Genomic DNA, 57671 nt, shown 5'->3' with positions numbered 1-57671 from the left:
CTGACGCAGATGTTCCCGCTGGTCATGCTGGTGGCGCCGATCTTCAAGATCCTCACGCCGTTAGGGCTGACGAACAGCCTGACCGGGCTGATCGTGGTCTACACCGCATTCAACGTGCCGTTTGCAACCTTCCTGATGCAGTCCTTCTTCGACGCAATTCCGAAGGATCTGGAGGAAGCCGCGATGATCGACGGCGCCACCAAGTTCATGGCTTTCCGCGAAATCATCCTGCCTTTGACGCTTCCCGGGATAGCCGCCACGCTTGGCTTTGTCTTCACCGCGGCATGGAGCGAGCTCCTGTTTGCGCTGATGCTGATCAACGGCAACAACGCTGCCACATTCCCGGTCGGCTTGCTGACCTTCGTCTCAAAATTCTCGGTGGACTTCGGGCAGATGATGGCCGCGGGCATTCTTGCGCTCATCCCGGCTGCTCTCTTCTTCCTGCTCATCCAGCGCTACCTCGTCCAGGGCCTGACGGCCGGCGCGGTCAAAGGGTAATCACATGGCATCGATCGATATCCAGAACGTCAAGAAGGCATACGGCCATGTGCAGGTGCTGCATGACATCGACCTGAAGATCAAGGACGGCGAGTTCGTCGTTCTCGTCGGCCCTTCCGGCTGCGGCAAGTCGACGTTGTTGCGCATGATTGCAGGCTTGGAGGGCGTCACCGCCGGCGAGATGCGCATCGATGGAAAGCGGGTGAATGAACTGCACCCGAAAGACCGCGACATCGCGATGGTGTTCCAGTCCTACGCGCTCTATCCGCACATGAACGTCGCCGGGAACATGAGCTACAGCCTTAAACTGCGTAAGGCGGCCAAGGAGAAGATTACCGCGGCGGTGGCCGGCGCGGCCTCCAAGCTCGGTCTCGAAGCGCTGCTCGATCGCCGACCACGCGCATTGTCCGGTGGTCAGCGGCAACGCGTTGCCATGGGACGTGCGATCGTGCGCCAGCCGAAAGCGTTTCTGTTCGACGAGCCATTGTCGAACCTCGACGCGCGCCTGCGCGAACAGATGCGCGCCGAGATCAAGAAGATGCACGGCGAACTCAAAGCCACCTCGATCTACGTGACCCATGACCAGATCGAAGCGATGACGCTGGCGGACCGGATTGTTGCCATGCATGGAGGGGTGGTGCAGCAAGTGGGCGCGCCGCTGGAACTCTACGATCGTCCGGCCAACATGTTCGTTGCCGGTTTCATCGGCTCCCCAGGAATGAACTTCCTGGAAGCGACCTACGCCGGCGGCAACGTTACCCTGGCGGACAAAACGGTCGTCACCCTGCCGGGCGCGCTCGCGTTAGAGGATGGGGCGAAGGTGACGGTTGGTATCCGTCCCGAGCACGTGGTACTCGCCGCAGAAGGGGAGGGCATGGCGGCTACCGTCGACCTCGTGGAGCCTACTGGCTTTGGAATTATCCTCCACCTCTCGCTGCATGGGCTGGCATTCAAAGTCTTCACAACGGATCGGGCCGCCTTGTCAGCCGGTCCGACGGTCCACGTCGCCTTCCCGTCAAAGCAGATCCACGTCTTCGACAGCAGCGGGGTTCGCGCGAATCCAGTCGCTCCACAGGCATGAACCGGTAATTGTTCTCAATGGCCAAAGTCGCCGGGATCGGCGGCCAAGGCGAGAGCATCGGCGACCTCTTCGCAACGGTCGGTGAGCGTACTCGTCGATACACGCAGATGATTGTACGGCTGCAGTGCAAACTTCGCCCCCGGCTGCACGGCAATCCCGCGTGCCGCAAGTGTCACGAGGGCGAACTGTTCTGACGCGACGGGAACCCAGGCGCAAAGCCCGCTGCCTTGCGGTACTTCCAGGCCACCCGCATGAAGGGCGTCTGTGAGACTGTCGCGGCGGCCTTTATATATCGCGCGCGCCTTTTCCAGCTGTTCGGCAACGTGCGGATCGCGCAGCATCCATGCTGCGGCACCCTGTAGGATGCGGCTTGTCCAGCCGGAACTGAAGCTTCGATAGGACTGGATCTGGTCGATGATCGCGCGCGTGCTAGACAAGACCGCCAGGCGCAGGTCCGGGCCCAAGGTCTTGGAATAGGACAGGATGTGGATGAGCCGATCCGGAAACTCGGTGCCGAGCGACCGTCGAGGTTCTGCGCAAATGGCGCCGACGCCGTCATCCTCGACGATCATGACATCGCTGTGCCGTAGCTCGTCCGCCAGTTCCTGGAAGCGTTCGGCGGAGACGGTCTGGCCGGTTACCGAATGCAGTCCGGGCTGGAAAAGAAATGCCACGGGCTTTTCCCGCAGGGCCTGCCGGAGAGCCTCCGGCTTGGGCCCGTGCTCATCGCATTGAACCGGCAGGATTTTCGCGCCGTGATCTTCCAGGATGTCGAGGAGACGCATGCCGGTCGGCTCCTCGATCGCCACGGCGGCGCCGGGCGGAACGAGCGCGTGGATGAGCGTATAGACCGCGTTGTATCCGCCGTTGGTGGCAAGGAATGCTTCCGCGTCGTATGGCCAGCTTTGCCGTACCTGCACCTCCAGTTCCGGCAGGATGCGGCTGCGCTCATAGCTGTTCAGGTCACTGACTGAAGCGCCATAGACGAGTGCCTGGTCAAGTCGCGGAAGCAGCATCTGATCTGGAACGGCCATCGTCAAATCAAGTACGCCTGCGCCATAGTTGCCGGAACTGGCGAGCCTTTCCGGCTTGGCGGTTAAGCTATCGCCGCTTACGCGTGTGCCGTTGCGTCCCCTCCCGGTGATGATCTTCTGCCGGCGCAGCTCGCTCCAAGCCTCCGAGATAGTCGCAGGGCTAACCCCCAGCATAAAAGCCAGATCGCGGATGGGTGGCAGCTTGGCGCCAACCGGCAACACACCGGCTCTGATTAAAGCCCTGGTTTCCGATGCAATTCCGCGAATGGAGCGGTCGCTTATTTTTTCGGCAAACCAACTCGACGTGAAGGCGTCGCTCATTTCATCACCAGCTTTAATGTTCAATAACGTAATAACATTTGATCAGGAAGAGTTGAACATTCTATCCTCCGGATAACAAGCCTGTTGTGAAGAGTGAATGATGAAATTGCGCCTGAAGATTGCACTGCGTGACTGGGACTACATGACGCCGCTCGTGCTGGGCGACATCACGTCGGACAAGCTCGAGGTGGAGGTGGATCGCGTTGGCACGCTGATCTCGCATCTCGGGACGGACCCCGACTACCAAGCGGCCGAAATGTCCTTCAGCCGCTACACGCAGATGCGTCATGATGGCGACAAGAGCGTTATCGGCATTCCCAATTTCATCATGCGCGGGTTTCGCCATCGCTGCATCATGACAATGGTCGACAGCGACATGACGACGCTGGGCCAGCTCAAGGGGAAACGCATCGGCGTTACCGGATGGCGCGATAGCGGCAACACCTGGACCCGCGCTGCCATTCGTCGCGAAGGTGTCGAGGTGAAGGACGCGAGGTGGTTTGCCGGTCGCCTCACTGACGCGCATCCCATCACCGATCGCCTCGATGGCTTTGGCCAGCCAGGACTGATCGAGGCTTGCCCCGGTGAGCGCCCGATGGTGGACCTCCTTCGTGAGGGGCAACTGGATGCCATCTTCACGCCGTTCATGCCGAACGGCTACTTTGAGCCCGGTTCCCCATTCCGGCAGGTTCTGGCAGACTTCCGCGGCGAGGAGCAGCGTTACTTCAATGATGTTGGCTATGTGCCGGGGATGCACCTCATCGGCATCAAGTCAGACATTGTCGCGGCTCATCCATGGGTGATCGCCGAGCTCAATCACCTGATCGATGAGTCACAGAAGATGTGGACAGAGAAGCGCCGCAAATATGCCGAGACCACGCCGTGGATGTTTGACGAGGTGCTGAAGACAGCCCGCGACCTGCCGAAGGGTTGGGATGCAAGCGGCTTCGCGGTGAACCGCAAGATGATCGATGATTTCGCCAGGGAACTCCATGTCCAGGGCATCATGAAGCGTCATATGACGCCGGAAGAGCTTTTTGCCTACGACACTGACGGAAGCCGGATCGGATAGATGTGAGTCCGCCCGGCGCTGAAGCCTAGAATTCAGTATAACAAAGGGAATGAAAATGTCGCACACGAAACTGAAAACCCTCGCAATGGTTGGCGCCGCTCTTGCTAGCGTCGTGCTCCCCATTAGTGCTGGCGCGCAGGAAGCCGCCAAGCTTGAAATGGTGAAGGAACTGCATGATCGCCTGCCGGAGGAGATCAAGGCAGCCGGAAAGATGACCTCCGTCAACAACGGCTCTTTCCCTCCTTATGAAATCGTGACGGGCACCGAGATGACCGGGGCCAGCGCGGACCTTACGGACGCGCTTGGGCAGGTCCTGGGTGTGAAGATCGACCATGCGACGGTTGGCGGTCTGCCAGCTCTGCTGGCGGGTGTGAACTCCAACCGCTACCAGTTTGCCTTTGGCCCGATCGGCGACTTCAAGAGCCGCGAAGAAGCCAACGATTTCGTCGATTGGGTTCAGGAATTCGTGGTTTTCGCCGTGCAGAAGGGTAACCCGAAGGGTATCACCTCGCTCGATACCGCTTGTGGCAACACCATCGCCGTCATGGCCGGCGGCTCTGCGGAGCGTGTCATCCAGGCCCAGGTGGAAAAATGCAAGGCAGATGGCAAGGATGCCATCGTCGTGCAGTCATACACCGACCAGCCTGCATCGATCCTTGCGGTACGTTCCAAGCGCGCAGATGCATTCTTCTCCTCGCAGGCCCCGCTCACCTACTTCGTCTCGCAGGCGAATGGGCAGCTGGAACTGACCGGCGTTGGCGAAAAGAACGGTTTTGACAACCTCTACCAGGGTGCCGTTGTCCCGAAGGGCTCGCCGCTCGGCCCCGTCCTTCTCGACGGCATCAAGATCCTGATGGAAAACGGCACCTATGCTGAGATCATGAAGAAGTGGGGTCTTGAGAACAACATGCTGGAGAGCCCGGGCATCAACCTCGGCGGGCAGCTGCCGAAATGAGCTCAAACGCCACACCACGCGTAGCCCCTTCGGGGGCTACGGAGTTCCGCGACGTAGCGACGGCGCATGCGCCGTTCCCGTTTGGACGCCTCGCACTCTGGCTGATCGTGGCGATTGTAGTTGTCGATTTCAGCTGGATCGTTGCCAAGAATGAGAATTTCGGCTGGCCGGTTGTCGCTCAATATTTCTTTGACCCGATCGTGCTGAGCGGCCTCTACGTCAGCCTTGGCCTGACCGTCGTCGCAATGATCCTGGGTGTGGCGCTTGGCCTCGTCATTGCCATCATGCGCATGTCGAACGACAGGCTGGCAAGTGGCTTTGCGTCTCTGTTCATCTGGTTCTTCCGCGGCACGCCGCTGCTTGTCCAGTTGATCTTCTGGTACAATATGTCGACGCTGTTTCCGCAGCTGTCGATCGCAATCCCGTTCGGCCCCACGCTGGCGAGCTGGGATACCAATTCCGTTATCACACCGATGACCGCAGCCATCGTCGGCCTCGCGCTCAACGAAGCGGCGTACATGGCCGAGATTATCCGTGGCGGACTGCTTTCGGTCGAGCGCGGCCAGGCTGAAACGGCCGAGGCCTTCGGCATGACCAAGGGCCGCGCGCTGCGCCGGATCATCATTCCGCAGGCAATGCGATCCATCGTGCCGCCGACAGGCAATCAGCTCATCAGCATGATCAAGGCAACTTCGCTCGTCAGCGTCATCGCCATGGCCGACCTGCTTTACTCCGTGCAGTCGATCTACAACCGGACGTTCGAGATCATCCCGATGCTGATGGTCGCCGTCATCTGGTACCTGCTCATCACGTCGGTCCTGAACGTCGGGCAGAGCTATATCGAGGCCTATTACGGTCGCAGCGACCGCCGCAATGCCGGTGTTGCCAAGACCGCTGCCACTACCGAGGAGGCGAGCCATTGACCGGCGCTGTCAATCAAAGTTCGGCGGGCACCAAGGCGCTTGTGCAGGCACGCAACGTCCACAAGTCCTTCGACCAGCTTGAGGTGCTGAAGGGCATCGACCTCGATGTCGCTCCGGGTGAGGTGGTGGTCATCCTGGGCCCGTCGGGTTCGGGTAAATCGACCTTCCTGCGCTGCATCAACCACCTCGAAGCGATCCAGAAGGGCTTCATCGAAGTGGACGGCGAGCAGATCGGCTACCGGGTGAAGAATGACAAGCTGCAGAAGCTGACGCCGAACGGTATCGCCCGCCAGCGCCGGAAGATCGGTATGGTGTTCCAGCAGTTCAATCTCTACCCGCACATGACCGTGCTGCAGAACATTATCGAAGCGCCGGTCGGGGTGCATGGCGAAAGCCGCAGGGACGCGATCGAGAACGCCCGCCAACTGCTCAAGCGCGTTGGCCTTTCCGAGAAGGAAAACAGCTACCCGCGCCAGCTTTCCGGCGGCCAGCAGCAACGTGTCGCTATCGCCCGGGCGCTGGCAATCAAGCCGAAGTTGATGCTGTTTGATGAACCGACCTCTGCGCTGGATCCGGAGCTCGTCGGCGAAGTGCTGGCAACGATGAAGGATCTGGCCAAGCAGGGCCTGACGATGATCGTCGTCACCCACGAGATCGGTTTCGCAAAGGAGGCGGCCGACCGTGTCGTGTTCATGGACGGTGGGGTCGTTGTTGAACAGGGACGCCCGGAAGACGTGATCGGAAACCCGCAGCATCCCCGCACCCAGGCCTTCCTGGCGCGCTTCCTGTAGTTCCGCGGAGCCGCCACGGCTGCATGGCCGTGGCTTCATGCATTTGGATCAAGTCTGGATAATCTATGCCTGCTCAAGACAATCTCTACGCCCGCGTCTCCGATTTCGACACGATGGAGGCAGAGCTGAAGGCCACGCGCCAGCATCTGCACAGCCATCCGGAACTCTCCTTCGAGGAAGTTGAAACGGCGCGTTTCGTGGCAGACAGGCTTGAGAGCTGGGGATACCAGGTCAGCCGTAATGTTGGTGGCCACGGGGTGGTCGCGACGCTGAAGAACGGCACCGGCACCAAGAGCATCGGCATCCGCGCCGACATGGATGCGCTGCCCATCATGGAAGAGACGGGCGCGGCCTATGCGAGCATCTTCGCGGGCAAGATGCACGCCTGCGGCCACGACGGCCATACGACCATGCTCTTAGGCGCGGCGGAATACCTCGCGCGCACGCGGCGGTTCAACGGCACCGTGACCTTGATCTTTCAGCCGGCCGAGGAGGCCGGAAATGAGAGCGGCGCGCAGAAGATGATCGCCGACGGTCTGTTCGAGCGCTTCCCGATCGATGCCATCTTCGGCTTGCACAATCATCCGGGAATGCCGGCGGGCGCCATCCTAACGCGTCCGGGCGCCATCATGGCGGGCGGCAACACGGTTCGTATCACCATCACCGGCAAGGGTGGCCACGCTTCTCGGCCGCACCTGACGGTGGACCCCGTCCTCGTTGCCTGCAATCTCGTCATGACGCTGCAGTCGATCGTCTCCCGCAATGTCGACCCTACCCAAACGGCGGTCGTGACGGTCAGCACGATCCATGCCGGCGAAGCCTCGAACGTCATCCCGAACACCGCGAAGATCTCGATGAGCGTTCGCTACTTCGATCCAGCTGTCGCTACGCTTCTGGAGGAACGCATCCGCAAGCTGACGCACAGTGTTGCCGAGGGTCATGGCGCGACCGCAGAAATCGAGTACGAGTACGGTTACCCAGTCGTGATGAACTCAGAGACTGAGACCGCCTTTGCACGTCAGGTGGCCGAAGAGCTTGTGGGCTCGGACAACGTCTCGACTTGCCCACCCTTGCCGGGCAGCGAAGACTTTGCCTATTTCCTCCACCACCGTCCCGGCAGCTTCCTCCGTCTCGGCAACGGTACGGACTCCGCCATTCTTCATTCCTCGAAGTACGACTTCAACGACGACAGCCTAACCACGGGTGCAGCGATGTGGGCGAGGTTGGCGGAGCGTTATCTGGACGAAGCTTAAGGCGCTCGCCCAGACAGCCAAACCCTAAGGGTTCAGGTCCCGCAAAGGGTCAGCCACGCGACACCGCCGAAGCAGAACGGTGTCGCGAAGAGTGCCCCGGCCCAGACATAGGTGGCGAGTTCGCTGAAAAAGCTGGAGGTTGTTTCCGCCTGCTGTGGTTGCTGCCGGCGCAGTCGTCGGCTTTTCAGGAACAGCAGCAACATCGCCGCCGACGCGACAGCAATGCAAAGGCTGAGCACGGCACGCAGAATGTACGGGTCGGACATGCGCATTGCATTGTCGCCGCCTACGAGATGACACCCTGTTGCCTGTGCGGCGTAGAACAGGATGAAGATCAGGCTCCACAGGGCAAAGCTGGCGATGAGTGCGATGAGCGGCGGGACAGTCATGGTGCTGATCCGTTGGCAAGGCTCGCAAGAAGGGCAGGAAACACGAGTGACGCGCCGCCGATTATCGTCGAATATTCCTGCCAGAGATTCGAGATGCGCAGATCAAGGTTCCGCCGCGCAGAGACATAGCCGTTGCGGATGCGCCATAGGCCATAGCTACCCAAGACCGCGCTTAGGCCACAATGAAGCCCGGCATAAACGAAGACAATGAAGACGGTGGCCGCCACTGCGTGCTGGCTGGGGTCCGGAACGCTGGTCAGCGAAAGCCAGACAAACCCAACCGTGCTGGCTGCCTGGGCAAGCGCGCAAATCAGCAGGTGGCCCGAAGCATGTTGTCCTGCCGGAATTGCCCTATGAGAGCACAGCGCGGACACCATCAACAAAACGGCGATGACCACGCAAGGCGCAATGGCAATCTCGACAGTGACGGCGGGTGGCCAGTTTGGTGCCGAAACCCAGAGAAAAAGCCCACCGAAGAGTAGCGAGATGTAGCTTGTCGCATCTGCCACGATCGCAAGCGTCATGGCCCACCAGGACGGAGGTCGTTCGGCTTCGAGATGCGGCGGAACTTCCACGTGGTTGCCGATTGGCAGGCTATTTAGGTCACGTTTTTCACCGGTGTCGGGTGTCCAGCACAGGAAGAGAAGAACAACGGCGATGAACGCAAGTGGCGTCAGCCAGTAGAGCTTCAGCAACAGCGAGCCGAACACGCCGCCAGTTGCAACCGCGGTCAGAAGCGGAAGGTAGCTTTGGCGGGGGAAACGAACCACATGCTCCGGTTCGCCCGAGACGATATTAACCGCGAGGAGTTCCATGCGGTCATCGCGAAGAAATCCAAGATATCCTTCGCCCGCAGCAAGTTGCGCGCCCAGCGTATTTGGCTCGAGCTGGTCTGCGCGCCGGTCGACGGATGGCAGGGAAGCGAAGTTGTAGGACGCTGGAGGTGTCGGCATCGCCCATTCCAGTGTTCCAGCTTTCCACGGGTTGCGATGGTATCGCCGCCCGAACCGGAAGAGCAGGATGAAATCCAGCGCCAGCAAGGCAAAACCCATCGCCATCACGAAACTTCCCATGGAGGAGATGAAGTTCAGCGTCTCCCATCCCGACTCACTCGGATATTCGAAGACTCGCCGCGGCATGCCGCGCAGCCCAGTCAGGTGCATCATGAAGAAGGTCACGTTGAAGCCGATGAAGATCATCCAGAACGCGGCTTGCGACAGGTGCTGGACCGGCTGTCGCCCGGTGATGTGAGGCAGCCAATAGTATGCGGCAGCCATCATCGGGAATACGAAGCCGCCGACCAGGACATAGTGGAGATGCGCGATGACGAAATGGGTGTCGTGGGCCTGCCAGTCGAATGGGACCATGGCCAGCATCACCCCCGTCAGGCCACCAATGACGAAGACGAAGAAGAAGCCGAAGATGTGCAGCATCGGGATGCTGAACCGCGGCCTTCCATGGCTGATGGTCGCGAGCCAGGCGAAGATCTGGATTGCGGTCGGTACTGCCACCAGCGCGCTTGCCGCTGAAAAGAACGACAGCGCCACATGCGGAATGCCGGTCGTGTACATGTGGTGGACCCAGAGCCCGAACGAGAGGAAGGCCATGGAAACAAGCGCGGCAACGATGATGCGGTAGCCCGCCAACGGTGTGCCGGCAAAGACCGGCAGGATTGTGGAAATCGCCCCGGCCGCGGGCAGGAAGATGATGTAGACTTCCGGATGGCCGAACAGCCAGAAAAGATGTTGCCACAAAAGCGGATCGCCGCCGCGTGTTGGATTAAAAAAGGGAAGGTCGAAGGCGCGCTCGAGTTCGAGCAGAATGGAGCCGAGGATGAGCGGCGGGAAACCGACCAGCATCATCGTCGCGACCACCAGCATGTACCACGCGAAGATCGGCATCCTGTCCAGGGACATGCCGGCGGCTCTCAGCTTCAGGATCGTCACGATGATCTCGATCGAGGCGGACAGAGCGGAAATTTCAACGAAGGTGATGCCGAGCAGCCAAACGTCGGAGTTGATGCCGGGTGCATAGGTCGAGGATGAAAGCGGCGTGTACATGAACCAGCCGCTATCGGGCGCGACGCCGCCGACCAATGCGGCGATGAGGATGGACCCGCCAAAAAGGTAACACCAGTAACCATAGGCAGACATGCGGGGGAAGGCGAGGTCACGGGTTCCGAGAAGCTTTGGCAGCAGGTAGATCGTCAGCCCCTCGAAGAAAGGTATGGCGAACAGGAACATCATGATGGAACCGTGCATGGTGAAGACCTGGGCGTACTGGTCCGCATCCATGAACACGCTTTCCGACGAGGCAAGTTGCACCCGGATCAGCATCGCCAGCAGACCGCCGACCGCGAAGAAGATCAGCGCCGTCAGCATGAAGCGCTTGCCGACGACATTGTGGTTGATCGTTGCCAGCCTGCGCCAACCCGGTTCGGTGCCCCACACCGCCTCAAGAGCGTGGTGGAGCGCCACCGGAGACAGCTTTTGCTCGTGACACTCGGTCATTTCCACTCCTCGCTTTCAGACACCGCTGCAGAAGCAGCATCTTCGAAGGCCTCCACCTCGAACCGCATGCCGGCATGCCCCGTGCCGCAGTACTCCGAGCAGACCCCGCCGTATCGTCCGGGGTGATCTGCGCGAAGCCTCAGGTAGTTCACGTGTCCCGGTACGGCATCTATCTTGCCGCCCAAACGGGGGATCCAGAAGCTGTGGATGACATCGCCGCTTGTGACGGCAATCTCGACCGTGCGCGCTGCCGGAATATGCAGCACGTCCTGCGTCGGCGCTTTCCCCGGTGCGTCTGGATAGGAGAACTGCCACGACCACATCGTGCCATGCGCCTCAACACGATAGATATCATCGGGCGGCGGACCTGCTCCGCGAAGCAGATACTCGCCCTGCCAGAAGGCAAAGAAGGTGAGGAGGACCAGCAGGGGTAGCGGAAGCGCGATCCCGCCATAGATGATCCACTGACCCTGTGTCACGCGCCGGCCAAAATGGGGGACGAAGACGGTTGCCAGGAACAGCCCGACGACCAGCAGGAACAGGACGGCTGCGACCGCAAGCATCACCCACCATAAGGTGGCGATGGAAGCGGCCGAAGGACCAGCAGGGTCCAGAGCCGAAAGGTCGCCGCTGCAGCCGGCAACTATAGCGAGGCTGCCCATGCCGGTGAATTTCGGGAACAAGCGACCCGGCACCGGTATTGTTCGCGAAAGAGGAGCGACGCAATGGAAGAGACGAGCGACAGCGCCAATCCGGTGATCTCCAAGATCGAGGAGAAGGACGCCAGTTCCGCGGTGGCAGTCGCCGGTCATCCCCTTCATGCCATGACCGTGCATTTTCCGATCGCGCTCGTCTTCGTCACACTGGGCGTTGACGTCTTCTACTGGTGGTCTGCCGACCCATTCTGGTTGCGGGCAGGTGTATGGTCTTCCGGCGGCGCCTTCTTTCTGGGGCTGGCGGCCGGCGCGGTGGGCACAGTCGAATTGCTGGCCGTTGCGGGCATCCGTGAAAGGGTGGCAAGCTGGGCTCATGCCATTGCTGCCGTCACCTTGATCGCGATTTGCGGCCTCAACTGGGGAATGAGGGTCACGGATGCCGCCGATGTCTTGCCCCACGGCCTGCTCGTGTCGGCGATGGCCGCGGTTATCACCGGGATGGCGGGGTGGCATGGGGGCAAGCTGATCTTCGATCATGGCATCGGCCTCATGGTATCGTCCAGGGACTGAGGCCCTGGACGAGGCGCCGCAGGCCGCCCGGCTCCATGAGCGCGGCGGGGATGGCGATGTCGATCGGCGGCTTTGCCAGAACAACCAGCAGAATGACGAGGATGACGGCGCAGGTGATGATGGTCGCTACGATGAAGCGCCAGACGGGATAGATCTCGCCCTCCCGGAACAGGCGGATGATGATGAGGCCTGTGAGGACGTGGAGGATGACCAGGAGCCCCACGAAAAACAGCTTGATGGAGAACCAGCCGGCGAAGGTTTCTCTTCCGAAGATCAGCAGTGTGCCGCTGATGACCGCAAGGAAGGCTGCCGGAGAGATGATGGAGACATATGCGAACCGCACCATCATCTGCAGGCGATACAGGGACTCCTTATCCTGGACGTGCGCGCGCTGGACGTAAAGGCCCGGAAGGCTCACGATACCACCCGCCCAGATGGCAATGGCCGCGATATGTATGACCTTCAGCGCCAGGATCACGCCGGGTTCCCGCTCATGCTATTCGGGAATGCCCCAGTGTCTGTTGCGTTCGAACCGTCTCGCGCCGCGCGTGTTGTGAGCAAACCTGAATATGGCATCGGCTGTCGGTTCCCCCTGTTGCGAATGTCCATCTAGGGCGGAGCGCTGTCGGAGCCAGTATTCGGGTGCACAACAAGCTGTGAGTGATCGATTGCACCCGTTCTGGGAGCTGCAGAGGAGTCGCCAAGGATGTCCTCGAGCAGCGCGGCGGTTAGGGAGCCGAATAGAGTGGTGCCCCTGCCAAGGAGTTGAACCTGGATCTGCTACAAACGAGGTAGCTGCTCTGGCGTTGAGCTACGAGGGGCGTATGCGCATCATGCCAAATTCAGATTAACAAGGTCTTGCTAAAATATATCGGGCAGAATTTGGTTCTCACGAAGTCATGGCGAGTGAGGCTGGCCCGAAAGGACCAAAGGCGGCGTGGTCGGCCACGCCGCCCTCTCAGCCGATCCGGCAAATATGCCTTAGGCGGCGAGACGGTGCTGAGGCCGTACCTGCTGCTCCGTCTGGAACTGCGCTGCCACGTTGTTGAGCATCTGTGCCTGAGTTGCAAGTTGGCTTGCCGCGGCCGCGGTTTCTTCAACCATGGCAGCGTTCTGCTGCGTGCCGCGGTCGATGGTGCCGACGGCCATTTTGATTTCACGCACGGCCGTTGCCTGTTCATGGGTCGACGAGACGATCGCGCTCACGTGACGGCTGATTTCCTGCACGTCACCGGCAATTTTCTGGAGAACATCGCCGGTCTTGGCGACGAGTGCCACGCCGTTCTTCACCTGTCCGCTCGACGCGCTGATGAGCGCCTTGATTTCCTTGGCCGCCAAGGCGGAACGTTGCGCAAGCTCACGGACTTCCTGTGCCACGACCGCAAAGCCCTTGCCGGCGTCCCCGGCGCGAGCGGCCTCGACGCCGGCGTTCAGCGCCAGGAGGTTCGTTTGGAAGGCGATCTCGTCGATCACGCTGATGATGTTGTTGATCTCGTCCGAGGACCTTTCAATGTCTTCCATCGCCGAGACGGCATCATGCACCACTTCGCCGGAGAGTTCGGCGCTCTGGCGGGTGTTGTCGACGATCCGGCCGGCTTCCTCGGCGCGGCTCGCGGACTGTTCTACGGCCGTCGTGATCTGCTCCAAGGCGGCGGCGGTTTCCTCAACCGAGGTCGCCTGCTGCTCCGTTCGCTTGGCAAGATCATTCGTCGCGGAGCTGATCTCTTCGCTGACGGCGGTGAGGGCCGCGGCGTTCTGGCTGACTTCGCCCATGACGGACGCAAGCTGGTTGATCATGGCGTTGAAGTTGCCGCGCAGGCTTTCGTATTCGTCGCCGAACCGCTCGTTCAGCTGGCAGCGAAGGTCGCCGCGCGAGAGGGCGCTAAGTGAGGTGGCAAGCGCTGCAAAGACGCGCTCCTGCTCCTGCCGCTTGGCCGCGTCCCGCTTCATGGTTTCTTCGGTACGTTTGCGATAGGCCACGAGTTCGGCAATGTCCTGCCAGAACGACACCATCACCGGCTTGCCTTCAATCATCGTGAGCATCATCGTCACCAGGACCTGCAATGGCTTGCCATCCAGTGTCTGGTGAACCCATTCGAAGCGATGCGAACCGTCCCGCTCGACGGCTGCAAACACCTCGGCCGCAGCATCGGCAGAGCGCCGGCCATCTGGCTGGAATTCCGGCGAAAGCTTGCCCGGTTCAACACCGATGATCTTGTCCTTCGGCAGGCCAAGCATCTTTTCCATCGAGCGGTTGCAGTTGATGATCCGGCCGTTCTCGATGACGAAATAGGCATCCGGCGAACTTTCGAACAGGTACTCGCAGACCTGGCTGTGCATGGTCGGTTTTGGCTTGAAAAACATGTCGTGCATCCCCATTAGCTGGGGCTTTTTTAGTCAAGGATGCTTAACGGATCGTGACGGTGAGGCGAGCGGGCGGTCCATCGCCGGATTACAATGGATCAGCTCGGCAGCTCCGATCAGAGGTCGATCGCCACGTGCCCTTAGATGAAGAAGACGCCGTTCCTTCACGCTCGACGCGGTCGCCGAAGAACGGCAGATCATTTCGCCGCCGCGTGGCGGAGCCTGGAAGGCCATGAGTTTTGATTTGCCTGTCTTGGCTGACCGACATGGGTGCGAGCGAACAATTGGCCGAGCCGGTAATGGTGTTGACGCTACTTGATGAATGCGCGCGTCTTTTTTCATCTCGGTGCGCGCAGACTTGACGTGAACCCTGAGACGAAATGACGGTCACCGGCATATCGCAGGCGTGCTGCGCCTGCGGGACAGCGAAAAGGCGCGGGCGGCGATGATCGAGCACAGCGAGCACACCCGCCAGGGCGTGCTCAAGGCGCTTCTTCCGAGCGGTATCAGCAATGTAAGCGTCTGGCGGTCACAACCAAGAAACTACCGATCAATTTTCCGATCGGGAGCCTCCGGATGATCGTTGGTGGACTAGACGGCCTGCTTCAGACGCACGGCTTCCGGATCATAAACCCGACCAAAGCGGCTGTTGAGGAAGTCGCCCAGCGCGATCTCTTCCTGGCGCACGAATCCCTTCTGCGGAAGCCTGCCTTCCGCGAGGAGATCAAGAACCGTAGTGATGCCGGCTGCCGTGGTGATCTGGATCGCGCTCATCTTCTTGCCGGCAACGACGCCTGCATAGACCTTGCTCGCATAGGTTTCCTGCAGGTAGCGACCATCCTTCCAGCCGCAGACGGTGACGAAGATGACGACGACGTCCTGCATGGTGGCCGGAAGCGCATTCTCGAAGAGGTCCTTCAGGACATCACGGCGGTTCTTGAGGTTGAGGTCGTTGAGAAGCGCCTTGATAATTGCCTGATGACCCGGATAGCGGATCGTGCGGTAGTTCATGGTGCGCACGCGACCTTCGAGCGACTTTGCAAGCGTGCCGAGGCCACCAGACGTGTTGAAGGCCTCGTAGGTGACGCCATCAAGTGAGAATTCCTCGCGCTCTTCCATCGCCGGAACCGTCACGAGCTTGCCTTCAACCACAGCTTCGCAAGGCTCGATATATTCATTGATGAGCCCGTCGGTGCTCCAGGTCAGGTTGTAGTTTAGCGCATTTGACGGATATTGCGGTAACGCGCCAACGCGCATGCGCACGCTGTCGAGCGTGTCGAACCGGCCCGCCAGTTCATTGGCAACGATCGAGATGAAGCCGGGCGCGAGACCGCACTGGGGGATGAAGGCCACTTCGGCACCGGTGGCGAGTTTTTCCACCTTTTTTGTCGTCGCGACGTCTTCGGTGAGGTCGAGGTAGTGGACGTACGCTTCCAGCGCGGCTTCGGCAACCTTTCCTGTCAGGTTGAAGGGCGCGGCCGAGAGGACGGCGAACTTGCCCTTGAGGATGCTGACGAGCGCGGCGCCGTCGGTGATATCAACTGCGGCGGTAGAGATCGCGGGATGGCGGTCAATCTTGGCAAGCTGCTGCTCGTCCCGATCGGTGACGACGACCTTGTAGTCTCCCGTCTCCGCTAGCATCAGCGCGATCGCTCCACCGATCTTGCCGGCTCCGATAACCACAACGTCCTTCATGCAATTCCCCATTTCTCAGCGCGAGCACATTCCCCATATAAGGGACCACGGGTTGGCTGTTTCATAGCTGCGGACTGAGCAGGATGCGGTATATATATCGGCATTCTGACGAGCGCTTTTGACAGGATGCAGGATCTATGCAGCTAACGGACAAGGACCGCGAACTTCTGGCGTTACTCGGTGAGAACGCCCGCCGGCCGGTTGCTTCGCTGGCGAAAAAGCTCTCGCTGTCGCGAACGACGGTACAGGCGCGGCTGGAGCGCCTTGAGAGGGCAGGGGTGATTACCGGCTATGGGGTGAGGCTGTCAGACGAGTACCGTTCAAGCCTCGTGCGTGCTCATATCCTCATCACCATCGCACCGAAGGCGCTCGCGCAGGTGACAGCGTCGCTGGAGAAGGTGAAGGCCGTCACGGCGCTTCACTCGGTGAGCGGCACGTTTGACCTGATCGCCATCATTGCCGCTCCCTCCATCTCCGAGCTCGATTCGCTCATCGATGAGATCGGGGCAATTGCCGGCGTGGAGCGAACGCTGTCATCGATCATCCTTTCGACGCGAATCTCCCGATAAAGAGAGAACCTACTGAGATCGTCGCACGGGCTTGGAGTCTAAGCCTGACCTAGCGCTTCTTCGCGTAGTCGCTGATGTCACGCGACAGGGCCATCAGCCACGTTGAGCTGTTCCGACCAAGCCGGTGGCGATCCCTTGATCGCTTGCCTCATTCGTTGGATCAGGTTTCGTTCCGCCGCGCGAGCGTGCTTCTCGACGATGTCTTGGGTTGCCTTCACGTCGTGCCGCGCAACCGCTTCCATGATTGCTCTGTGCTCCTGAATCATGGCGACGCGTCGCGCCGGGCTCACCGGATACCGACGGGCAAGTCCCCGAACGGCTTCGCTGTGGCGTTGGCGAATTGCCAGCGCCTCCTGATTGAAGTGGCGGTCATACATGATCCCATGGAAGGCATCATCCAGCCGATCCAACTCGATCTGGTCTGACGGTCGCTCTTCAATGCGTACTTGAACCTGCTCCATCGCCGCCAGGTCTTCCTCTGTCGCCTGTTCCACGAAGAGGCTGACGAGATAAGGCTCAATCAGGGCACGAATATCGAAGATGTTGCGGACGAACGTCTCATCCAAGGTCCTGACGCGCGCGCCGCGATTGCGGTGAATAATGACAAATCCTTCGCCGCTCAGCTGGTGCAGCGCCTCGCGGATGGGGTTTGTACTGACCTCATAGCGGCGGGCGAGATCATGGGTCTTCAACCATGATCCCTCGGAAAGGACACCGTTGATGATGTCCTCGCGTATCCGCTCATGCAGCGGCTGGAACGAAACCTCTGGTAGAGCCTGACGAGCGGCACCGGCAGGTTCGACATTCCCATTCAACATCAAGGTTCGCCTCTTCAGAATATTTCACTCATTTAGCCCAGCTGGAATCATACATCAACGCCCATTGACTTTGTACAATTGCTGAATTTTGATAGGTGACGGAGAAGGGAAAAGTGGAGGAGGACTACCGATGTTCATGCTAAAATCACGCATTCTCGGGGCGCTGGCCCTTGGCGCTGCCGCAGTGTTCGGCGCGGCTGCCGCGTCAGCGGCGGAAATCAAGTTTGCTTTCGAAATGTTCGAGGGTGACAACCCGGAGTACAACGCTGCGAAGGCGTTCAAGGACTACGTCGAGAACAAGAGCAATGGCGAACTGACAGTGCGCCTGTTTCCGGGCAACCAGATGGGCTCCGTAAGAGACACTACGGAAATGGTCCAGTCCGGAACGCTTGAAATGACGCTACCGTCGGACGGCGCCTTTGCGGGATTCTACAAGCCAATCCAGGCTTGGTCTCTGCCTTATCTGTTCCGTTCCGCGCCCGTTGCATGGGAAGTCATGAACGGCGAGTTTGGCGAATGGATGCTGAAGGACATCGAGGAAAAGACGGGTATCAAGGCGCTCGCGTTCTCTCAGAACGGCTTCCGGTCCTTCGTCAACAATGTTCGACCGATCAAGACTCCCGCAGACATGCAGGGCATGAAGATCCGGACCATGGAAAGCCCGGTCTACATGGAAATGGTGAAGGCGCTTGGTGCCAACCCGACGCCTATCGCTGGTTCCGAAGCCGTGATGGCGTTGCAGCAGGGCGTTGTTGATGGCCTCGAGAACCCTCCGCCGGTGCTTTATGCTGGCGGTGCGGCTGATGTCGCAAAGCATCTGACGTTAAACGAGCATGTCCTCGGCCTTCATATCATCGTGGCCAACAAGGCCTGGTTCGAAGGACTTAGCCCTGCGCATCAGGCGATCGTCCGGGAAGGCGCGCGCGTAATGGCAACAGTCGAAAACGTCGAGAAGACGAAGGGCGACTGGATCTATGCCAAGATGATCGCCGATGAGAAGGGCGTTCAGGTTCATACGTCCACGCCGGAAGAAAAGCAGGCATTCAAGGATGCCGTGTACCAGCCTGTGCGGAAATACATCGCCGAGCAGGTGGGCGAGGACCTGCTTTCCAAGGTGGAGACCTCAGTCGCTGAGGCTGAAAAGAAGCTCTACGGTCAGGCGAACTGACGACCGTCAGGGTGTGCCGCCATCATGACGGCACACCATTTATTCTTGTTGGATCCCTGAACATGAAGATCTCCGACATTTCCCGTGGCCTCGCCCGAGGTTGTGAAATCATCGCGGCGGCCATCCTGCTTGTGGTGTGTCTTATCAATTTCACGCAGGTCGGTGGACGGTACCTCCTGGGAACGTCGCTGAGCTGGGGCGAAGAGACCATGCGGTACATCATGATGTGGCTGATGATGCTGGGCAGTGTGACTGCGGTCTACCGCCTTGAGCATATGGCAGTCGAAGGTCTCCAGGACATCGTGTCGCCGAAGTTCCGGCACGCCGTTCGCGGCGCGCTCTACGCTGTTGGTGGCGTTCTGTTCGTCCTGCTCGCTTACTATGGCTGGTCGGCTGCAATGCGGAATGCCGCCCAGAATGCTGCGGCGTCAGGCATGCCCATGATCGTTCCTTATATGGCGATCCCGGTTGGCTCCGTGCTGATCCTTGTCCAGATCGTGCTGTGCTGGATCTCGGGATTCGGCATCGAAGAGGCCGAGTGACGCCGCGAGTTTAATCCCCTCCGAGGACCGAAAATGCTTTGGGTTGCAATCCTTTCGATGGTGCTGTTGCTGGGCGGTGTCCCGATTGCAATGGCGTTGGGCCTTGGGGGCACGCTCGGGGTCTGGCTGGCTGGCATCCCTCTGCAGGTCATCATCACACGCTTCTTCGCGGGGGTAGACAGCTTCGTCTTCCTCGCTATGCCGTTCTATATTCTGGCTGCGGAGATCATGAACCGCAGCGGGATCACGACCCGGCTTATCTATCTTTCTTCCATCTTTACCGGTCGCCTGCCGGGAGGCACCGCGTATACCAACGTCGGCACCTCGGTCTTGTTTGCTGGAGTGTCGGGCTCGGCCGTCGCTGATGCCAGTGCGCTTGGCCGCTTCTTCATGACGGTCATGCCGAAGGAGGGATATACGAAGCCGTATTCCGCAGCCGTTACCGCCGCGTCCTCGATCATCGGGCCGATCATCCCGCCGTCTGGCCTGGCGATCATCATGGCTGCGGTGACCGGCCTCTCAGTGGTTGATCTTTTCGTGGCGGGCGTAATACCGGGTGTGCTCTTTGGCGTAGCGTGTGCGGTGGTCATCCTCATCAAGTCGGTACGAAGCGGACTTCCGAAGTCAATCGTGACGGTCAAGCGCGAGGATCTTCCAAGGCTGTTGATCGAGGGCACGGCGGTCATGCTGCTGCCGTTCATCATCGTCGGGGGGATGGTAACCGGAGCGTTCACCGCCACCGAGGGGGGAGGGATCGCGGTCTTCGTTGCCGCCCTGCTCGGCCTCTTCCTGTTCCGGTCTATCACTCTACGCGATCTCTGGGATGCTCTTGTCATATCAGCGCGCGGCAGCGCCACGATCTATCTTCTGGTCGCCGCAGCATCGATCCTCTCCTATGCACTCAACCTTCTGGGGATCGGGGGTGTGGTGAAGGCGATCGCTCCCTATTTCCAGAGCAGCCCAATGCTGTTCCTGCTCGGCGTCATGCTTTTGATGCTGTTTCTCGGTATGTTCCTAGATATCGGCGCGGCATTGTTGATCTTCGTGCCGCTGGTTATGCCGACCATTATTCAGCTTGGCATCGACCCGATCCAAGCTTCGATGGTAATCATCCTGTCGCTTGCCATGGGGCTCATCACGCCTCCCGTTGGCGTCGTGCTCTTCATCCTGATGAAGATCGGGAACATCCGCATGACCCCGCTGATGCGGGAACTGATGCCGTTCATCCTCGCAGAGATCGGCGTCATCCTGCTCCTTATACTTTTCCCGTCATTGTCGACCTGGCTGCCGAACTTGCTGCGCTGACGCCTTTTCATACTCTCGGATGAACGAATGAAAATCACTGCAATCAAACCGTACATCGCTCGCGTGGGCGCGAGAAACCAGCTTGTCGTCAAGGTGGAGACAGACAGCGGCATCCATGGCTGGGGCGAGTCAGGCCTTTCCTATCGTGAGAAGGCTGTGGCCGGTGCGCTGGATCATTACGCGCAGTTCTTGCTGGGCAGGGATCCGATGCGTTGTGGCGCCCTGTGGCAGGAAATGTACCGCAGCCAGTATTTTGAGGGCGGGCGGGTTCTTGCCGCGGCCATAGCCGCGCTCGACATTGCCTTCCACGATATCAAGGGCAAAGCGCTTGGTGTTCCGGTTTATCAACTGCTTGGCGGCAAGCAGCGTGACCTTGTGCCGGCTTTCGCCACGACTTCGGCGGAGCCCGGCGAGCAGATGATCCAGCAGACGGTGATGCTGAAAGAAGCGGGTTGGAACTGCGTTCGATTCATCGCTACGGGGCAGGAGAACCTTGACCACTTCGAACCTCGCGACTCGATCGCAACCACGGCGGAATGGGTGACCAAGGCGCGTGCAGAAGTCGGTCATGCCATGACACTGGGCGTTGAATACCACCATCGCCTCAGCGTCGCTGAAGCGGCCTCTTTCTGCCAGAAAATGCCCAAGGGGACGATCGACTTCCTCGAGGAGGGGATTCGAGACGAGACGCCCACGGCCTACGAGGCGCTCCGCCGGATGACTGATGTCCCCTTTGCAATCGGCGAAGAGTTTTCGTCCAAGTGGCAGTTCCTGCCTTACGTGGAACGTGACATCATGCAGTTCTGCCGGATCGACATCTGCAACGTCGGTGGTTTCACCGAAGCGATGAAGGTCGCTGGCTGGTGCGAGGCGCATTACATCGACCTGATGCCGCACAATCCGCTGGGACCGATCTGTACCGCCGCCTCGGTCCATCTTGGCGCCGCGGTCACAAACTTCGGCTGGCTCGAATGCCGGCAGAGTCCTGCAGAACAACATTGGGGCTTTGACAACCGGACACTGTTCCCGAAACAGATCGAGGTGGATGGCGCTTTCTATGTCGTTCCCGATGCGCCGGGATTGGGTATCGAAGTCGATGAGGCAGAGCTTCAGAAGATGCCATTTGAATATTCAGAGCCGCCACATCTTCGCCGGACGGATGGATCATTCACAAACTGGTAGCCGCATCTGCGGGAGCGCGCTCCGGCATCCTCCCGCTCGTCCGCCTGCCGAGTGGCGTGGCAGCACCTCTCACAGCCCTTGTTGTCACCATATCGCAAACTCTGATATGAAGGAGCGAGCGGCGTGGGGACAAGATGACTGACAAGGTACTGGTGATTGATCCGATTGAGCGGCAAGACCTCATCAAAGGCCTGGCTAGCGATGTCCGCGTCATGATGCTGAAGCTCCTGCGCACGAGTGGCCCGAAGAATGTCAATGAGATCGCGGAGGAGCTGAAGCTCCCGCAGTCGACCGCGTCGATCAATCTTAAAGTGCTCGAGGATTGCGGCCTGATCTACACCGAGGGTCAGCGCGCCAAGAAGGGCAGCCAGAAGCTTTGTTATTCAGCCTTCCGCGAGATCCTCATCTCGTTCTCGGAACCAGTCACCGATCGGATGGCGGAAGCGATCACCGTGTCCATGCCTCTGGGCCTCTATACCGAATTTGAAGTCTCCGGCCCGTGCGGGATGTGCTCGAGGGATGGTGTCATCGGCCTGCTTGATGTCCCGGACACCTTCCTTGATCCGAACCGCATGAAGGCGGGCCTTCTGTGGTTCAATACTGGCTTTGTTGAATACCAGTTTCCCAACAACACCCTGCTGAAGAAGGCAAAGCCCAAGGCAATCGAGTTCGCGATGGAATTGAGCTCCGAGGTGCCGGGAACATCCGCCAACTGGCCGTCAGACATCTTTCTTCAGGTCAACGGCACCGAGATCGGCACATGGACATCTCCCGGAGACTATGGCGACAAACGCGGTAACTTTACGCCGGATTGGTGGAAGCTGGCGGGATCGCAATACGGGATGCTTAAAAACTGGCGCATCAACGGACAGGGCAGTTTCGTTGACGGTATGAAGATTTCGAACGTCACTCTCGATGACCTACACCTGGACCAGCATCGTTCGATCCGGATGCGCATCGGCGTGAAGGACGATGCCGAACATCCCGGCGGCATCAACATTTTCGGCAGCGGCTTCGGAAACTACGGCCAGGATATCGTGCTTCGCATTCAGGTCTAGAGATCATAGACTGACTTGACGCGCCCTGCCGGTTCGGGCTCATATACCAACAATTCGGATACAAACCGAATAGATGGATATGACCTCGGGAGGAGAGGGCTTTGGACGCTCGGGTTACTGCGCATGCGCGTTATACAATCGCGGATATCGACAAGCGCCTCTACGGGTCGTTTCTCGAGCATCTAGGACGTGCGATCTACACTGGCATCTACGAGCCCGATCATCCGACAGCGCTCCCGAACGGCATGCGGCAGGATGTGATTGACCTCGTTCGCGAACTTGACACGCCCGTCTGCCGGTACCCCGGCGGCAATTTCGTCTCAGCCTACAATTGGGAAGATGGAATCGGCCCGAAGGAAAGCCGCCCGACGCGCCTGGACCTCGCCTGGCGTACATCCGAATCCAACCAGGTTGGCATCCATGAATTTGCCGAATGGGCTGAGGCTGCCGGCACGGAGATGATGCTGGCGGTCAATCTCGGATCGCGTGGCCTGGATGCCGCGCGCAACTTCGTGGAATATGTAAATCATCCCGGTGGCAGCCAATGGTCCGACCTGCGTCGCCAGAATGGTCGTGCGGAACCGTGGAACGTCAAGCTCTGGTGCCTCGGCAATGAGATGGATGGCCCCTGGCAGGTCGGCCACAAAAGCGCTGCCGAATACGGTCACCTGGCGAACGAAACGGCCAAGGCCATCCGCGCCTTCGATGACAAGCTTGAGCTTGTCGTCTGCGGATCCTCCCACTCCGACATGGCGACCTATCCCCAGTGGGAAGCGACCGTTCTCGATGCGACCTACGACCAGGTCGATTACATCTCGTTGCACATGTATTTTGAGAACTACGAGAAGAAGACCTCGGAATTCCTGGCCCTGCCTGAGAAGCTCGATCGCTACATCGGCACCGTCAGCGGCGTCATCGACTTCGTGAAGGCGAGCAAGCGTTCGAAGCGAGACGTCAAGATCTCCTTTGATGAGTGGAACGTCTGGTATCACGAGCGCAAGAACGACGCGAAGCGCATGCGGGAATGGGATTGGCCGCATGCTCCGGTGCTTCTTGAGGACATTTACAATTTCGAGGATGTGCTGCAGGTCGGTTGTATCATCAACACCTTCATCCGCCGGTCGGACATCGTGCGGGTGGCCTGCATCGCGCAATTGGTCAATGTGATCGCGCCGATCATGACCGAGCCGGGTGGCGCCTCCTGGCGGCAGACGATCTACCATCCCTTTCATCTGGCGTCTCGTTACGGGCGCGGGACTGCGCTACAGCTTGATGTGGACTGCGCGAGTTACACGGCCGATGTCGCGGATGCTGTCCCTTACCTCGATATTGCCGGTGTTCATGACGGCGATGCAGGAACGCTCACCTTCTTCGCCATCAACCGCCACGGGTCCGAGCCGGCGAACATCAAGCTTTGCGTAGAGCGCTTCGGAAACATCAGGAGCGTTGAACACACGCTGATCAAGCATGATGATCTGGAGGCGCGCAATACCAAGGACAATCCGGACAACGTCGCTCCGCGCAAGACGACGGATGCGGTGGTGGAAGGCAACGACGTTCGTTTGTCGGTTCCGCCGTACTCGTATTCCATGATCAGGATCCAACTGTAAGATCAATCGGTGGCGGTTAAATCCCGCCTGTCTAGGGAGGAAAGTGACATGCCGAATTGGTTCAGACTGACAAAGGCGGTGCTTGTGGCGGGCGGTCTCATGACCTCCGCCGCCCATGCCGAGGAAACCGTGACGTGGTGGGACTTCCTGAGCGGCGGTGATGGCGTGCGCATGAAGCAGCTCATATCGGACTTCAACGCAGCTCATCAAGGCAAGATCAAGATCGATGCAACGACGCTGGAATGGGGAACGCCCTTCTACGCCAAGGTCCAGACATCTGCTGCCGTGGGAGAGGCGCCGGATATCATGACCTATCATGCGAGCCGTATCCCGCTCGCGGTCAAGCAGGGTATCCTGCAGGAAATCACGGCCGATGACTGGAAGACGATGGGGCTGTCGCAGTCCGACTATGCGCCGGCCACCTGGGATGCGGTGACCTCCGAGGGCAAGCAGTATGCCGTGCCGCTCGATACGCATCCGATCGTGCTCTACTACAACAAGGACCTGCTGAAGAAGGCTGGCGTACTCGGTGACGACGGCAAGCCCAAGGGCATGGACTCGCGCGAAAACTTCACCGCGACACTTAAGGCCCTGAAGGAGGCGGGTGTGAAGTTCCCACTCGGCTCTGTGACGGCCGATGGTAACTTCATGTTCCGCACCATCTATTCGTTCATGGGCCAGCAGGACGGCGAACTGATGACCGACGGGGAGTTTCTTGCCGGCGACAACGCCAAGAAGCTCGAAAATGCGCTGTCTGTTCTGGCTGACTGGACCAAGGAGGGGCTGCAGTCCACCTATACCGACTATCCTGCAACGGTCGCGCTGTTTACCTCGGGTGAGGCGGCGATGATGATCAACGGCGTCTGGGAAGTCCCGACGATGACGGACCTTGCCAAGAACGGCAAGCTTTTCGACTGGGGTGCTGTCGAACTGCCGGTGATCTTCGATCATCCTTCAACTTATGCCGACAGCCACAGCTTCGCGATTCCATCTAATAAGGGCAAGGAGATGAGCCCGGAAAAGCGCGCGGCCGTGCTGGAGGTCATGAGCTGGATCTCAAAGAACTCGCTCTTCTGGGCGACCGCCGGACATATTCCCGCCTATGGTCCCGTGACCAGTTCGGCAGAATACAAGGCGATGGAGCCGAATGCGACCTACTCCTCGCTCACCACCAACATGATCTTCGACCCGAAGACGCCACTTGCTGGCATCGCCGGGCCGATGTTCGACGTGATGTCGAACTTCTTCGTGCCGACGCTGAACGGCGAGATGGAGCCTGCAGAAGCAGTCGAGGAGATCAAGGCTGGTCTGGAGGACCTCTGACCAGCATGGCCCGGGCGATCATGGTCACCCGGGCCTACGCTTTTGAATGCAGGGGAGCGGGAGGATGATGCTCAGAAACCGGCGCAGGGAGACGCTTTTCGCCCTGGCGCTTGTCGCGCCTTTCGTCGCCATCTATGGCCTTGTCTTCGTCTACCCGACGATCAAGCTCTTCATGATCAGCTTTACGGATGCGCCGCTGATCGGCGAGGGAAATTATGTCGGCTTCGACAATTACACGCGCCTCGCTTCCGACCGGAGGTTCAACACCGCGGTTTGGAACACAGCATACTTTGTGCTCATCACCGTCGTGCCGGGGACGCTTATCGCGTTCGCCATTGCGCTCGGCGTCAATCGCCTTATAGGGCGGCTTCAGGCCGCGATCCTCGCCCTGTTCTTCCTGCCCTATATTCTCCCGGTCTCGGTGGTCTATCTCCTCTGGGACTGGACGTTGAACTTCCAGTTCGGCATCGCGATGCATGTTTTTGACCTGCTCGGCATCCAGCGCATTCCGGTCTTCAAGTCGACGGCGTGGTTCATGCCGGCGGTGGGTGTGATCACGATCTGGTGGACGGCCGGCTTCTCGATTCTCTTGTTCCTTGCGGGATTGCGCGCCATACCAGCTGAGATCTACGAAGCCGCGGCGTTGGACAATGCCGGCATCTGGTCGACCTTCCGCCGCATCACCTGGCCCCTGATGTGGCCGATCACTGCGCTGGTGCTGACGATCCAGTTGATCTCCCAGCTCAAGATCTTCGACCAGGTCTATCTGTTTTCAACCGGCGGGCGCCCGAATGACAACGTCGTGCTCGTTTATTACGTTTTCCAGAGAGCGTTCCAGTCAGACCAGGGGGGCAGGGCAGCGGCCGTGGCTGTCGTGCTGTTCATCATCGTCATCGTCGTGTCGGTGTTGAACTTCCAGTTGACGCGCCTTTCGGGAGGGCGATCAAGATGACAGCAGCAACCGCACGTCGGCTGAACATCATCGGCCTCGTCATCACCGTGATTACCGTGTTGTGCGCGGTAGTCTGGGCCTTCCCGCTTTATTGGGCAGTGGTATCGTCGCTGAAGCCGGAGGACGAAGTGGTGCGGCCCTATATCGAGCTGTGGCCCGATACCCCCACGCTGTCGCACTATGTATTTGCGTTGACTAAGACGGAAATCGGCCGTTGGTACATCAACTCGATCGTGACCGCGGCGGCCGTCACCATACTCACAGTCAGCTCGTCGCTCTTCTGCGGCTACGCCATCTCGCAGCTGAAGTTCCCGTTTCGGAGCATGCTCTGGTGGCTCATCCTGGCAAGCTTCATGGTCCCGATGCAAACCCTGATCATCAATCATTTCGAGCTGGTGGCGGATCTCGGCCTTATCAACACATGGAGCGGCATCGTGCTGCCGCAGCTCATCCACCCGGTCATCATCATCGTCTACAAGCAGTTCTTCGATGGCGTGCCGAAGGATTTTCGCGAGGCGGCGGTGATGGACAATGCTTCCGAATGGCGCATCCTGACGCGGGTCTATATCCCCATGAACTGGGGTGTCACCACGGCCCTTTCGATCGTGTGCTTCATCTGGTCGTGGAATTCGTTCCTGTGGCCGTTCCTGGCGGTAACCAAGACCAACATGATGACGATCACGGTCGGCATCACCCAGGTCAATGATGCATTCGGCGTCTATTATGCACGGCAATTGACGGCGGCGGTGCTTGCCGGTCTGCCGGTGGCGCTCGCCTACCTGATCTTCCAGCGAAGGGTGACGGAAGCGATCACCCTGTCGGCCGGCATCAAGGGGTAGGGCCACGCCTTTCGCATTCGCTTGAGCGAGAGCCCTGCCGCGGTGACTCAAGCGGCTTGATAGGATCTTCCGTCTGCGTCGAACAGGTGGACTGCCGTAGGATCGAGGCCCACCTGCACGCGATCTCCGGGGCGCACGCTCGAGCGTCCGCTATCCTGCGCGATGAGCTGCGAGCCATCTTCGAGCGTGCAATAAGCGAGCGTGCGTTCGCCGAGTTGTTCCACGACGCTCACCTGCGCCGTTGTCGTGGGACGGGATGGGTCGGCACCCGCCGTCATGATCCGCACTGATTCCGGCCGGATACCGAGATCGAACTTCCCGGCTTGGGGGACAGGTGCTTCGATCTCGAATTCTAATCCGTTTCCGAGCCGCACCGGCGTCCGCCCGGGGCGCAGAACTTCGACGGGAAGGAAATTCATGCCGGGGCTTCCGATGAACCCTGCAACGAAGCGCGAAGCGGGCTTGAGGTAGACCTCCATCGGCGTCCCGATCTGCTCGATCTTGCACTGGTTGAGAACGACGATGCGGTCTGCCAGCGTCATCGCCTCCGTCTGATCATGCGTGACATAGATCATCGTCGCCTTCATGCGCTGATGAAGCTGGGCGAGCTCGACCCGGGTGCGCACGCGTAGCGCGGCATCGAGGTTCGACAGCGGTTCATCGAAGAGAAAGGCCTTCGGCTCCTTGACGATCGCACGGCCAATGGCCACCCGTTGCCTTTGCCCACCGGATAACTGTGCGGGCTTGCGCGACAGTAGATGCTCCATTTCCAGCATGCGGGCAGCGGTCAACACCCGCGCCTCGATTTCCGCCGTTGGAAGGCCAATATTCTGGAGCCCGAAAGCCATATTGTCCCGCACGCTCATGTGCGGATAAAGCGCATAATTCTGGAATACCATCGCAACATTGCGCTGGCCCGGCGACAAGGTCTCGCTGCGCACGTCGCCGATGGTAAGCGAGCCGGAGTCAATCGTCTCAAGCCCGGCGATCATGCGAAGAAGCGTCGATTTGCCCGACCCGGAAGGCCCAAGGAAGACGACGAGTTCCCCCGCCTCGACAGTCAGCGAGATGTCCTTGATGACCGAGACCGAGCCGAAGCTTTTCGATACATTCTCCAGACGAATTTCCGCCATCCATCTCCTCCCAGAGCTCGCATCATTCTTTCCGGTATGTATCGGAAGTCAAGATATGGATGGTGGCTGGAGATATCGGTGGATCACCGCTCAGCTGCTGTGCGCCCGTAAAGCAGCAGCATGACAATGATAACGAGGCCGTAGATGATCTGGCGCCCGGCTTCAGGCATCTGCATCACCGACAGGATCGATTGCAGGAGCGTGATGAGGATCACGCCCGCGATGGTGCCAAGGTAAGAGCCACGACCGCCGATGATCGAGGTTCCGCCAAGAACGACTGCGGCAATTGCCGGCAGCAGGTACGCGTCACCCATGGATTGCGCAGCCTTCGAGGCATAGCCTGCGAGCAGGATGCCACCAAGCGCCGACAGCCCGCCGGCCACGGCAAACGCTATCAGTACGATGCGCCGCGTGTTGATGCCTGACAGATAAGCCGCCCGCTCGCGGTTCCCGATGCCATAGACGCATCGCCCGAAGCTCGTGCGCGTCAGCACGAATACCATTCCGGCGCCGACAAGCGCCCAGATGATCACGACGTTCGGAATGCCGGGGATCATCGATCCTGTAGCGAGGAAGCGCATCGCACCGGTGGCGCTGTCCTGCGGCGAGAAGCCGCCGGTGTAAACCACCATGGCGCCCTGGGCGACAGCATTGGTGGCGAGTGTCATGATCATCGACGGGATGCGCAGATAGGCGACGCCGAGGCCGTTGACGACGCCGATCGCGACGCCGCACAAGATACCAAACGGGATGGCGAAGGCCGCGCCCACGTCGCCATAGGCGGCGGCCGCGCAGGCCATCATGGCGCCCGTGGAGACTGCCCAAGGCACCGAAAGGTCGATCTGGCCAAGCAGGATGACCAGCATCATGCCCGTGGCAATGACACCTAGGAAGGAAGCCACTTTCAACTGCTGCAGCAGGTATTCCGGCGAGAGGAAGCTGCTGGAATAAAGGCTCCCCAAAATGAGAAGCAGGACAATGCAGGCGAAAGCGATCACCACCGCCCGATCGAGCCGCCGGACGAAGCTTGGCATGCGTTCATTCATGCGTACCGTTCCAGTTTCACTCACAGGAACCACTCCAGCCTATTTCGGACACGGACCAAGGCGATCGCTCCCAGGCTGACAGCGACAAGCAATATGAGGCCCTGGAAGAGGGGCTGCCAGATGGGGTCGAAATCAAAGACGAACAGCAGGTCGCCGATCGTACGGAAGGCGAGTGCGCCAAAGATGGCGCCGATCGCGCTGCCCTTGCCGCCAAACAAAGACACTCCGCCCAGCACCACCGCCGCAATGGAGAACAGCGTATAGGCATTGCCGCTCGCAAGAGCTGCATCCCCTGTATAGGTGAAGAAAGTCAGGAAGAGCCCGCCAACGGCGGCGATCAGACCGCCAAGCGTATAGCTCAGGAACTTGCCGCGGCGGATGGGCATGCCCGACATGTAGGCGGCCGTTTCGGACGAACCGGCGGCATAGGCCGCACGACCGTAGACGCTGCGGCTATAGGGGATCCAGACAATAAGTACCACGCCCGCCAGCGCAACAAGGCTGCTCGGGATGACGCCAAACAGCCGGCCGGTAAGCGCGTCCGCCAGATCCTCATTGACGGATCCGCCCGGGAAGGGCCGCAGGAGAAGCGCAACCCCGAAATAAACGGCACCTGTCGCAATCGTCGTGACGATCGGCTGTAGCCGACCATAGATGACGATGGCGCCGTTGATCGCCCCGCACAATGCGCCGACAAGCAGGACCGCAATCACGCCCATTGCTGTTTCGAGGGGTGTGCCAATTACGATCCAGGACGCCAGGCAATTTGTCAGCAGGAGGATCATGCCGACCGACAGATCTATGCCGGCGGTGATCACGACAAGCGTCTGCGCCATCGCGACGAATGCCAGCAGCACGCCCTTGTTCGCAGCCGTCTGGACGACATTGGCGGTGAACCCTGCTGGATGGTTTGCCGTGTAGATGACGAACATCACGGCGAAGATCGCAACAGCGGTCAAAGTGCCTTGCTGTGCTGAAAGCCAATACCGCCAGTCTTTCATGATGCGAGCTCCTGCACTCTTTCCGCTTCGGGCAGGTTAAGGGCGCTGGCGAGAAGAGCATGTTCGGTAATCTCGGACCCGACCAGTTGCCGCTTCACTGCCCCGTCATAAAGAACCAGAACCTTGTCACAGCAGCCGATCAATTCGGCATAGTCGGTCGAATAAAAGAGAATAGCGGCACCTTCATCTGCCAGCCGGCGCAGCAGCTGGTAGATTTCCTGCTTCGTGCCAACGTCGATGCCTCGGGTCGGGTCGTTCAGCAGCACGATCCGGGGGCTGCGCATCAACCATTTGGCGATGACGACCTTCTGCTGGTTACCACCTGAAAGCGTGCCTACGGGCACATCGAGGTTGCCGGCCTTGATCGAAAGCAACTTCATCATGCGGTCGATGAGCGTCTGCTCCTTTTTGCCGTCGATGACGCCGTTCTTGGCGAGTTGGTCAAGGGCCGCAAATGACAGGTTCTCACGCACCGTCATCGGCAACATGAGGCCTTCCGTCTTCCGGTCTTCGGGAATGAGCGCCATGCCGATGCCATGGTCGCGCGCCTGCGTCGGACTTTCGATCCGCACGGGTTCGCCATCTACGAGAACAGTGCCCTTGACATCGCGAAGCACGCCGAACAGGGCAAGCAGCAGGTCTCTCTGCCCCTGGCCATCCAACCCGCCGAGGCCGACGATCTCGCCCGCTTTCAGCGAGAAAGAAATGTCGTGAAGGCGGTCGCCCCAGGAGAGGTTCTGAACGTCAAGGACCGGCTTCTTGTCAGGCACGGGCTCAGGTTTCGGCGGGTAAGCGCTATGATATTCGCGACCGATCATCATCTCGATCACGTCTTCGTCGCTTTTTGTCCCGGCGGGGTAGCTTGCGACATTGCTGCCATTGCGGAACACGGTACAGTCGTCCGCGAGCTCGGCAATCTCGTTCATCCGATGCGAGATGTAGAGCAGCGCCAGCCCTTCGCTGCGAAGACGCTTCAAGACCTCGAAGACTTTCCGGACATCGCCCGCCGTCAAGGCGGATGTCGCCTCGTCGAGAATGAGGATGCGCGGCTTGCGGGCCAGCGCCTTTGCAATTTCCACCATCTGCCGGCGTGACAGCGGCAGGTCCTTGACGAGAGCAAGCGGATGGATGTCGGAGGCGCCCGTGCGCGCCAGCGCCTCTTCGGCTATCTGACGTTGCGCCCTCCGGTCAATCATGCCGAAACGGGTGGGCGGCCTGGATACCATGATGTTGTCCGCGACGCTGAGTTCCGGAATGAGTGACAGTTCCTGGAAGACGCAGACGACGCCGGCATCGTTGGCGGCCGCCGGCGAGGGGAACGTCACCGGCTGCCCGTCCATGAGCATGGTGCCTTGATCAGGCGACACAACGCCGGACATGATCTTGATCAGCGTCGACTTGCCTGCGCCGTTTTCCCCCAGGAGCGCGTGGATTCTGCCGGCCTTCAGCGTGAGGCTGGCCTGCTCGAGCGCCCTGACCCCTCCGTAACGTTTGGATATGCCTTCCATACGGAAAAGGTCATAAGACTGCTGCATCATTTTCTCCGGGGCACGAGCGAAGCAGGCACGAGGCCGATCGGCTTCGTGCCTGCCAATTCCATGATGGCTACTGATTTTCCTTCGTCTGCCCCATGATCTCCTGGGCAGTGAAGTTGATCCCGCACGTCGGGAAGGAGTTACCAACGAAGAAGTTGTCGGATTCCGTCGGGAAAAAGTCCTGCCCTTCCTTGAACTCGCCATCCGAGGTGATCGCAAGCGGCAGCTTGACCTCCTGCGGGATGACCTGGCCCTCAAGAGCTGCAATTGCCGTCTTGATGGCCACGGCCACCTGTGCCGGTCCCGAGCCTGCCGAGGTGCACTTCAACCCGTCCGCCGAATGCTTCGCGCAAAGCTTGCGGAAACCGTTCTCGGTCTCGCCGCCGAACGGCACGAATGGGTGCTTGGCATCGATCATCGCCTGCACCACGCCGGTGTCGCCACCCTGGGCGGTGATGCCGTCAAACGGGCCATTGGTGGCGATCGCGTCAGCCGCGACCTTCTGGGCCACGCCATCGTCCCACTTGCCCATGACCTCGGTCACCTTGAACTCCTTGCCGGAAGCCTGCAGCTTCTCGTGAAGCCCGGTGTGACGGTCGGTGTCGACTGAGGTTCCAGCAACGCCGCGAACCTCGAGCACCTTTCCACCATTCGGCAGGTATTTCACCAGCCAGTCGCCCCAAAGCTCACCCAGGCCCTTCTGGTCAACATTGACGTTGATCGCGTCTTCCGTGTCGAGAATGTTGTCGAATGCGACGAGAACGACGCCGGCCTGTTTGGCCCGCTTGATGACTGGTGCAAAGGCGGTCGGGTTCTGGGCGTTGACGATGATCGCATCGTAACCGGAGTCAATGAAGTTGTTGATGGCCGAGATCTGCGCCGGCACATCCTCTCCGGTCGAAACGACCTTGAATTCCTTCAGCTTGGCCGCGACATCCGGCTGGGCGGCATAGGCCTTGGCCGTTTGCACCATCTGGATGCGCCAGGTATTGGCGATATAGCCGTTCGCGAGCGCAATGCGGAACGGACCATCCTTCTTGGGGAACTTGTAGAACTTGGTCTCGGCAGACCAGGGTGCAAAGCACTCCGGATCGGCAGACGGGCCTGAAACGACTTCAGGCTCAGCGTAAGATGCCGAGCCCAGCATGAGGAATGCAGTTGCTGCGACAACACCACGTATCATGGATTTCATCGGCTTTCCCTCCCTTTGGCGCGCTTTCACGAGCTCTCTCGCGTGGTCGCGAGGCCCGATACAGACACGACTCCCTTGGCGTCGCTCACGACGGCCATCTCCCAAACAGCGCAGCAAAGTCTCCTCACCAGCCGCACCGTCCTTAATGGGTAGCGCTACCATATTTCACTGTAAAGAGGATTTTACGGGAACATCTTGGCGAGTTATTTTAACGTTGAAGTGTTTTGGAAGTATTCGATGGCGCTGCCGTGCCACTTGCATAAAGGTAGCGCTATCAGCATTGTTGGATTGGTTCATTCGGGGGAGGAACGATGGCCGTAGATTTTCAGGTGCTGGATGCACGCTTCGCACGTCTGGTTAATCCGAGCGCTCGACTGGAGCAGCTTTACGGCGGATGCCGCTGGGCCGAGGGGCCAGCTTACTTTGCAGGCGGACGCTATTTGATCTGGTCCGACATCCCCAATGACCGCATGTTGCGGTATGACGAGAACGACGGGCATGTCAGCGTTTTCCGGCAGCCAGCGAACTTCTCCAACGGCAATACCACGGACCGCCACGGAAGACTCGTAACCTGCGAGCACGGCGGTCGCCGGGTCAGTCGCACCGAACACGACGGTAGCGTCGTCACGATCGCCGATCGATGGGATGGCAAGCGGCTGAATTCACCCAACGACGTGGTCGTTCGCTCGGACGGTTCGATCTGGTTCACCGACCCGACTTACGGGATCGACACTGACTATGAGGGTCATAGAGCACCGAGCGAAATCGGCGCCTGCCATGTTTACCGTGTGGACCCGCAGACGATGGCAATCGAACCGGTGATTACTGACATGGTGCGCCCTAACGGCCTCGCCTTCTCTCTGGATGAGAGCCAATTGTACGTCGTCGATACCGGGCGAACTCACGGTGAGCATTACCCGGCCCACATGCGTGTCTTCGACGTAGACCGGGCGGGCAAGGTGTCCGGCGGCCGTGTCTTTGCCGACTGTACGGTTGGCCTGTTTGATGGTTTCCGGCTTGATGAGGACGGGCGAATCTGGACGAGTGCCGGGGACGGCGTCCACTGCTATGATCCGGACGGCACCTTGATTGGGAAGATCCTTGTTCCCGAAATGACGGCCAACTGCGTGTTTGGCGGGCCGAAGCGCAACATCCTCTATATCTGCGCGACGAGTTCTCTCTACGCCATCCGGCTCATGGTTAACGGTGCGAGGCTGCCCTGACCGGTGGAAGAACTCGACGTCAATGAGCCGGTCAAGAAGATGGGACGGCGCAGCAGTGGCCGGCCCACCATCAATGATGTGGCGCGCCTGGCTGGCGTTTCTCCAATCACCGTCTCTCGGGCGCTGCGCGATCCGTCGCTGGTCTCGGTGGAACTGCGCCGGCTGGTCGACGGCGCTGTTGCCGAGCTTCATTACCAACCAAACGTCAATGCGCGCGCCCTTGCCTCCTCGCGCGCAGATGTCATTGCCGTCCTTGTGCCGTCGCTGACGAATATCGTCTTCGCCGACTTTATCAGGGGCATTTATGACGCGCTGGATGACGGCACGTTGCAGGTCCAGATCGGCAACACCCATTACTCTCCGCAGGAAGAGGAACGGCTTGTGCGCATGTTCCTTGGCCAGCGACCATCCGGATTGATCCTCGCCGGCATCGACCAGTCGAGCGCCACTGTGAAGCTCCTCAAGGCCGCCGGCTGCCCGGTGGTGCAGGTGATGGAATATCACGAAGAGCCAATCGACATGCTGGTCGGCTTCTCGCACTTCGAGGCTGGAAAGGCGGCGACGGAGCACCTTGTCCACGCCGGCTATCGCCGGATCGGATTCATCGGCGCGCGCATGGATCCACGCTCGCAGCGTCGCATGGCCGGCTACCAGCGCGCTCTGGAAGAAGCCGGCATGTTCGATCCGACTCTGATTACCACGACGCCAACACCATCCAGCGTGCCGCTCGGCGGCGAACTGCTGGCGGAGGCCTTGGCGCGGAACCATGACCTTGATGCCGTCTTCTGCAATAACGACGATCTCGCCCTGGGCGTACTCTTCGAGTGCCAACGGCGTGCGATCAGCGTGCCGCACCGCATCGGGATCTGCGGCTTCAACGATCTCGACCTGATGCGCGCTGCGCATCCCAGCGTGACCAGCGTCACCACTCCAAGGTACGAGACTGGCCGACACGCGGTGCAGATGGTTCGTCGTCGTTTGTCAGGTGAAACGGAAGAGGTGCGCTACCTCGATCTCGGGTTCCGCCTGCAGGCACGTGAAAGCAGCGCAAGAGCCTTCGCGCCGAGGTGGAAGCCTGCGTAACCGCAGCCTGATGTTCAGGGGCGTCGACTTAAGTGGCTTTACCAAAGCGCCTTGGTTGCGCTTTCTAAGCTCCTTTAATCGTGCGGCGAAGCACCTGTAAAGAAATCGGCTTGACCAATTCTGCTTTTGGCGCTTTTCTGCGGGTGCATCAAGCACTGGAGGAGGGCGCGATGATGGGAGCATCTGCTATTGCCGCGACCGCGCCAGCGCGCGTGTTGCTGAGGTTGGAAAACATCTCCAAGGAGTTTCCTGGGGTCAAGGCGCTGTTGGGCGTCAACTTCGACCTGCGCGCCGGTGAGGTTCACGCCGTCTGCGGCGAGAATGGTGCAGGCAAATCGACTTTGATGAAGATCATCAGCGGCGTCTACCAGCCGAACTCAGGGTCGATCACCTTCAAGGGTGAACCGATGCGGTTCAGCTCGACGCTTCAGTCGGAAGCGGTCGGCATCGCGATCATCCACCAGGAACTGAACCTTGTTCCGCATCTTACCGTCGCGGAAAACATCTATCTCGCGCGCGAGCCGCGCCGCGGTTTTCTCGTTGATCGAAAGAAACTGCTCGCCGATGCTCGCCGCTGCCTCGACCGGATCGGCGTGAACATCGACCCGAACGTGCAGGTGCGGACGCTCTCGGTTGCGCAATGCCAGATGGTGGAGATTGCCAAGGCACTGTCTCTTGATGCGGCAGTCCTCATCATGGATGAGCCGACGTCATCGCTGACGGAGCAGGAGGCGCAACTCCTCTTCAAGGTGATCCGCGATCTCAAGGCGCAGGGCACTGGCATCATCTACATCTCCCACAGGCTGGATGAGATGGTCGAGATTGTCGATCGCGTCACCGTCCTTCGCGACGGCCGGTATATCTCGACGGACAACTTTGCGGATTTGACGCTCGATGACATCGTCGCGCGCATGGTCGGGCGTTCGCTGGAAGACAAATATCCAGAGCCGACGCGAGTACCAAGCGAGCATGTTATCTTTTCGGCAAGCGGCCTGACCCGGCATGGAGTGTTTTCCGGCATCGGCTTCGAGATCCGGCGCGGCGAGATCCTTGGGTTTGCCGGATTGATGGGCGCGGGCCGTACCGAAGTCGCTCGCGCCATCTTTGGCGCCGATCCGCTACACTCCGGTACGATTACCCTGGATGGCAAGGAACTGAAGATCACCGATCCGCGTAACGGGATTGAGGCAGGGATCGCTTATCTGTCGGAAGACCGGAAGGCGAATGGCCTCGCCATCAAGATGCCCGTTGACGCGAACCTGACGATGGCGCGGATGGACGGTGTCAGCAACCGCTTCGGAGTCATTGATCGGAAGAAACATCATGATGCCAGCCAGCATTATGTCGATCTGCTGAACATCAAGACGCCGAGCCTCACCCAGCCGGTGAGGCTGTTGTCGGGCGGCAACCAGCAGAAGATCATCATCGGCAAATGGCTGTTCCGCGAGCCTCGGGTGATGTTTTTTGACGAGCCGACGCGGGGCATCGATATCGGCGCCAAGTTTGCGATCTACCAGATCATGGACGAGTTGGCGGCGCGTGGAATCGCCGTGGTGCTGATCAGCTCAGAGTTGCCGGAAGTTCTCGGCATGACGGACCGCATCGCTGTCTTCCACGCAGGGCGGATCACCGCGACGCTGACCACGCGCGACACAAACCAGGAAGAGATCATGCATTACGCGTCCGGCAGTGGCCGGCGTGCGCAATAAGGATACTGAAATGGCCGACGTGACCGGCGAAAAGGATATGCAGCAACGAGCAGCTCCGACTGTGAAGACCGGACGGCTCAGCGAGCGGCAGAAGGATATCATCCAGAAGTTTGCGGCGCTCGCCAGCCTTGTTGTCCTCACTGCCTTTTTCTCTGCAACGAGTAGCGCCTTCTTCACCGTCGGCAACGGCATGACGATTGCCCTGCAGGTGACGTCGATTGCGCTTCTGGGGATCGGCGCGACCTATGTCATCATCACTGGCGGGATCGATCTTTCCGTCGGCTCCGTCCTGGCGCTGGCGGGCGTCGTTGCCGCGCTGGCGGTCAAGGAACTGCAACTGCCGGTTTGGCTTGGCATGGTGCTAGGTATCCTGACAGGGTCGCTCTGCGGGATGATCAACGGCATCGTCGTCACCAAGCTGAGACTGCCTCCGTTCATTGCCACGCTTGGCATGATGCTGATTGCCCGCGGCGTCGCGCTGCAGATCACCGGTGCCCGCGCCGTCTCGGGTCTTGGCGAAAGCTTTGGCGTACTCGGCAATGGGTCGCTGCTTCGCTTCGAGTCGATTGACGAGCAGGGTTTTCCGGTCGTGGCTTTCCCCGGAATCCCATACCCCGTCGTCCTGATGATCATCATTGCTGTTGCGTCAGCCTACGTGCTGAATCGCACCGTCTTTGGTCGTCACGTTTATGCGATCGGCTCGAATGCGGATGCGGCACGGCTTTCCGGCGTCAACGTCTCGCGGGTCACCATCTACACCTACCTGATCTCGGGCACCCTTGCCGGTCTTACAGGCTGTGTGCTGATGTCCCGTCTCGTGACGGCGCAACCCAACGAAGGCGTCATGTACGAGCTTGATGCGATTGCAAGCGCGGTGATTGGCGGCACCTCGCTGATCGGTGGCGTCGGCACGATCTCCGGCACCTTCATTGGTGCCTTTGTAATCGGCATTCTGCGCAATGGCTTGAACATGAACGGCGTCTCCGCCTTCACGCAGCAGATCATCATCGGGCTTGTGATCCTGGCGACCGTCTGGATCGACCAGTTGCGCAACCGCCGCTGAGGAAGATGTCGGGAAGGGGAAGCACCTTCCCCCGCTTTGGACCCCGGTTCGGGTCCCGTCTTGTGGAGGAGAAAATGGGAAAACTGAAAACTGTGCTGCTGGCCTCGGCTATTGCGCTTGCAAGCGCATCCGCGGGTTCCGCCGGAGAAATTGCCGTCATCGTCAAGACGGTTAACTCGACCTTCTGGCAGAACGTCCAGAAGGGTGCAGATGCCGCGATCGCTGAAGTCAAAGACAAGCATACGATGACCTTCCAGGGGCCGGCGTCGGAATCTGCGATCGCCGACCAGGTCAACATGGTCGAAAATGCCGTCAACCGTAAGGTGGAAGCGATCCTTCTCGCGCCGTCTGATCCGGACGCACTGGTGCCGGCGGTGAAGAAGGCATGGGAAGCCCGCATTCCGGTCGTCATCATCGACAGCCAACTCGCCGACGGCGCCGACAAGTATTACCAGTCGTTCCTCGCCACCGATAACAAAAAAGCCGGCGAACTCGCAGCACAGGCGCTGATCGACAAGGTTGGCACCACCGGCAAAATCGCCGTCATGTCTTATGTCGCGGGTGCCGGCTCGGAAATTGGCCGCGTTGGCGGTTTCACCGACTACATTAAGGCGAACTCGAAGCTTGAGATCGTCGGGCCGTATTATTCGCAGTCCCAGATGGCCACTGCGCTCAACCAGGTGACTGACGTGCTGGCTGCCAACAGCGACCTGAAGGGGATCTTCGGCGCGAATGAGCCGACCGCGATCGGCATGGGCCGTGCAATCAAGCAGGCTGGGAAGAGCGGCCAGGTGGTTGCCGTCGGTTTCGATGGAAACCAGGACCTGCAGGAATTCGTCAAGGACGGCACTCTGGCGGCGACCGTCGTCCAGGGTTCCTACCAGATGGGTGAGATGGGCGTGGCGACGCTTGTGAAGATCCTCAACAAGGAGAAGGTCGAAAAGACCATCGACACGGGCGTTGTTGTTGTCACCAAGGACAATATCGACAAGCCGGAAGCGCAAAACGTCCTCTACTAAGAGGTGGATCCCGGCGCGCGGGCTGATGTTCGCGCGCCTCTTCCAGACCAAGATCAGATATCAGGGCATCATGAAGGTTTCGGACAAGCGCAAGCTGCGCAATCGCGACGTCTCGTTCACGCTTATAGGGCTTGGTTGTGCCCAGATGGGCAATCTTTACCGCCTCACCAGCTATCAGGAGTCGCTTGGTGCATTCGAGGCCGCGTGGAATTCCGGCATCCGCTATTTCGACACGGCGCCGTTCTATGGATATACGCGCAGCGAACGCCGCCTCGGCACCATGGTGACGGATCAAAAGCGTGATGACTACGTGCTGAGCACCAAGGTCGGTCGCATCATGGTGCCCGATGCGACGGTTGGGCCGGAGGAGGATGCTTATGTCGAGCCGCTTCCGTTCCGTCCGGCCTATGACTACAGTTACGACGCGATCATGCGCTCGTTTGAAGCAAGCCGGCAGCGGATCGGCATCTTCGCGCCCGACATTTTGTATGTCCATGACATCGGCCGCGCCACACATGGCGACCGGCATCAACATTATTGGGATCAGCTTACAACCGGTGGCGGGTTCCGCGCCCTCGGTGAACTGCGTGCTGCCGGACTGGTGAAGGCCGTAGGGCTTGGGGTCAACGAATGGCAGGTGGTCGCGCAGGCCATGGACGAGTTCGACATCGACGTCACCATGCTTGCCGGTCGTTATACCTTGCTGGAACAGGAAAGCCTTCCGCTTCTGGATCGTTGCCAACGAGAGGGTGTCGGTATCGTTATCGCCGGCGCCTTCAATTCCGGCCTTCTGGCCGGCAACCGGAAGTTCAACTATACCGACGCTCCCGCAGATATTCTTGCACGCGTTGACGAAATCGACGCTGCTTGCAAGGCCGAAGGTGTTTCCATGCAGGCTGCGGCGCTGGCCTTTCCAGCACTACATCCGGCCGTGGTCACCATAGTGTTGGGCGCTCGCAACGCAGAGCAGATGAATGCCAATGTAAGCTGGTTCGGACAGGACATTCCCGCTTCTTTCTGGATCCGGCTCAAGGACACAGGCGTCATTGCTGCCGATGCGCCTATCGAAGGTGCCGTTTAAGATGGTCATCGATGCGCATCAGCATTTCTGGCTGCTGAAGGACCGTCAGGGCGCTTGGCCACCCCCAGAGCTCGCTGCCATTCATCGCGATTTTCTCCCCGCGGACCTCATTCCGGAGATGAAGGGTTCGGGTGTTTCAGGCACGGTGCTCGTGCAGTCGCTGCCGAGCCTGGAAGATACGCGGTTCCTGCTCGATCTTGCCCGCGACCATGACTTCGTTCTCGGCGTCGTCGGCTGGGCAGATCTGAAGGCGCCCAACGCACCGCAAGTGATTGCCGAGCTTGCCAAGGCTGACGAACTGAAAGGCCTGAGGCCAATGCTGCAAGATCTGGCGGACGCGCGCTGGATCGACGATCCGGCGCTGGCGCCGGCGGTGGAGGCCATGATCGAGCATCGCCTGGTTTTCGACGCGCTGGTTCTGGAACCACATCTCCCGGCACTCCACGCGTTCGCGTTACGGCATCCTGGCCTGCCGATCGTGATCGATCACGGCGCAAAACCCAGGATCGCGTCGGGGCACTTCACTGGCTGGCGGCATGCGATGTTGCGGCTCGCGAAGCTTCCTCATGTGCATTGCAAGCTGTCGGGCTTGCTCACCGAAGCCGGCGAACAGCGCCAGGAGGCGCTTCGGCCTTACATCGAGACAATTCTGGAACTGTTTGGCGCGGAGCGGGTGATCTGGGGCAGCGACTGGCCGGTGTTGAACCTCGCCGGTTCATATTCGGGATGGATCAACCAGTGTCTCCACATTGTACCGCAAGCGGATCAGGATGCGGTCATGGGCGGCAATGCGATCCGCGTTTATGGCCTGACGGGGTACTGAAATGCAGAGAATGGGCATGGTGATCGGCCTGCAGCCGGACAAGGTCGAGGAATACAAGGCACTGCACGCGGCGGTATGGCCTGAGATCCTGCAACTGATCTCCAGCTGCAACATCCGCAACTATTCAATCTTCCTGCGCGAGCCGGAGAACCTATTGTTCGGCTACTGGGAATATCACGGCACCGATTTTGCAGCCGACATGGCAAAGATGGCTGCGAGTGAAAGGAACCAGGAATGGTGGTCCTACTGCATCCCCTGCCAGAAGCCGCTTGAGACCCGGGCGGAGGGTGAATGGTGGGCCATGATGGATCAAGTGTTCCATCTCGATTGAGGGCGGTGCATGACAGGCGACGGGATCATTCTCCAGTTCGGCACGAGCCGCTTCCTTCAGGCGCATGCCGACCTTTTTCTTCACGAGGCGGCGGAAGCGGGGCAGGCGGTCCTGCCTGTCACCATTGTCCAGACATCCGGCTCGGCCGAGCGGGTGGGGCGCCTTGCTGCCTTCTCGGATCCCGCCGGATACCCTATCATCATTCGCGGTCTTGAGAATGGCCAAAAGGTCGAACGGCGTCTCGCGGTCAAAAGCGTCAAACACGGGTTATCAACGGCAACACATTGGCTGGAGATTGTGGATCTCTTTGCCCATCAATCGCGGTTCATCATCTCCAACACGGGTGATGCGGGATATGAAGTGTCCAATGACGACTCTGGTTCGCTTGACGGTAGGGAACCAGCCGCTTCCTTTCCCGGGAAGCTAGCGCAGCTGCTTCATGCGCGTTTCCAGGCAGGCGGTGAGCCCATGACCGTTTTGCCTTGCGAGCTGATCAACCGCAATGGCCCCGTGCTCAAGGCGCGGGTGACGAAGATCGCCGAGCAGCGTGTAGGTGAGCCAGCCTTTCTCGCCTGGCTTGATGGCCACGTGATCTTTGCTAACACGCTGGTGGACCGCATCGTGTCCGAGCCGCTTGAGCCGGCAGGCGCTGTCGCCGAGCCGTATGCGTTGTGGGCGATCGAGAGAGCGCCTGGTCTCGTTCTGCCGTGCCGCCATCCCTCCATCCAGCTTGTGGACGACATAGAGCCGTTCGAGAGGCTGAAGCTGCATATCCTGAACCTGGGACACACCGTGCTTGCCGAGATCTGGCTTATCGAGAGCAGGCGCAAGGACGAGTTTGTCCGCGAGATCGTGTCAGATCCTGCGGTGCGCGAGCGGTTGCTCGACATCTATGACAGCGAGGTCCTGGGCGGTTTTGCGGCTCAAGGCATGGGTGAACAGGCAAAAGCCTATGTCGCAACCACACTGGAGCGTTTCGACAACCCTTTCCTGGATCACCGCATTGCGGACATCGCCGGCAACCACGCCCTGAAGGTCGCGCGGCGCCTTGGTGCCTTCCTGGAATGGTCTAAGACGCCGTCACCGACGCTTCAGGCCATCGTGGATAAGTATCCGCATGCCTAGATCGTTCTGTCCGCACCCCTTTTGCCGGCTCCGCTCACGCCGGACATGATTTTCTCGAAAAACCGGATCTGTTCGTCGCTATCCTGGTACGCCTGCTCGAAGATGAGCCGGTCTTCCCGCCGCACGCCTTTGCCCTTCTTCATCAGAGCGGTGATGGCCCTGGAGGGCGTCTTGGGTGTCAGCGTCATCGCAAGTGCTTTCGGACCGGCTTCCAGCTTTGTGATGCCTAACCGTGCTGCGACAACCTGCAGCCTCGTTGTACGCAACAGAAGCAGCACGTCCTGCGGGGGCTCGCCAAACCGGTCCTCGAACTCCTCTTCCAGGTCGTTGATCTCGCGCAGTTTGGACGCCCGCAACAGCCGGCCATAAAGATTCAGTCTTACCGCCGGGTCCGAAATATAGTCGATGGGTATGGCTCCCACGTTGCCGAGGTTCAGGATGGGCCGTTCCTGGGTAACCACGGGTTGCTTGCGCAACTTTGCCACCGCAGCAGCGAGCAGCTGTTGGTAGAGGCCCGTGCCGATCACCTTCATATGCCCGGCCTGATCCTCTCCTGCGATATCCCCGCCGCCGCGCAGGTCCAGGTCGCGGAGGCTGATCGCAAGACCCGCCCCCAGGCGATCATGTTCAACAAGTGTCGAAAGCCGCAGCCGTGTTTCTTCAGCCAGTTCGGCTCGTGCTTCGGTCAACAACGTCGCGATGCCTTGTGCCGCGCCGCGGCCGACGCGGCCGCGCAACTGATGAAGTTGCGCGAGCCCGAAGCGGTCGGCATGCCAGACGAACATCGTGTTGGCGCGCGGCACGTCCAGGCCGTTTTCGATGATGTTGGTGGCGAGCAGGATGTCGCCATCACCCTCAGCAAAACCAACGATGACTTCATCAATCTCCGCCGCCCGCATCTTGCCGTGAGCGACTTTGACGGAAAGTTCTGGGACGATCTTCCGCAAGATCGCCTCAACCTCCTCAATATCCTCGATGCGAGGCACGACAACGAAGCTCTGTCCACCGCGTCGATATTCGCGCATTAGGCCGGTGCGCATGGAGGCCTGGTCGAACTCGGCGAGCGACGTGCGGATCGGCCTGCGCCTCGCCGGCGGCGTTGTCAGGAGGCTCACCTCCTGAATTCCCATCATCGCCGACTGCAATGTCTGCGGTATCGGCGTTGCCGACATGATGAGGGTGTGAAGGGTGGGCGCGAGCTTCGTCATCGCCCGCTTTTCCTTTACCCCGAAACGATGTTCCTCATCCACGATCAGCAAAGACAGGTTGGCGAACTGGACGTCCTTCGCAAGAAGCGCTTGCGTTCCCACGACAACGCCCATCCGCCCTTCGGCGAGCGCCGTCTTCACCTCCTTGGCTTCGCTGGACTTGAGCAGGCGAGACAACATGCCAACCTCAACGCCCGTCTCCGCAAAGCGACGCTGGAACGTGGTGAAGTGCTGACGGGCCAGCACCGTTGTTGGTGCGATCAGTGCTACCTGTCCGCCGGAAAGTGCAACGGCCGCGGCAGCGCGTAGCGCAATTTCGGTCTTGCCGAAGCCAACATCTCCGCAGACCAGGCGGTTCATCGGGCGACCGGAAGCCAGATCGGAAAGAACAGCCTCGACCGCTTCCGCCTGATCCTGCGTCTCCGTAAACGGGAAGCGGCGGATGAAAGCGGAGAATGCCGCACGCGGCGGCACGAAAGTCTGCGCCTGCGCGTCCAGCCGCTGTTTCGCCAGCTTCAGCAGGTGCCGCGCGGTGGACTGAATATCGGCGACGATCTTCTCGCGCTTCTTCGCCCAGGCGTCGGTATGGAGGCGATCAAGTGTGACGGCCTCGGGTTCCGACCCGTACCGCCACAGTTTGCCGAAGTCCTCCATGGGCACAAGCACGGAGCCGTTGTCGCGATATTCCAGGCGAGCGGCATCTCGTGCAGCGTCCTCCACCGTGATGCTTTCAAGATCCTTCAGAACGCCTACGCCGTGGTCTTCATGAACAACGACATCGCCGATCTGAAGCTCGGGTTCGGCGAGCAGCCTGTTCTGGCTGCCCGTTGTCCTGGTTCCACCGGCCGCGGTGAGAACCACGATGTTCCGTTCCGGATCGATGAAACCCTCATTCAGATCGCACGACAGCTTCAGCAGGCTTCCCGGCTTTGCCTCGAGCACCTGCTCCCATCGATCAACGGTTCGAGCCTCTGTCCCCGCGGCCTTCGCAAGGCGCCGGAAAAGCGTGCTTGAGCCGTTGCTCCTCCCGGCAACCACGACCGTGCATCCTTGGGCCAAGCTTTCGCGGGCGAACTCGGCTAATGCCCTTCGTGGATCACCGTCGGCCGTCGCAACCGTCAGTTCTCCTGCCGCAAGTGCCATTACATTTGCTGATTTGCCGACGCATCGACCCCATTCCTCACGATCGAGGTAGATCGATCGAGAGGCGGAGGTCTCGGTTTCGCCGAAGCTCTGGCGGGACTGGTAAGCGTCCCCGATGATCTCGAGATATCGACCAACCCGCTCGTCCGCATCCGGCGCAAGAAGCACTTTCGCATCGCCCAACAGGTTGAAGACAGACGGCATGTCCTGGTAGAGGCGCAGAAGCACGCGCTCCATCGTCTCCTGTTTTGACGCCAGTTCTTCCATGACACCGTCACTCGGAATGGCTTCCGATGCAGGACCGATGGTTACCCGCTCCAGATAACTCTCTGTCCGTTGCGAGACCCGGTCAAAACCTCTCAATTCCTCGACCTTGTCGTCCTCGGACAGGACAATCCGCATCGGGCCTGGCGCGCCACCTGGATAGATGTCGATCACGCCGCCTTCGCGCACAACCAATTCGCCAGGATCGTCGGCGACGCCTTCTTCCACATACCCGGTCCGTTGGGTGAAGCTGGAAAAAGCCTCGCGATCGAACGGCTCTCCCACGACAAGCTCAATCCGGCTGCCCGTGATGACGCCCATCGGCGGAACCCGTTGAAGTGCTGCTTCGACCGAAGTCAACAGGAGGCGCGGTGTGTCGCTCGGCGTTTTCCAGATCCGCAGTGCGTCCATGCGCACGCCCATACAATGCCGCGATGGTGGCACGCGATCATACGGCAGGCAGTCCCATGGCGGCAGAACAAGTTGTTCGAGCTCGGGAAAAAGAGCCCCGATGGCCTCGGCAATCCTGGCAGCAGCACTTTCGCTCCGCGCAATATAACAAAGCGGTTGTTCCGACTGCTGAAGCAGGGTGACAAGCCGGGTTGCTACGAAGCCCGGAGGCGACTTCGGGCTTCGTTTCTCTTCGGCGGCGGCAGGCGGTGCTGTGGTGTTTTCATATCGGGACGCATTAACGCTTTCCATGAACCTGCCATTCCTTCGTCAGCCGGCACGCTTGCCGGCTTGCAAGAACGGAGATTTGCAGCGCCCGTTCCCTCGTCAGCCCATTTAGCGTCTCATCGACGATCATGGTTCGGGCACTCGATAGGAGGGCGGAAGCGCGTCACGTTTGCGGAATGCGAGCGATCACCTTGATTTCGAAGTCAAAGCCGGCGAGCCAGTTCACGCCGACGGCGGTCCAGTTTGGATAAGGCTCCTGGGGGAACATCTTGTTCTTCGCCGCCAGCACGACCTCGAATTGGTTCTGAGGATCGGTGTGGAAGGTGGTGACGTCGATGATGTCGTCGAAGCTGCAGCCCGCCGCCTCCAGAACTTCCTTCAGATTGACGAATGCCAGTTGCACCTGTCTGGGAAAGTCAGGCTCGGGGGAGCCATCTTCGCGGCTGCCGACCTGGCCTGAGACGAACAGCAGGTCACCCGAACGGATGGCTGCTGAATATCTGTTGATCTCATAGAGCGCTTGTCGCCGGGCCGGAAAGATCGTTTCGCGTTTGGTCATTGTCTTCTCCTGTTGTCGGGCGGTGGTTGTCAGCCGCGGACCAGAGATAACAACCGCTCATCCATGGGATTAGACATTGAAATACGGATGGGTTGATGCAAAAATCCCAGCAATCATGCGCCCCTCGCTCAACGACCTCAGCGCCTTCATGGCGGTTGCCACCCATCGTAGCTTTCGCCGCGCGGCGGATGAGCTTGGAACGGCGCCTTCAACACTCAGCCATACGGTGCGTGCTCTTGAAGAGCGGCTCGGCGTGCGTCTCCTCAACCGGACGACCCGCAGCGTTTCACCGACGGAAGCGGGTGCCGCGCTTTTGGGCCGGCTGCATGGTGTGATGAACTCGCTCGATGAGGCGCTTGATGCAACCGCGGCGTTCCGAGGAAGTATCGCAGGGCGGGTGCGGGTAAATGCATCGCGCGTGATCGTCGGTTATCTCGTGCGCGAGATCCTGCCGCTGATGGCGGAGCGGTTTCCGAATGTGAAGCTAGATCTCGTGGCTGAGGGCAGGCTGATCGATATCGTATCGGCCGGCTTCGATGCTGGTGTACGCCTCATGGAAACGATCCCGAAGGACATGATCGCGGTGTCTTTCGGCAAGCCCGTGAGTTTCCAGTGCGTCGCGTCGCCTACCTATCTCGAGCAGGCAGGAGAGCCTCAGCTTCCGGATGATCTCGTCAGGCATCGTTGCATTGGCCACCGGTTGCCGAGCGGAAAGCTGTATCGCTGGGAGTTTCAACGGGCTGGACAAGAGGTCGTCGTTGAGACGGACGGCGCGGTCGTGCTGGATGACGAGGACCTGATGGTCGAAGCCGCGATAAAGGGTTTGGGGATCGCCTATGTCGTGAACTGGGTGGCCGAATGTCCCATTGCTGCAGGCCAGTTGAAGCCAGTGTTATCCTCGTGGATGCATGGGCCGGAGAGGATGGCAGTCTATTATCCCGGCCACCGTGCCGTCCCGCCGGCGCTGCGCGCTTTCCTCGATACGGTCAAGTCCGCGCCCGATCAATGAAGCGACGAGCTTTTGGCGGGCGCAGACCTGGTCTGGTCAGTCATCGCCCTTCGAGAAATACACGTCATCAAGGCCTCGCCGGAGCAGGTCCTGATGCGCTTCTGATCCATCGACCGGCAGGAGCGTGCGCCTCCTGATCTTCCATCGCCCCTCAACCCGCTCAAGCTCCCAGCGGTTCACCACCGCACGATGGATCCGGTAACCGGTCGAGACGCCATGGTTGGGAAGGTTTCTTGGCTGCCCCTCGTGGTCCAGATGCACGATCTGAAGATAGGAGGTCACCACGGCCTCATTGCCGCGAAGATCAATCATTGGCAGGCCCACGAAATGGGCAAGGCCACCGGCGATTGCTTTATGGTGCTCCGGTCGTTCGATGAAGGCGGCTATATCCGAGGCTCCATTCGCGCCGTCCAACGTCGGGCCACGATCAAAAACACCATCCTCCTTATAGACAGAGCGGGTGTAATCCGAATGGCCGGTATCGGCGCTCGGTGGATGAGAGGCAATCAGTTCATAGATCGCGAGCTTGTCTTCGATGATGCGCAGCCGGCTTTCGACGCTGTTGAGGTCGGGTCTATCCATGTCGATATCCTTGTGCTGTTGATCGGAGTGAAGCGGACTGCTTGACCCGTTGATGCGGTCGCGAGAGACGCTGCGGACGTGCCGCCGCCGGGTGGCTCTCGCGAACAGACTAAGCAAGTGGCCAGTATCAAAGGTCAGCCGATAGCAGTTGCGTCGCAGTTAGTTACTCAGCCGTCCGTCGACAAGGTGACCGACTTCCATGCGTCGAGTTCCTGCTGCAGACGCGCAATCCGCTCCGAAACCAGCCGGAAGGCGTCACTTCCCAGCAGCAGTTGTGGTGGCGGATTGTCCGACCCGATCAGGTGCAGCACGGCGGTTGCAAGCTTTTTTGGATTACCAAGTTGCTTGCCGCTGACTGCCTGGCGCGCCTCGCGTATGGGGTTGAAGAGGGCGTCGTAGTCCGGAATCGACCGGTCTGCCCGCACCATGGAGCGCCCGGCCCAATCGGTCCGGAAGGAACCCGGGCAGAGCGTCGTGACATGCACGCCGAACGGAGCCATTTCGGAGCGCATGACTTCGGAAATGCCCTGCAGCGCAAATTTGCTACCACAGTAATAGCCGATCCCGGGCATGGTGATCATGCCGCCCATGGATGTGACGTTGACGATGAAGCCGCTGCGACGCTCGCGAAACCGCGGAATGAAAGCCTTGGCGACGGCAACGGCACCGAAGACGTTTACGTCGAACTGGCGGCGCATGTCGTCAAGCGACGACTCCTCGATTACGCCTTCATGGCCGTAACCTGCATTGTTGATCAGAACATCAACCGGTCCATGCTCCTCGCAGACGTGGTCAACGACCGGCTGGATGCGCTCGAACTCGGTCACGTCACAGAGGACCGTGCTGGCTGTCGGGACCTTCTCCAGAAATGTTGCGCGTGCGGCTTCCGACCGGACGGTACCGATCACCTTGTGTCCCATCTGCGCAGCCGCCGATGCGATTGCCAATCCGAATCCCGAATTGGCCCCGGTGATGAAGATGGTTTTCTCTGTCATGTTGCCTACTCCTTGAATGGATCAGGAGTTGGCAGATAATAAAAGAACGAGGCCTTCTCGATTGCAGAACCTATGAGCTTCTTGCCAGATCCTATCAGCCACACGCTAAATGCACCAAGTCGGGATGAACTGGTGAGGCTCGCTGCCCAGCTTGCGCCTCGTCATGGCTATAACTTCACCACATCGCCCCTCGTCCGCATCCTGCGGTCTGAAGCGGTGCTCCACGATGTTCCGGTTCTTTACCAGCCCGGCGCGGTTTTCGTTCTCCAGGGGAGCAAGCGCGGCAGCCTCAATGGCGACGTGTTCGTTTATGACGAAGAGCACTACCTCGCCATTTCCGTTCCGGTTCCTTTCCGGATGCAATCCGATGCTAGCCCGGAGCGGCCGTTGCTCGCGATCTATTTCGATTTCGACCTGCAGATCGCGGCAGAAATCATCCTGCAGATCGAGCAGCACAGGGAGTTGCCGGTCCAGAAACCTCGCGGGCTGGTGTCAAGCAAGATGGGGCCGGAGATCGGCGATGTTCTTCTCCGGCTGCTGAGGGCGCTTCAAGATCCGGTCGAGAGCGCGGTGATGGGCGCCGCTCTCATGCGCGAGCTGCATTTCCGGGTTCTGCTTGGTCCACAAGGCGGTGCAATGATTGCTGCCTTGAGGCAGGAAGGGGTGGCCGGGAGGATCATCAAGAGCCTCAACTGGTTGAGGGAGAACTTTGGCTCTGACATTTCTGTCGCAGAACTGGCGCATAACGTTGGCATGAGCATCCCATCCTATCATGCCCGGTTCAGGGAACTGACCGGGACGAGCCCGATCCAGTACCTGAAAGCCATCCGGCTTCACGAAGCCCGATTAATGGTGGCCCGCAGCAACAGGACCATCGCTGAGGTGGCCATGTCGGTTGGCTATGCCAGTCCCGCCCAGTTCAGCCGGGACTTCAAAAGACACTTTGGACGAACAGCGTCAGAAGAGTCGAAGTGGATCAGGCATCACCTTGGCGCGTCGGTCGAGTAGGTAACCGGCTCTGCCACAAGATCATGCAGGCGCCTGCCGAGGAAACCGTCCGGATCGGCGAGATCGACAACGACGTTCATGTGGTTGAGGCGCGGCGCCAGGATGAGCTCGGCAGTCTCGCCAGCAGACGCCAGAACATTTTGCAGGTGACGCGCCTGTTCCAGGAAGGGCGCGGTCTCTTCCGCTCCACAGGCGATGATCCTTCGGGCCGGAAACTGACGCGACGTTAACGGCGACCAGGCCGCGGCCTCCGCATCGGTCATCCGTGCTTCATCGCGGAGAAAACTGCCTGGTATGCCGGACAGATCATAAATGCCACTCAGAAGAAGCAGCCCCTGGACCTTCGGCCGCGTAGGGGGGTAGTCCTCCTCCGGCCCCTGGGCAGCGAGATAGGAAGCCAGGTGAGCACCAGCCGAATGGCCGCTCACCGTGAGACGTGCAGGATCGGCCCCAAAATCCATGCAACGCGCCTGCAGCCAAACCGCCGCTCGCCGAACCTGGTCCACCAGAATGTCAAGACGCGCATGCGGCATCAGGTCATACTCGACGAATGCGGCAACGCCGCCTGCCGCAATAACCGGTTCGGCGACGAGGTGGTATGTGTGCTTTTCGCCGGATCGCCAGTACCCGCCATGTACGAAAACATGCAGTGGAGCCCAGGTCACCGCGCGCTCCGGCAGAATTACGTCCAGCACCTCACGCGGCTTTTCGCCATACTGCAGGTCCCGCAGGACCCGATAGCGCGCCGCCAAGGCGCGGCTTCGTTCGGTGAACTCGGCTGAGATCGCGTCGAAGTCAGGCACGAAGTCGCGTATTCGATAAAGATCCTGTGGCGTCATGCTGCCCTCCCTGACCTAGAGCTCGATGGCGTAATATTTAGGCTCCATGAATTCCAGGATCCCAGTGACCCCGCCTTCTCGCCCAAGGCCACTCTGCTTGACTCCGCCAAATGGTGCTGCGGGATCCGACATCAGGCCGCGGTTGATTCCGAGCATTCCCGTCTCCAGCCGCTTGCCGACCCGCATCGCCCGCTTCAGGTCGCGCGAATAAAGGTAGGCCGCGAGGCCATACTCTGTGTCATTCGCGAGCCGAACCGCATCATCCTCACTCTCGAATTTGTACACGGCAGCGACCGGTCCGAAGATTTCTTCGCGCGCGATCGTCGTGTCGTGAGACACGTTCTCAAGCACGGTCGGCGGATAGAAATAACCATCCTGCTGCAGCGGTTCGCCGCCAGTGGTGGCGCGTGCGCCCGCCGCGATTGCGTCGCGCACCAGACGGTCGATCTTCTTCACCGCGTTCTTCGTAATCATCGGTCCGCACTGCGTCTCAGCCTCATAACCAGCTCCGACCTTGAGCGCCGCCATGCGTTTGGTCAGTCCCGCAACGAAGGCCTCGTGGATGCCAGCTTGCACGATAAACCTGTTTGCCGCGGTGCAGGCTTCCCCGGCGTTGCGCATCTTCGCGATCATCGCACCGTCGAGGGCTGCGTCCAAGTCGGCATCATCGAAGACCAGGAATGGCGCGTTGCCGCCCAACTCCATCGAGCAGCTGACGACGGATTTCGCTGCCTCGGCAAGCAGCACGCGACCCACCCCGGTGGAACCGGTGAAGGACAGCTTACGGACCCGAGGATCCTGCAGCATTCGGCTGGTGATATCGGAAGGCTTGCTGGTGGTGAGGACATTAACGACGCCGGGCGGCACGCCCGCCTCCTCGCCAAGCCGCGCCATTGCATAGGCGGTGAGTGGTGTTTCCGAAGCGGGTTTCAGGATGACAGTGCAACCAGCGGCCAGGGCAGGCCCGATCTTGCGTGTTGCCATCGCGGCAGGGAAGTTCCAGGGCGTGATGAGGACGGCAATGCCAATCGGCTCATGATCCACAAGGATTTTATGCGCACCGGACGGCGTGTGGCGATATTCGCCGGCGATCCGGGTAGCCTCTTCGGCGTACCAGCGGAAAAATTCGGCGGCGTACGCGACTTCACCACGGGCATCCGGCAGGGCCTTTCCGTTCTCCAAAGAGATGAGCCTCGCCAGTTCCTCGGCGTGCTCCGTCATCAACTGGAACCAGCGCCGCAGGATCTCTGATCGCTGGCGAGGAGGTGTGTCGCTCCAGCCGGCGGCGGCAGCCTCGGCAGCATCCACAGCGCGCATGGCATCCTCAACGGATGCGTCGGCAACTTCACCCAGGACCTTGCCCGTCGACGGATCATGAACCGGAATTCCATCGCCCGGTAGCCACTCGCCACCAATAAAAAGGCCGGCAGTATGGAGGGCAGGGTCGGCGTAGTTCGGCGTTTTGGACTGCAACATCATCGGACACGACCTTTCGGGTTCAGTTGAATTTGCTGAGATTGCCGCCATGGGCTGCAGCGACCAGGTTGCGCATTTCGTGCGCGTTCAGGGGACGCGGATTGTTCTGGATGAGCCGGGCAATCCCAAGGCTCTGTTCAGCAACCCAATCGATGCGATCCTCGTCAAGACCGAGTGCGCTCAGGCTCTTGGGGATACCGATGCGCTCGAACAGGGAGGCCAGCGCGGGAATGACCGCATCTCCTCCGGCAAGGCCCGCAGCCTGGGCGATCTGCGCCAGTTCGGTGCCGATCGCGGGCGCATTCCACGTCATCACATAGGGCAGCAGACAGGCGACCCCAAGCCCGTGCGCCGTGTGTGTGAGTGCACCGACCGGATACTGGATCGCATGGGCGGCGGCAGTGCCGGCGACGCCGAAGGCGAGCCCAGCCAAGGTGGCGCCGAGCATGACCTTTTCGCGCGCTGTGCGATCCGAACCGTTCTGGCAGGCGGCTTCGAGCCCTTCCCAAAGCAGGGTGATGGCGCTCAACGCAAGCTGGTCGGAGATCGCGTTCTTGCCGACGAAAACACGTTGCTGCGCGATTCCGGGAACAGGCTCGCGCCGAACAGCGGTGAATGCTTCGATTGCGTGTGTTAGCGCATCGGCTCCGGCGATTGCCGTCAGCGAGGCCGGGCAAGAGAGCGTCAGGTCAGGATCGCAGATCGAGGTTGTCGGGATGAGAAAGGGGCTCGAAATGCCAACCTTCAGCGTTCGTTCGCTATCTGAAAGCACCGCGACAGGCGTGACTTCGGACCCGGTGCCAGCAGTCGTCGGGACGGCGATCAATGGGATGATCGGCCCGCAGACCAGGTTTTCTCCATAATAATCTTGTGGGCGGCCGCCGTGCGTTAGCAGCAAGGCAACGCATTTTGCCATGTCGAGGCAGGAGCCACCACCGACGCCGATGACGAGATCCGGGGCGAACTCCCGTGCTCCATTGGCTGCCGTGATGGCAGATTCGACGGGCACATCGGGAAGGGTCGAGGCGTCGATCCTGCACGTGATACCTGCGTCTTTCACTTGCTGAACCATGGCGAGAAACTCGGCGTCAGCAGAAAGGCGCGCGTCGGTAACGAAAAGTGCTCGCTTGCCGAGCCTGGCGGCTATGCCACCGAGAGCATGTCTCTGCCCGCTTCCAAAATGCAGCTCACGCGGCGCCCTTAGTGTGCCGAACAGGTTCATCGATGTCTCCTCCGGTTGATCAGGCGGCCGCGAGGGCCGTTAGCTGCTGAAACGTGTTCGCCGATTTTCGATCCAGTGGAAGATCGGCAGCGCGGGTGTCCATTCACAGGTGCCGCCGACCTGCGACTCGATCCGCCCTTCTTCAATTGAGAGACAAGAGCCGAAGAGCCCGAGAGAATGTTCACGCCGAAATCCTATATGAAATCGTATACGATATTCTATTTGACATATGATACGTGTTTTGCAACAAAAGATTTCAGTTCAGCAGGCGAGGTTCAGAAGTGGCAGTTGCGGCAGAGCGGCAGAAGCGGGCAGGCGTCCTTCGCCCCACCAGCGTCGTCGAAAGCGTTTATGAAAGCATCTATCATCGCCTGATGTCGCTTGAGATCGCGCCGGGTGCGCGGATCCCGATTGATCTCTTCGCCAGGGAGCTAGGTGTCTCACAGACCCCGATCCGCGAAGCGCTGAGCCGACTTGAGCGGGAAGGGTTGGTTCGCAAGGAACACCTGATCGGCTATTCGGCGGCTCCTCAGTGGACGCGCAAGCAGTTCGAGGATCTCTATGTCTTCCGTCTGCTGATCGAGCCTGAGGCTGCCCGACTTGCTGCATTAAATATGACGCCTGAGGCGCTGCAGCAACTTGAAGTGTTTTCGGCAGACATGGGGCAGGGCGGTCCTCCGGTGGACCGCAACACGCGTTATTCCCGTTTTGCACGCGCCGATGCACAGTTCCACGACGCCATCCTGAAGATCGCCGGCAACGACGTGATCCGCACGTCATTGTCGAGCCAGCACACCCACCTGCATATCTTCCGCCTAATGTTCCACACACGGGTGACGCAGGAAGCGCTGCAGGAGCACGAGGATTTGCTGACGGCGTTTCGAGCGGGTGATTCCGAAGCTGCCGCACAGGCGATGCGCGTTCATATTGAGCGCTCCCGCGACCGTTTGTTGTCGGCTTTCGAATGAACGCGTCCGTGTCCCATAACGCCTTTTCGGCGGCTTCAAGCGCGGTCGCGACGCTGAGGGCGGAGGGGCTGGGCAAGACCTATGGCGCCATCACCGTGTTGTCGGAGATCACGCTCGACGTCCGTGCTGGCGAGATCCACGCTATCATTGGCGAGAATGGCGCTGGCAAGTCGACCCTGATGAAGGTGCTCTCGGGCCACGTTTCTCCCACTGCGGGAGAGCTGTTTCTTGAAGGCACGCCAGTCAAGTTCAAGAGCGCGGTGGAGGCCGAAAAGGCCGGGATCGTTCTCGTCCATCAGGAGATACTGCTCGCGCCGGATCTGACGGTCGCTGAGAACCTTTTCCTCGGGCATGAAGTTGGCCGAGGCCTCTTCACGAACGACAAGTTCATGAACCGGCGGGCGGCAGAACTGCTGGCACAGGTCGGTTCGACAGCAAGGCCGCGGGACCGCGTTGGCGAGCTTTCGCTTGCCCAGCGTCAGCTGGTCCAGATCGCGCGTGCACTGCTCGAGGAGCGCAAGCTTGTCATATTCGATGAGCCGACGGCCGTTCTCGCCAATGACGAGGTGGCGGCACTCCTTGATATCATCCGCAGTTTGCGGGACCGCGGCGTGGCGGTGCTCTACATCTCGCACCGGCTGGATGAGGTTCAGACGTTGGCCGACAAAGTTACGGTCCTGCGCGACGGACACATGATCGGCACCTGGTCCGCAGCCGGTCTCACCACCCGTGAAATGGCCGAACTGATGGTCGGGCGCAAGCTCGACGCGCTCTATCCGCATAAGCGTCCGGCGCCGGCAGGCGCGCCGCTGCTTTCGGTGTCGGGTCTTCGCGTTGAAGGTACGCCAGACAAGATTTCCTTTGATCTGCGTCCGGGGGAGGTCTTGGGGATCGGCGGGATGATCGGTGCGGGGCGCACCGAACTGATGGAGGCGCTGGTGGGGTTGCGGGCCTCCACTGCAGATAGCGTCCTCTTGAACGGCACGGAGGTGCGCCACCGCAGCGTCAGGACGATGATGGACGCCGGCCTCGTCTACCTGACGGAGGACCGGAAGGGGAAGGGGCTGCTTCTGGAGGAGAAGCTTGCTCCTAACCTCACGCTGCAGGCGCTTGATGCAGTGAATCCGGGAGGGCTCCTCGACAAGCGCGGGGAAGCGTCGAGGCTGGAGAAGGCGGTTTCTGACTACGACATCCGGGTGCGTTCGTTGCGCCTGGAAGCGGGCAAACTTTCAGGGGGAAACCAGCAGAAGCTGCTCCTGGCCAAGGTGATGATGGCCGATCCTTCGGTGATCATCATCGATGAGCCGACGCGCGGCATCGACATCGGCAACAAGAGCCAAATCTACGAGTTCGTCGACGCCCTGGTGCGCGCCGGCAAGGCCTGCATCGTCATCTCGTCGGAAATGCAGGAGCTTGTTGGCCTGTCGGACCGCGTCCTGGTGATGCGGGCCGGCAAGATCGTCGCCGAATTCCGGGGACAAGAGATCAATGAGGAGAATGTCGTCTATGCCGCCACGACAGGTGGTGGCGGTGGCGTCGGGGAGGATAGCCATGACCACAGCAACAACCACACTCGCACCGGTTGACGATGGGATAAAATTCCGTTGGGCCGAACTGGCTCCCTTCATCGCGCTGGCGGTGATTGTCGTCCTCGGCGTGCTGGTGAATCCGAATTTCGCGGCGCCGACGAACATCCTCAACGTGGTCACGCGAAGCGCCTTCATCGCGATTATCGCGTTGGGCGCAACATTCGTAATCTCGTCAGGTGGGCTTGATCTTTCTGTCGGTTCGATGCTGGCCTTTGTCACCGGCATCATGATCATGGCGATGAACTACCTGGCGCCAGGTTTCGGCACCTGGGCGATTCCGATGGGCGCGGTATTGGCGTTGGTCGTCGGATCCCTTTGTGGCCTGTTCAATGGCCTGATCATCACGGTTGGCCGGATCGAGCCTTTCATCGTCACTCTGGGGACGATGGGCATCTTCCGCGCCCTCATTACCTTCATGACGAATGGCGGCTCGCTACCCATCGATCGCAGCCTGCGTGAAGCGTACCGGCCGGTTTACTTCGGCAATATCTTCGGCATTCCCTATCCGGTGCTGATCACCGCGGTGATCGTGCTGCTCGGTGCCTTCCTGCTTTACAAGACCAAGTATGGTCGGCGCTTGACGTCGACCGGCTCCAATGTCGAGGTGGCGAGGTTCTCCGGCGTTAATGTCGCCCGGGTGCGGACCATCGCTTATGTGGTCCAGGGCTTCTGCGTCGCCGTCGCGGCCATCTGCTACGTGCCGCGCCTCGGTGCCGTGACACCGACCACCGGCCAACTGTGGGAATTGCAGGTCATCACCGCCGTTGTAATCGGAGGCACGGTGTTGCGGGGAGGGCGTGGGCGCATCGGCGGGACCATTGCCGGGGTGCTGATCCTCGAGGTCATCGCCAACGTCATGGTCCTGTCGGACATGGTGTCCGAATATCTCGTTGCTGCGGTCCAAGGCGCGATCATCATCATCGCGATGCTCGCACACCGGTTCACGGACAACCGATAAATCCAACCAGAACTTCAAGAGGAGGAGAACATGAAGTCATTATTACCAAGAGCAGGCATCTTATTGTCTTCGGCAGCGATTGCGCTGGCCATGTCGTGGGGAGCGGCACAGGCGCAGGAAAAGAAGACGATCGCCGTTTCTATTCCGGCGGCAACGCATGGCTGGACGGGAGGCGTCGTCTACCACGCTGAGCAGGCTGAAAAGGAGGTCGAAGCCGCATTCCCGAACATCGACGTGGTCTTGTCCACCGCCTCGTCCGCACCTGCGCAGGTGTCCTCGCTGGAAGATCTTGCCGCAACGCGCAAGCTTGATGCGCTGGTTATCCTGCCCT

53 protein-coding genes and 1 tRNA gene (2 of these 54 only partly in view) are annotated in these 57671 nt (G+C 60.0%); 33 read left to right on the top strand and 21 right to left on the bottom strand.

Going from position 1 to position 57671, the window contains the following annotated elements:
* Both M0654_RS08200 and M0654_RS08195 read left to right on the top strand, forming a co-directional pair.
* Positions 1-498, top strand: the 3' portion of a protein-coding gene (locus M0654_RS08200) for a carbohydrate ABC transporter permease (RefSeq protein WP_248682646.1). Its footprint begins 333 nt before the window's first position; only the last 498 of its 831 coding nucleotides appear in the window; its start codon lies beyond the left edge, outside the window; the stop codon is at positions 496-498.
* A gap of 4 nt (positions 499-502) precedes the next feature.
* Positions 503-1579 carry an ABC transporter ATP-binding protein gene (locus M0654_RS08195; RefSeq protein WP_248682645.1) on the top strand — a complete coding sequence of 359 codons (1077 nt, stop codon included), beginning with the start codon at positions 503-505 and terminating at the stop codon, positions 1577-1579.
* 14 nt (positions 1580-1593) lie between these two features.
* On the opposite strand, the gene M0654_RS08190 is transcribed toward M0654_RS08195, so the two are convergent.
* Positions 1594-2934 (bottom strand): aminotransferase-like domain-containing protein, encoded by a 1341-nt coding sequence (locus tag M0654_RS08190; protein WP_248682644.1) that lies wholly within the window; start codon positions 2932-2934, stop codon positions 1594-1596.
* Between the two features lie 100 nt (positions 2935-3034).
* Between M0654_RS08190 and M0654_RS08185 the strand changes: the two genes are divergently transcribed.
* The 5 genes from M0654_RS08185 (at position 3035) to M0654_RS08165 (ending at position 7928) form a co-directional block, all read left to right on the top strand.
* Entirely contained in the window at positions 3035-4006 is a 972-nt protein-coding gene (locus M0654_RS08185) for a nitrate ABC transporter substrate-binding protein (protein ID WP_248682643.1), read from the top strand.
* Between the two features lie 55 nt (positions 4007-4061).
* Positions 4062-4961: an ABC transporter substrate-binding protein gene (locus M0654_RS08180; protein WP_248682642.1), complete on the top strand. Its 900-nt coding sequence runs from the start codon at positions 4062-4064 to the stop codon at positions 4959-4961.
* Positions 4958-5884: an amino acid ABC transporter permease gene (locus M0654_RS08175; protein WP_248682641.1), complete on the top strand. Its 927-nt coding sequence runs from the start codon at positions 4958-4960 to the stop codon at positions 5882-5884. Before M0654_RS08180 ends, M0654_RS08175 begins: the two co-directional genes overlap by 4 nt.
* Positions 5881-6675, top strand: coding sequence for an amino acid ABC transporter ATP-binding protein (locus M0654_RS08170; RefSeq protein ID WP_282571568.1), 795 nt, complete (start codon positions 5881-5883; stop codon positions 6673-6675). The genes M0654_RS08175 and M0654_RS08170 overlap by 4 nt, the downstream gene beginning before the upstream one ends.
* A gap of 65 nt (positions 6676-6740) precedes the next feature.
* Complete coding sequence (locus tag M0654_RS08165; RefSeq protein WP_248682640.1) at positions 6741-7928, top strand: M20 aminoacylase family protein; 1188 nt, start codon at positions 6741-6743, stop codon at positions 7926-7928.
* Between the two features lie 32 nt (positions 7929-7960).
* On the opposite strand, the gene M0654_RS08160 is transcribed toward M0654_RS08165, so the two are convergent.
* The 3 genes from M0654_RS08160 to coxB are packed head-to-tail and all read right to left on the bottom strand — an operon-like array spanning position 7961 to position 11510.
* Positions 7961-8317, bottom strand: coding sequence for a hypothetical protein (locus M0654_RS08160; protein ID WP_248682639.1), 357 nt, complete (start codon positions 8315-8317; stop codon positions 7961-7963).
* The gene (gene ctaD, locus M0654_RS08155; protein WP_248682638.1) at positions 8314-10827 is read right to left on the bottom strand and encodes a cytochrome c oxidase subunit I; all 2514 of its coding nucleotides are present in this window, start codon (positions 10825-10827) and stop codon (positions 8314-8316) included. The genes M0654_RS08160 and ctaD overlap by 4 nt, the downstream gene beginning before the upstream one ends.
* Positions 10824-11510 carry a cytochrome c oxidase subunit II gene (gene coxB, locus M0654_RS08150; protein ID WP_248682637.1) on the bottom strand — a complete coding sequence of 229 codons (687 nt, stop codon included), beginning with the start codon at positions 11508-11510 and terminating at the stop codon, positions 10824-10826. The genes ctaD and coxB overlap by 4 nt, the downstream gene beginning before the upstream one ends.
* A gap of 42 nt (positions 11511-11552) precedes the next feature.
* On the opposite strand from coxB, the gene M0654_RS08145 reads away from it, so the two are divergent.
* Positions 11553-12053, top strand: coding sequence for a DUF2231 domain-containing protein (locus M0654_RS08145; protein ID WP_248682636.1), 501 nt, complete (start codon positions 11553-11555; stop codon positions 12051-12053).
* On the opposite strand, the gene M0654_RS08140 is transcribed toward M0654_RS08145, so the two are convergent.
* The 4 genes from M0654_RS08140 to M0654_RS08120 all read right to left on the bottom strand — a co-directional run bounded on the left by M0654_RS08140 (position 12031) and on the right by M0654_RS08120 (position 16112).
* Positions 12031-12531: a CopD family protein gene (locus M0654_RS08140; RefSeq protein WP_248682635.1), complete on the bottom strand. Its 501-nt coding sequence runs from the start codon at positions 12529-12531 to the stop codon at positions 12031-12033. The genes M0654_RS08145 and M0654_RS08140 overlap by 23 nt on opposite strands.
* 268 nt (positions 12532-12799) lie before the next feature.
* Positions 12800-12875 (bottom strand) — tRNA-Thr (locus M0654_RS08135).
* A gap of 159 nt (positions 12876-13034) precedes the next feature.
* Positions 13035-14417, bottom strand: a complete 1383-nt coding sequence (locus tag M0654_RS23030; RefSeq protein ID WP_313791074.1) for a methyl-accepting chemotaxis protein — start codon at positions 14415-14417, stop codon at positions 13035-13037.
* 591 nt (positions 14418-15008) lie between these two features.
* Positions 15009-16112, bottom strand: coding sequence for a saccharopine dehydrogenase family protein (locus M0654_RS08120; protein ID WP_248682634.1), 1104 nt, complete (start codon positions 16110-16112; stop codon positions 15009-15011).
* Positions 16113-16249: 137 nt separating this feature from the next.
* Here M0654_RS08120 and M0654_RS08115 point away from each other — a divergent pair, with 137 nt between their 5' ends.
* Positions 16250-16681 (top strand): Lrp/AsnC family transcriptional regulator, encoded by a 432-nt coding sequence (locus M0654_RS08115; RefSeq protein WP_248682633.1) that lies wholly within the window; start codon positions 16250-16252, stop codon positions 16679-16681.
* A gap of 77 nt (positions 16682-16758) precedes the next feature.
* Here the strand turns inward: M0654_RS08115 and M0654_RS08110 are convergent, their stop codons facing one another.
* Entirely contained in the window at positions 16759-17499 is a 741-nt protein-coding gene (locus tag M0654_RS08110) for a GntR family transcriptional regulator (RefSeq protein WP_248682632.1), read from the bottom strand.
* Between the two features lie 130 nt (positions 17500-17629).
* Here M0654_RS08110 and M0654_RS08105 point away from each other — a divergent pair, with 130 nt between their 5' ends.
* From M0654_RS08105 to M0654_RS08065, 9 genes are all read left to right on the top strand, one after another.
* Entirely contained in the window at positions 17630-18667 is a 1038-nt protein-coding gene (locus M0654_RS08105) for a TRAP transporter substrate-binding protein (RefSeq protein WP_248682631.1), read from the top strand.
* 62 nt (positions 18668-18729) lie between these two features.
* Positions 18730-19209: a TRAP transporter small permease gene (locus M0654_RS08100; protein ID WP_118851825.1), complete on the top strand. Its 480-nt coding sequence runs from the start codon at positions 18730-18732 to the stop codon at positions 19207-19209.
* Positions 19210-19242: 33 nt separating this feature from the next.
* Positions 19243-20514 (top strand): TRAP transporter large permease, encoded by a 1272-nt coding sequence (locus M0654_RS08095; protein WP_248682630.1) that lies wholly within the window; start codon positions 19243-19245, stop codon positions 20512-20514.
* A 27-nt stretch (positions 20515-20541) separates the two neighbouring features.
* Positions 20542-21696 carry a mandelate racemase/muconate lactonizing enzyme family protein gene (locus tag M0654_RS08090; RefSeq protein WP_248682629.1) on the top strand — a complete coding sequence of 385 codons (1155 nt, stop codon included), beginning with the start codon at positions 20542-20544 and terminating at the stop codon, positions 21694-21696.
* A 134-nt stretch (positions 21697-21830) separates the two neighbouring features.
* Positions 21831-22754, top strand: a complete 924-nt coding sequence (locus M0654_RS08085) for an ArsR/SmtB family transcription factor (protein ID WP_248682628.1) — start codon at positions 21831-21833, stop codon at positions 22752-22754.
* A 101-nt stretch (positions 22755-22855) separates the two neighbouring features.
* On the top strand, positions 22856-24364 hold the full coding sequence (gene arfA / locus M0654_RS08080; RefSeq protein WP_248682627.1) for an arabinosylfuranosidase ArfA: 1509 nt from the start codon (positions 22856-22858) through the stop codon (positions 24362-24364).
* Between the two features lie 48 nt (positions 24365-24412).
* Positions 24413-25687, top strand: a complete 1275-nt coding sequence (locus M0654_RS08075) for an extracellular solute-binding protein (protein WP_248682626.1) — start codon at positions 24413-24415, stop codon at positions 25685-25687.
* Between the two features lie 67 nt (positions 25688-25754).
* Positions 25755-26639 carry a carbohydrate ABC transporter permease gene (locus M0654_RS08070; RefSeq protein ID WP_248682672.1) on the top strand — a complete coding sequence of 295 codons (885 nt, stop codon included), beginning with the start codon at positions 25755-25757 and terminating at the stop codon, positions 26637-26639.
* Positions 26636-27478 (top strand): carbohydrate ABC transporter permease, encoded by an 843-nt coding sequence (locus M0654_RS08065; protein ID WP_248682625.1) that lies wholly within the window; start codon positions 26636-26638, stop codon positions 27476-27478. Before M0654_RS08070 ends, M0654_RS08065 begins: the two co-directional genes overlap by 4 nt.
* 47 nt (positions 27479-27525) lie before the next feature.
* On the opposite strand, the gene M0654_RS08060 is transcribed toward M0654_RS08065, so the two are convergent.
* The 5 genes from M0654_RS08060 to M0654_RS08040 all read right to left on the bottom strand — a co-directional run bounded on the left by M0654_RS08060 (position 27526) and on the right by M0654_RS08040 (position 33376).
* Positions 27526-28611, bottom strand: coding sequence for an ABC transporter ATP-binding protein (locus tag M0654_RS08060; RefSeq protein WP_248682624.1), 1086 nt, complete (start codon positions 28609-28611; stop codon positions 27526-27528).
* An 83-nt stretch (positions 28612-28694) separates the two neighbouring features.
* Positions 28695-29657, bottom strand: coding sequence for an ABC transporter permease (locus M0654_RS08055; protein WP_248682623.1), 963 nt, complete (start codon positions 29655-29657; stop codon positions 28695-28697).
* A gap of 20 nt (positions 29658-29677) precedes the next feature.
* Positions 29678-30658: an ABC transporter permease gene (locus tag M0654_RS08050; RefSeq protein WP_248682622.1), complete on the bottom strand. Its 981-nt coding sequence runs from the start codon at positions 30656-30658 to the stop codon at positions 29678-29680.
* A complete protein-coding gene (locus M0654_RS08045) occupies positions 30655-32193 on the bottom strand; it encodes a sugar ABC transporter ATP-binding protein (RefSeq protein WP_248682621.1) in 1539 nt (512 codons plus the stop codon). Before M0654_RS08045 ends, M0654_RS08050 begins: the two co-directional genes overlap by 4 nt.
* 70 nt (positions 32194-32263) lie before the next feature.
* Positions 32264-33376, bottom strand: a complete 1113-nt coding sequence (locus tag M0654_RS08040; protein ID WP_390919819.1) for a sugar ABC transporter substrate-binding protein — start codon at positions 33374-33376, stop codon at positions 32264-32266.
* Positions 33377-33696: 320 nt separating this feature from the next.
* Here M0654_RS08040 and M0654_RS08035 point away from each other — a divergent pair, with 320 nt between their 5' ends.
* The 9 genes from M0654_RS08035 (at position 33697) to M0654_RS07995 (ending at position 42842) form a co-directional block, all read left to right on the top strand.
* Positions 33697-34608, top strand: a complete 912-nt coding sequence (locus M0654_RS08035) for an SMP-30/gluconolactonase/LRE family protein (RefSeq protein WP_248682619.1) — start codon at positions 33697-33699, stop codon at positions 34606-34608.
* 39 nt (positions 34609-34647) lie between these two features.
* The gene (locus tag M0654_RS08030; RefSeq protein ID WP_248682671.1) at positions 34648-35691 is read left to right on the top strand and encodes an HTH-type transcriptional regulator GntR; all 1044 of its coding nucleotides are present in this window, start codon (positions 34648-34650) and stop codon (positions 35689-35691) included.
* A 170-nt stretch (positions 35692-35861) separates the two neighbouring features.
* Positions 35862-37400, top strand: a complete 1539-nt coding sequence (locus M0654_RS08025; protein ID WP_390919797.1) for a sugar ABC transporter ATP-binding protein — start codon at positions 35862-35864, stop codon at positions 37398-37400.
* Positions 37401-37437: 37 nt separating this feature from the next.
* Positions 37438-38463: an ABC transporter permease gene (locus M0654_RS08020; protein WP_245450630.1), complete on the top strand. Its 1026-nt coding sequence runs from the start codon at positions 37438-37440 to the stop codon at positions 38461-38463.
* Between the two features lie 74 nt (positions 38464-38537).
* Positions 38538-39482 (top strand): ABC transporter substrate-binding protein, encoded by a 945-nt coding sequence (locus tag M0654_RS08015; protein WP_248682618.1) that lies wholly within the window; start codon positions 38538-38540, stop codon positions 39480-39482.
* A 70-nt stretch (positions 39483-39552) separates the two neighbouring features.
* The gene (locus M0654_RS08010; RefSeq protein WP_248682669.1) at positions 39553-40563 is read left to right on the top strand and encodes an aldo/keto reductase; all 1011 of its coding nucleotides are present in this window, start codon (positions 39553-39555) and stop codon (positions 40561-40563) included.
* A gap of 1 nt (position 40564) precedes the next feature.
* Complete coding sequence (locus M0654_RS08005; RefSeq protein WP_248682617.1) at positions 40565-41386, top strand: amidohydrolase family protein; 822 nt, start codon at positions 40565-40567, stop codon at positions 41384-41386.
* Between the two features lies 1 nt (position 41387).
* Positions 41388-41717, top strand: a complete 330-nt coding sequence (locus M0654_RS08000; protein WP_248682616.1) for an L-rhamnose mutarotase — start codon at positions 41388-41390, stop codon at positions 41715-41717.
* A gap of 9 nt (positions 41718-41726) precedes the next feature.
* Positions 41727-42842, top strand: coding sequence for a mannitol dehydrogenase family protein (locus M0654_RS07995; protein WP_248682615.1), 1116 nt, complete (start codon positions 41727-41729; stop codon positions 42840-42842).
* Here M0654_RS07995 and M0654_RS07990 read toward each other — a convergent pair.
* Positions 42839-45868, bottom strand: coding sequence for a DEAD/DEAH box helicase (locus M0654_RS07990; RefSeq protein WP_248682614.1), 3030 nt, complete (start codon positions 45866-45868; stop codon positions 42839-42841). The genes M0654_RS07995 and M0654_RS07990 overlap by 4 nt on opposite strands.
* Before the next feature lie 430 nt (positions 45869-46298).
* Positions 46299-46694, bottom strand: coding sequence for a RidA family protein (locus M0654_RS07985; protein WP_248682613.1), 396 nt, complete (start codon positions 46692-46694; stop codon positions 46299-46301).
* Between the two features lie 112 nt (positions 46695-46806).
* Between M0654_RS07985 and M0654_RS07980 the strand changes: the two genes are divergently transcribed.
* On the top strand, positions 46807-47703 hold the full coding sequence (locus M0654_RS07980; protein ID WP_248682668.1) for a LysR family transcriptional regulator: 897 nt from the start codon (positions 46807-46809) through the stop codon (positions 47701-47703).
* Positions 47704-47739: 36 nt separating this feature from the next.
* Here the strand turns inward: M0654_RS07980 and M0654_RS07975 are convergent, their stop codons facing one another.
* A complete protein-coding gene (locus tag M0654_RS07975) occupies positions 47740-48285 on the bottom strand; it encodes a nuclear transport factor 2 family protein (RefSeq protein ID WP_248682612.1) in 546 nt (181 codons plus the stop codon).
* A 167-nt stretch (positions 48286-48452) separates the two neighbouring features.
* A complete protein-coding gene (locus M0654_RS07970; protein WP_248682611.1) occupies positions 48453-49280 on the bottom strand; it encodes an oxidoreductase in 828 nt (275 codons plus the stop codon).
* A 72-nt stretch (positions 49281-49352) separates the two neighbouring features.
* Here M0654_RS07970 and M0654_RS07965 point away from each other — a divergent pair, with 72 nt between their 5' ends.
* Positions 49353-50288 (top strand): AraC family transcriptional regulator, encoded by a 936-nt coding sequence (locus M0654_RS07965; RefSeq protein WP_248682610.1) that lies wholly within the window; start codon positions 49353-49355, stop codon positions 50286-50288.
* Here M0654_RS07965 and M0654_RS07960 read toward each other — a convergent pair.
* From M0654_RS07960 to M0654_RS07950, 3 genes are read right to left on the bottom strand one after another with little or no spacing between them, the layout of a single operon-like run.
* Positions 50264-51127, bottom strand: a complete 864-nt coding sequence (locus tag M0654_RS07960) for an alpha/beta hydrolase (protein ID WP_248682609.1) — start codon at positions 51125-51127, stop codon at positions 50264-50266. The genes M0654_RS07965 and M0654_RS07960 overlap by 25 nt on opposite strands.
* Before the next feature lie 15 nt (positions 51128-51142).
* Positions 51143-52606, bottom strand: a complete 1464-nt coding sequence (locus M0654_RS07955) for an NAD-dependent succinate-semialdehyde dehydrogenase (protein ID WP_390919792.1) — start codon at positions 52604-52606, stop codon at positions 51143-51145.
* 19 nt (positions 52607-52625) lie between these two features.
* On the bottom strand, positions 52626-53825 hold the full coding sequence (locus M0654_RS07950; protein ID WP_248682607.1) for an iron-containing alcohol dehydrogenase: 1200 nt from the start codon (positions 53823-53825) through the stop codon (positions 52626-52628).
* A 281-nt stretch (positions 53826-54106) separates the two neighbouring features.
* On the opposite strand from M0654_RS07950, the gene M0654_RS07945 reads away from it, so the two are divergent.
* The 4 genes in view from M0654_RS07945 to M0654_RS07930 are tightly spaced (at most 30 nt apart) and all read left to right on the top strand, a layout consistent with a single transcriptional unit that may run on beyond the window.
* Positions 54107-54793, top strand: a complete 687-nt coding sequence (locus M0654_RS07945; protein ID WP_248682606.1) for a GntR family transcriptional regulator — start codon at positions 54107-54109, stop codon at positions 54791-54793.
* Complete coding sequence (locus M0654_RS07940) at positions 54790-56379, top strand: sugar ABC transporter ATP-binding protein (protein WP_248682605.1); 1590 nt, start codon at positions 54790-54792, stop codon at positions 56377-56379. Before M0654_RS07945 ends, M0654_RS07940 begins: the two co-directional genes overlap by 4 nt.
* Positions 56345-57340, top strand: coding sequence for an ABC transporter permease (locus tag M0654_RS07935; protein WP_248682604.1), 996 nt, complete (start codon positions 56345-56347; stop codon positions 57338-57340). The genes M0654_RS07940 and M0654_RS07935 overlap by 35 nt, the downstream gene beginning before the upstream one ends.
* 30 nt (positions 57341-57370) lie before the next feature.
* Positions 57371-57671 carry the start of a substrate-binding domain-containing protein gene (locus M0654_RS07930; RefSeq protein ID WP_248682603.1) on the top strand. It continues 665 nt past the right edge of the window, so 301 of the gene's 966 nt are visible here — the first part of the coding sequence; the start codon lies at positions 57371-57373; its stop codon lies beyond the right edge, outside the window.

This window comes from Neorhizobium turbinariae, assembly GCF_023223505.1.
Classification (GTDB): Bacteria; Pseudomonadota; Alphaproteobacteria; order Rhizobiales; family Rhizobiaceae; genus Neorhizobium; species Neorhizobium turbinariae.
This window is presented reverse-complemented; position numbering and strand designations above follow the sequence as displayed.

Bases quoted from the DNA above. Each gene is read 5' to 3' on its own strand.
- M0654_RS08195 (WP_248682645.1), top strand. From the start codon at position 503: ATGGCATCGATCGATATCCAGAACGTCAAGAAGGCATACGGCCATGTG.
- M0654_RS08190 (WP_248682644.1), bottom strand. From the start codon at position 2,934: ATGAGCGACGCCTTCACGTCGAGTTGGTTTGCCGAAAAAATAAGCGAC.
- M0654_RS08185 (WP_248682643.1), top strand. From the start codon at position 3,035: ATGAAATTGCGCCTGAAGATTGCACTGCGTGACTGGGACTACATGACG.
- M0654_RS08180 (WP_248682642.1), top strand. From the start codon at position 4,062: ATGTCGCACACGAAACTGAAAACCCTCGCAATGGTTGGCGCCGCTCTT.
- M0654_RS08175 (WP_248682641.1), top strand. From the start codon at position 4,958: ATGAGCTCAAACGCCACACCACGCGTAGCCCCTTCGGGGGCTACGGAG.
- M0654_RS08165 (WP_248682640.1), top strand. From the start codon at position 6,741: ATGCCTGCTCAAGACAATCTCTACGCCCGCGTCTCCGATTTCGACACG.
- M0654_RS08160 (WP_248682639.1), bottom strand. From the start codon at position 8,317: ATGACTGTCCCGCCGCTCATCGCACTCATCGCCAGCTTTGCCCTGTGG.
- ctaD (WP_248682638.1), bottom strand. From the start codon at position 10,827: ATGACCGAGTGTCACGAGCAAAAGCTGTCTCCGGTGGCGCTCCACCAC.
- M0654_RS08145 (WP_248682636.1), top strand. From the start codon at position 11,553: ATGGAAGAGACGAGCGACAGCGCCAATCCGGTGATCTCCAAGATCGAG.
- M0654_RS23030 (WP_313791074.1), bottom strand. From the start codon at position 14,417: ATGTTTTTCAAGCCAAAACCGACCATGCACAGCCAGGTCTGCGAGTAC.
- M0654_RS08120 (WP_248682634.1), bottom strand. From the start codon at position 16,112: ATGAAGGACGTTGTGGTTATCGGAGCCGGCAAGATCGGTGGAGCGATC.
- M0654_RS08115 (WP_248682633.1), top strand. From the start codon at position 16,250: ATGCAGCTAACGGACAAGGACCGCGAACTTCTGGCGTTACTCGGTGAG.
- M0654_RS08110 (WP_248682632.1), bottom strand. From the start codon at position 17,499: ATGTTGAATGGGAATGTCGAACCTGCCGGTGCCGCTCGTCAGGCTCTA.
- M0654_RS08105 (WP_248682631.1), top strand. From the start codon at position 17,630: ATGTTCATGCTAAAATCACGCATTCTCGGGGCGCTGGCCCTTGGCGCT.
- M0654_RS08100 (WP_118851825.1), top strand. From the start codon at position 18,730: ATGAAGATCTCCGACATTTCCCGTGGCCTCGCCCGAGGTTGTGAAATC.
- M0654_RS08095 (WP_248682630.1), top strand. From the start codon at position 19,243: ATGCTTTGGGTTGCAATCCTTTCGATGGTGCTGTTGCTGGGCGGTGTC.
- M0654_RS08090 (WP_248682629.1), top strand. From the start codon at position 20,542: ATGAAAATCACTGCAATCAAACCGTACATCGCTCGCGTGGGCGCGAGA.
- M0654_RS08085 (WP_248682628.1), top strand. From the start codon at position 21,831: ATGACTGACAAGGTACTGGTGATTGATCCGATTGAGCGGCAAGACCTC.
- M0654_RS08075 (WP_248682626.1), top strand. From the start codon at position 24,413: ATGCCGAATTGGTTCAGACTGACAAAGGCGGTGCTTGTGGCGGGCGGT.
- M0654_RS08070 (WP_248682672.1), top strand. From the start codon at position 25,755: ATGCTCAGAAACCGGCGCAGGGAGACGCTTTTCGCCCTGGCGCTTGTC.
- M0654_RS08065 (WP_248682625.1), top strand. From the start codon at position 26,636: ATGACAGCAGCAACCGCACGTCGGCTGAACATCATCGGCCTCGTCATC.
- M0654_RS08060 (WP_248682624.1), bottom strand. From the start codon at position 28,611: ATGGCGGAAATTCGTCTGGAGAATGTATCGAAAAGCTTCGGCTCGGTC.
- M0654_RS08055 (WP_248682623.1), bottom strand. From the start codon at position 29,657: ATGAATGAACGCATGCCAAGCTTCGTCCGGCGGCTCGATCGGGCGGTG.
- M0654_RS08050 (WP_248682622.1), bottom strand. From the start codon at position 30,658: ATGAAAGACTGGCGGTATTGGCTTTCAGCACAGCAAGGCACTTTGACC.
- M0654_RS08045 (WP_248682621.1), bottom strand. From the start codon at position 32,193: ATGCAGCAGTCTTATGACCTTTTCCGTATGGAAGGCATATCCAAACGT.
- M0654_RS08040 (WP_390919819.1), bottom strand. From the start codon at position 33,376: ATGATACGTGGTGTTGTCGCAGCAACTGCATTCCTCATGCTGGGCTCG.
- M0654_RS08035 (WP_248682619.1), top strand. From the start codon at position 33,697: ATGGCCGTAGATTTTCAGGTGCTGGATGCACGCTTCGCACGTCTGGTT.
- M0654_RS08030 (WP_248682671.1), top strand. From the start codon at position 34,648: ATGGGACGGCGCAGCAGTGGCCGGCCCACCATCAATGATGTGGCGCGC.
- M0654_RS08025 (WP_390919797.1), top strand. From the start codon at position 35,862: ATGATGGGAGCATCTGCTATTGCCGCGACCGCGCCAGCGCGCGTGTTG.
- M0654_RS08020 (WP_245450630.1), top strand. From the start codon at position 37,438: ATGCAGCAACGAGCAGCTCCGACTGTGAAGACCGGACGGCTCAGCGAG.
- M0654_RS08015 (WP_248682618.1), top strand. From the start codon at position 38,538: ATGGGAAAACTGAAAACTGTGCTGCTGGCCTCGGCTATTGCGCTTGCA.
- M0654_RS08010 (WP_248682669.1), top strand. From the start codon at position 39,553: ATGAAGGTTTCGGACAAGCGCAAGCTGCGCAATCGCGACGTCTCGTTC.
- M0654_RS08005 (WP_248682617.1), top strand. From the start codon at position 40,565: ATGGTCATCGATGCGCATCAGCATTTCTGGCTGCTGAAGGACCGTCAG.
- M0654_RS08000 (WP_248682616.1), top strand. From the start codon at position 41,388: ATGCAGAGAATGGGCATGGTGATCGGCCTGCAGCCGGACAAGGTCGAG.
- M0654_RS07995 (WP_248682615.1), top strand. From the start codon at position 41,727: ATGACAGGCGACGGGATCATTCTCCAGTTCGGCACGAGCCGCTTCCTT.
- M0654_RS07990 (WP_248682614.1), bottom strand. From the start codon at position 45,868: ATGGACGCACTGCGGATCTGGAAAACGCCGAGCGACACACCGCGCCTC.
- M0654_RS07985 (WP_248682613.1), bottom strand. From the start codon at position 46,694: ATGACCAAACGCGAAACGATCTTTCCGGCCCGGCGACAAGCGCTCTAT.
- M0654_RS07975 (WP_248682612.1), bottom strand. From the start codon at position 48,285: ATGGATAGACCCGACCTCAACAGCGTCGAAAGCCGGCTGCGCATCATC.
- M0654_RS07970 (WP_248682611.1), bottom strand. From the start codon at position 49,280: ATGACAGAGAAAACCATCTTCATCACCGGGGCCAATTCGGGATTCGGA.
- M0654_RS07965 (WP_248682610.1), top strand. From the start codon at position 49,353: ATGAGCTTCTTGCCAGATCCTATCAGCCACACGCTAAATGCACCAAGT.
- M0654_RS07960 (WP_248682609.1), bottom strand. From the start codon at position 51,127: ATGACGCCACAGGATCTTTATCGAATACGCGACTTCGTGCCTGACTTC.
- M0654_RS07955 (WP_390919792.1), bottom strand. From the start codon at position 52,606: ATGATGTTGCAGTCCAAAACGCCGAACTACGCCGACCCTGCCCTCCAT.
- M0654_RS07950 (WP_248682607.1), bottom strand. From the start codon at position 53,825: ATGAACCTGTTCGGCACACTAAGGGCGCCGCGTGAGCTGCATTTTGGA.
- M0654_RS07940 (WP_248682605.1), top strand. From the start codon at position 54,790: ATGAACGCGTCCGTGTCCCATAACGCCTTTTCGGCGGCTTCAAGCGCG.
- M0654_RS07935 (WP_248682604.1), top strand. From the start codon at position 56,345: ATGACCACAGCAACAACCACACTCGCACCGGTTGACGATGGGATAAAA.